A 57,038-nucleotide genomic window follows, 5' to 3' on the forward strand; every position below is an offset into this window, starting at 1 on the left:
AATTGCAGCCGCGAGTTTCTGGCGGCAATCCTGCCGATCCGGTGCGGCGTCAGGCGCAACAGGCCGTCGCAAATGGCAATCCGCAACAGGCCATTGCGATTTTGCAGCAGGGCGTTTCGCGTTATCCATCTGACCCGTGGCTGCGCCTCGACTTAGCGCGTCAGCTCCAGAAACAGGGGAATAGCGCGGAGGCGAGCAACGTGATGTCGCCGTCGTTCCGCCCAAATGCCACCCATACCGAACTGTATGCCGGTGCGCTGTTTGCCAGCGAAAACAACGCATGGCAGCAAGCGCAGACGCTGCTTTCGCGTATTCCGGCCTCCAGCCAGAACAGCGATATGCGCTCGCTTGCGTCACGGGTGAACTACAACCTGCAAATGTCGGTCGCCGAACGCTATCTGGCGCAGGGCGATACGGTTGCGGCGGCGAATACCTTAAAAGCACTGGCTACGCGTCCGCCACAAAGCCCGGCTGATGCCGGTAAACTGGCAAAAATGCTGGCGCAATCTGGCGATGTCACTACCGCCGTGGCAATTGTGCGCGGCAACATGAGCCGTGGCGTGCAGGGCAATGCCGGTGATTACGGCGACCAGATTGCGGTGCTAAACCAGGCGGGCCTCGGGCGTGAAGCGCAGGCATTTCTGGCCAGCCCGGAATTGCAGTCGCGCAGCACCCCGACGCAACTGGCGAGTATTCGCAATGGTTATGTCATTAACGAAGCCGATCAGCTACGCACGCAGGGCAACTATGCGGCGGCGTACGACAAACTGATTCGTGCGATGCAAAACGATCCGCAAAACACCGACCTGATGTTTGCCATGGCGCGTTTGTATCAGTCCGGCAAAATGAACAAAGAAGCGGGTCTGGTTTACGACTATTTGATGACGCGCGACACGCCGCAACAAGATGCGCGTACGGGAGCAATTGACGTCGCGCTGGCGAATAAAGATGTCGATAAAGCGAAGCAGTTGGCTGCGGGTTTACGAAACGACGAATCCCCGGATCGCCTGCTGCTGCTGGCACGCGTGGCGGAAGCCGATGGCAATCACCAACAGGCGATGAGCTATTTACGCACCGCCCGTGGCAAATTAGTGGGCCTGCAAGGGGTTGAAAGCGGCACGGCGCCAACGCTGGGTGGCCTGGCGCTGGCAGATAACCCGTTCACCCCGAAAACGTCCGTTGCTCCGCAAGCTACCGCATCCAACTCGCTGTATGGTGAAGCGATGCCGTGGCAGGTCGCACAGCTGGCGCGTAATCCGCAAACCGCGCCTGTGGGCACGACGCGTACTGACTTGCCGGTTGAAACGGCACAGGCGGGCACGTTGCGCCAGGTCGATAACATGATGGAACAGCTTACCGAGAAAACCTCCACCTGGGCGCGTGGAGCGGTGTCGGTGCGTGGGCGTGATGGTGAAAGTGGCCTGAGCAAACTCACTGAAATTAAAGCACCGTTACAGTGGTCAACCGTGCCGTTTGGCGACTCGCGATTGGATTTGAACGTGACGCCAATCAGCCTGAACGCCGGGAGTTCGTCAAACGAGTCCAGCCGCCGCTTTGGTACGGGTGCTCTGATTCAGGGGCAAGTGGGCGAGGAGTTGTATAACGCTTCAACCACCACACCGCCAGAGCTGCCAAATATCGACAAGATAATCGTGCCGTCTCAGGGTTCGCAAAGTGCGGCGGGTGTCGAAGTGGGCATGGCGTTAACCGGCGAGCAGTACAAGCTGGATATCGGTTCCACGCCGCTGAGTCAGGATTTGAATACCGTGGTCGGTGGCGTGCAATGGTCGCCACAATTAACGGATTACCTGAAATTAGTGCTGACCGGTGAGCGCCGGGCGGTGGTCGATAGCCTGCTTTCTTATGTGGGTGTCGAAGACAAATACAGCGGCAAAAAATGGGGTCAGGTCACCAAAAACGGCGGTAGCGCACAGTTGAGCTACGACGATGGTGACGCCGGTTTTTATGCCGGTGTTGGCCTGTATAACTACCGTGGCGAAAACGTCCCGAGCAACGACAACTTCACGGGTAACGCAGGCGTTTATATTCGCCCGTACCATGCTGATGACCGCGAACTGAAAACCGGTATCAGCATGACTTACATGGATTACTCGAAAAACCTCAGCTACTTCAGCTACGGGCAAGGCGGCTATTTCAGCCCGCAGGATTACATCAGCGTCTCCTTCCCGGTGGATTATTCGCAGAAGTTTGATAACTGGACGATGTCTGTCGGCGCGTCGCTGGGCTACCAGTCGTATAGCCAGGACGAAAGCCCGTACTTCCCGACCGATTCAGCAATGCAGTCGCAACTGGAAAACTACGTGGCTAACGGCTTTGCCAAAGAGGCGTGGTACAGCGGCAGCAGCGAAAACGGCATGGGCTACAACCTTCGCGCCGCAGCCGATTACAAAGTGAATAAAGACATGACGATTGGTGGCCAGGTTGGATATGACACCTTTGGTGATTACAACGAAAGTACCGCGCAACTCTACTTCCGTTACCTGCTGGGGAATAATTAAGCATGAATGACGCGCAGCTTTTGAAATACTTTCAGAGTCAGCAAACGCAACCGGGCTGGTTCTCTCTGCTCCACATCATGATTGAAAGCATGGTGGCGAATGCGGGGGAAGGGGAAAGCCGCCAGTTTCTGGTGCAAATGGGCGACACCTTAGCCGGGCGTTTCCCATTACCTGTCGCAAGAACTGTGGGCGAACTCGAAACACAGATAAATGGCAGACTCGCCATTTTCAACTGGGGCTATATTGATATTGAGGTCAGCGAAACGGCGATGCTTATTCGCCATATGGCTTTACCTGTCCCTGGCGAAGAAGCGCAGCAGGCTTCCTGGAACAACGCTTTTAGCGCGGTTCTGGAAGGCGTGTACGCCCGTTGGATTCGCGATCAGGGTGGTAAACCGCATGTATCGCTGTGGCGCGAATCTTCACCGTCGACAACAGTGGTACACTTCAGATATCAAATTAGTCGATGAGGTGCTTCGATGTGGCAGCGATACAAAACGCTGATAGTGGCAATATTCGCTTTGATCTTCAGCCATCACGCGCTGGCTGATGGCGCATGGGATAGCTATAAGTCGCGATTTTTAATGCCGGATGGTCGCATCGTCGATACCGGCAATAAAAGCGTCAGTCACACCGAAGGCCAGGGTTTCGCCATGATGATGGCGGTGCTAAACGATGACCGTGACAGTTTCGATAAGATATGGGGCTGGACGCGTACGACCCTGAAAAACCCGGAAAATGGTTTGTTTTACTGGCGCTATAACCCCGTTGAAGCACAACCTATTACCGATAAAAATAACGCCACCGATGGCGATACGTTTATTGCATGGGCGCTGTTAAAAGCCGGGGAAAAGTGGAGCGACAAAGATTATCTCAATGAATCTGATGCCATCACCAAGGCGTTGGTTGCCCATAACGTGATTCGTTTTGCGGGCTACCAGGTGATGCTGCCCGGAGCTAAAGGCTTTAATCTCAACAGTTACGTAAACCTCAACCCTTCCTATTTCATCTTCCCGGCGTGGCAGGATTTTGCCAATCGTAGCCATTTAATGGTGTGGCGAGATTTGATCAACGACGGGCAGAAGCTGCTCGGGAAAATGCATTTTGGCAACCCGCAGCTTCCATCTGACTGGGTTTCTTTATATTCCGATGGGCGAACCGTCCCGGCAAAACAGTGGCCAGCTCGTTTTAGCTACGATGCGATTCGCGTCCCGCTTTATGTGTACTGGTTTAACCACAGCAGCCCGCAGTTACAGGTTTATAAAGCCTGGTGGGGGCGTTTCGCGCGTGATAAAACTCCAGCCTGGGTGAATGTCACCACTGGTGATCCGGCACCTTATATGATGGACGGCGGCTTGCTGGCGGTACGCGATTTAGTGCTGCAACCCGCAAGTGCCGCGCAACCGCAAATTACCGCGCAAGAAGATTATTATTCTGCGAGTTTAAAGATGCTGGTGGCGCTATCGACGAAGTGAGTTGATGGTTGGTGTCAGCCCCTCACCGCTATATTCATGGGTGCGGGGCTTTAGATTGATATTCGATCCGAAACCAGAATTGTTCTGCCCTTCTTTTTGTGTGTAAATCCTTTATGCCTGTTGATTATTAATAAAGGAGTCTACTCATGGCGAATTTAACATATTTAACACTTGTCGGACAAAATCAGGGAAAAATCTCAGCGGGTTGTATGTCGCTGGACTCTGTGGGAAATAAAGCACAAATTTCCCATCTGGATCAGATTCTTATTTATGAATTAACTCACGCCATTTCCCGCGATCAAAATGCTTGTCATCACCCGGTTATAATCACCAAACCTATTGATAAATCTTCACCTTTACTTGGCAAGGCTATTTCTGAGAACGAGATTTTGACATGCGATTTCGATGTCTATATGACAAATAAATTTGGTATTAATGAATTGTTCTACAAAATAAAGCTAACTCAAGCCCGAATGACTGATATTCATCTGACACTACCCAATAATTTAAGTGACCCTAACGGACAACCGCATGAGGTAATATCACTTTCCTATGAAACCATAACATGGGAACATTGTACCGCAGGAACCAGTGCATATAGTTTGTGGAGCGACCGAGTCTATTAAATATCATTAAAATAAATATTTGAAATTCCATTCATAAGTTATTTTTATAAATGCAATTTCACGGCAAGGAAAGTTGTCATCATTGAGAGGATGCAATGTTACATTTTGTAATGGACTATGCAAAAAGAGATGTGAAGAGTAAGAGACTAAAACTCAATTGTGGTCGGTTAGGCCAGTTCGATGTATTAAGCGGCCAGGAACCTTATACCAATATCCCAGAATGTTCATTTAAAAGCGGGACTGCTATCCCTCCGGGTAAATACTGGATCGTTGATCGGCCCGTAGGGAGTTTGAAGAATAGGGCAAGGGCGACATTTATTGATTTGTGGAAAAATACATTTATTAGTGGTGAAACGCCCTATCATCAAAACTGGTTTGGTTTATTCAGTGACAAAACAATGAGTAATGAACTCCCTGTTTATAATAAAATAAGAAGTGCTTTTTGCCTGCACCCATTAAATGCTGATGGAAGTGGTGTATCTGAGGGGTGTATTACTTTTTATAGTGTGCCTGATTTTTTATTTGTCAGAAGAGCACTATTACACCAGAGGAAAACTAAGGTGTTTGCAGTTGGTCAAAAACTAGAAGTTTATGGTTACATTCATGTAATAAATAATCCGACCATCCATGATGACTATAAAAATGGAAATTTGCCCGATCCCCATAATTTTTTCACAGAGTCTTTAGGTATTGATGATTATAATAATTTATTGCAAAGAGGCGAGGTGAGCAACGCATTGTTACGAGAGAATGCCTGCTATGGGCAGGCTGCAGATGATTTTCGGACATTTAGAGAACAACATAATAAATCTGAGTCAGATCTAAGAACGGGTGTTTCCATTACCATTATAAAATAGAGCTAAGTCTTGATGAAAATTATTATAAAACCTTATTTTTTGTTTTTTGGTTTGACGACTTCTATGCTGAGTGTTCTTTCTATAGTGTTTTATTTTAGAGACTTGACTCTATGGGTGTGCACTAAATGGAAACAACAAGCTGATATATTCGATAGGGTCTGCGATTTTTTCCAACTCGGTGTTACATGTTATTTTTTATATGGTTTTTTGTTCATGCCAGTTTTTTATATTATTATAAATAATATAGCGAATAAGTTTATTAATGCTAATGAAAAGAAACAATCTACAATTAAGCGTTTGTTTGTGCGGTCGTGTTATTACACATTTGTTTATATTATTAGCGTCAGTATAATGTCTTTAGCACTTATGATCCTTATGTATTTATTACCTCTGGACCTTATGTTTGATGATTTATATCATACCATGAAGAAGGAATACGGTTGGTATAGTGGTGGAGTATATGATTTTAATCCTCTGTTCGCTGATTTCTTAATATTTGTGCATACCATTTTACCTCTTTCTATTTGTCATGCCATTTCAAAGACCCTGAGGGAAACCCTCTCTGGAGATCCTTCACCTGAAAATGAGCAGGAATAGAAATGTGTTGTCAGGGTTTTCAACGATTGTTGTTACGTCGAAGGATGGGGTTTCCCCATGCCTCTTACTCACCAGAGAATCTTGCTTACAGAATTCCCCTATTCGGCCGCTACAACATCTAAAACCCACCACAATGCAGTATACTCAGCCTGCACAACAATATGTCTATCAGGGCACAGTCATTGCGGAGAGTTAGTTTGCGAGTCAGTCGTTCGTTAACGATTAAACAGATGGCAATGGTGTCAGCCGTTTCCGTGCTGTTTATTTTCATTTTTATCGTGGTTCAGCTTTTCCACTTTGTGCAGCAAAGCCGCTACGACACAGCCAGCCAAATGGAGAAAATCGCCCATTCGGTGCGTATTCCGCTGTCTGCTGCGATCCTGAAAGCGGATATTCCACAGGCTGAAGCCATCCTGAATCAAATTCAACCGTCTGGCATTATCAGCCGGGCAGACGTGGTATTGCCGAACCAGTTCCAGGCATTACGCCAGAGCTTTGCGCCTGAGCGCCCAATTCCGATGTGGATTGCTCGCCTGTTTGAGCTGCCGGTTCAAATTTCATTACCGTTGTATTCCCTGGAGCGCCCGGCAAATCCGCAGCCGCTGGCTTACCTGGTGCTGCAAGCGGATTCCTGGCGGATGTACAAATTCATCATCAGCACCATTTCAACGTTGCTGACGACCTATCTCTTGCTGGCGCTGATTTTGTCGGTTGCTATTAGCTGGTCGATTAACCGTTTGATCGTGCATCCGATACGCAATATTGCCCGTGAGATAGACAACCTCAGCCCGCATGATGCAGCGAGCCATCAACTCAAATTACCCGCGCTGCATCACGATGATGAAATCGGCATGCTGGTGCGCAGCTATAACCGTAACCAGCAGATGACGCTGCGTTTGCATGATGAAATGAGCGCCATGAGCACGCGTCATGTGGTGTCAGAGCTGCCCAATAAAGCGCTGTTGCTGGCGTTGCTCGAACAGCTTACGGCGGATGATAAAAAAAGTGCGCTGATTGTGATTGCCAGCGAAACCTTGCAGGACGCTGCCGGCGTGCTCAACGAAGAGCAACGAGAAATGCTGTTGCTGACGCTGGTCGAAAAAATCAAAAGCGTGCTGCCACCGAATATGGTGCTGGCGCAGCTTAGCGGCAACGACTTCGGTATTATCGCGCATGGTGTGCAAGATGCCTGGGCTGCTATGGCGCTGGCAAAGCAAATTCTCGCGGTGCTTAACGAAAAATTGCCGATTCAGTCAATCTCACTTAAACCAACGGCGAGCATTGGTATTGCGATGTATCTCGGTGGTTTAACGGCGGAACAGCTTTATCGTCGTGCGGTATCTGCCGCATTTTCAGCTCGTCGCCACGGTAAAAATCAGATTCAATTTTTTGACCCGGAACAGATGGAAATCGCTCAACGCCATCTGACTCAGGAGCATGATTTACTGAGCGCATTAGACAACCAGCAGTTTGCGATTTGGCTGCAACCGCAGGTCAATATGCGCACCCGCGAAGTGGTGAGTGCAGAGGTTTTACTGCGCATGCAGCAGCCGGATGGTAGCTGGGCGCTGCCAGAAGGTTTGATTGCGCGTATTGAAGATTGCGGGTTGATGTTCACGATCGGCAACTGGGTGCTTGAAGAGTCTTGCCGCGTGCTGGCGGGCTGGCAAAGTCAGGGCATCACCATGCCGCTGTGTGTGAACATCTCGGCGCACCAATTGCTGCATGAAGAAATGGGGTCGTCGCTACTGGAGTTACTGGTGCGTTATCGCATTCAGCCAGGCATGTTGATCCTTGAAGTCACTGAAAGCCATCGTATTGATGACCCGAAAAAAGCGATCAGTGTTTTGCGGCCGCTGCGTAAAGCCGGGGTCAGAATTGCGCTGGATGATTTTGGCATGGGTTACGCCAGCCTGCGCCATTTGCATCACCTGAAAGCGCTGCCGGTCGATGTCCTGAAGCTCGACAAGAGCTTTGTTGACGGCCTGCCCGATGACAACGCAATGGCGGGTGTGATTATCGGTATGGCGAAAACGCTGGGCCTGAAACTGGTGGCCGAAGGGATTGAGAACCAGGCGCAATGCGACTGGTTATTAAGCGAAGGCGTGACGCTGGCGCAGGGGTATTTGTTCTCCAGGGCGCTGACACTTAAAGAATTTGATGCACAATATTTGTCGACCACTCAGCAGTAAACCATTTGTTGCAAATGTTATTAAGCTGGCGCGAGTCAGTTCAATAATTTAACAATTATGTTTACAAATTAGCGCTGTATCACTTTTGGGTGTTTTTGTGGGTGTTATTTTTGGTGCCGCAGATCGAAAGGTTTGCGGAATCTTCACCTCTCAAGGACACCCTATGAAACTCTCTCTTTTCAAAAGCCTCTACTTTCAGGTTCTGACGGCAATCGCTATCGGTATCTTGCTGGGACATTACTACCCAGAGTTAGGCGCGCAGATGAAACCGCTCGGCGATGCGTTCGTTAAACTGATTAAAATGATTATCGCCCCGGTTATCTTCTGCACAGTTGTGACGGGCATCGCGGGCATGGAAAGCATGAAAGCCGTGGGCCGCACCGGTGCGGTGGCGCTGCTTTACTTTGAAGTTGTCAGCACCATTGCGCTTATCATCGGCCTGATTGTGGTTAACGTCGTTCAGCCGGGTGCAGGGATGAACGTTGACCCGGCAACGCTTGATGCCAAAGCGGTGGCGATTTATGCCGAACAGGCGCAACAACAAGGCGTGGTCGCGTTCTTGCTCGATGTGATTCCGGGCAGCGTGATCGGTGCGTTTGCCAGCGGCAATATTCTGCAAGTGCTGCTGTTCGCGGTTCTGTTTGGGTTTGCGCTGCACCGCCTGGGCCACAAAGGCCAGTTGATTTTCAACGTCATTGAAAGCTTCTCGCAGGTCATTTTCGGCATCATCAACATGATCATGCGCCTCGCGCCAATTGGTGCTTTCGGTGCCATGGCGTTTACCATCGGCAAGTACGGTGTCGGCTCGCTGGTTCAGCTCGGCCAGTTAATTATCTGCTTCTACATCACCTGTATTTTGTTTGTCGTGTTGGTGCTGGGTTCTATCGCGAAGGTGACGGGTTTCAGCATCTTCAAATTCATTCGCTACATCAAAGAAGAGCTGCTGATTGTGCTGGGCACCTCTTCTTCTGAGTCTGCGCTGCCAAGAATGCTCGATAAAATGGAAAAACTCGGCTGCCGCAAATCGGTGGTCGGGTTGGTGATCCCGACGGGTTATTCGTTCAACCTTGATGGCACCTCCATTTACCTGACGATGGCAGCGGTGTTTATCGCGCAAGCCACCAACAGCCATATGGATATCTTCCATCAAATCACGCTGCTGGTGGTGTTGTTGCTCTCCTCTAAAGGGGCGGCGGGCGTAACCGGAAGCGGTTTTATCGTGCTGGCGGCGACTATCTCGGCGGTGGGGCATTTACCGGTTGCAGGGCTTGCGCTGATTCTTGGTATCGACCGCTTTATGTCTGAAGCGCGTGCGCTGACCAACCTGGTCGGTAACGGCGTGGCGACTGTGGTTGTGGCGAAATGGGTGAAGCAGTTGGATGAAAAACAACTGACAGAAACCCTGAATAACCCACATTCCGCGAAAAAAGTGAGCGAAGTCTCTTCTTAATCCCCTTCAATTGCCCACAGCGACTTGCCCTTGCTGTGGGCTACTGCGCATAATTGACCCTTGTGCCATTTTCTTTGGCGTTTTTTTCATTTTTAAAGTGACGTTTTCGCGAAGTTGCGGTCAAACGGAGTGGTGATACGTCGCCTGTGGTGGCTATATTGCGTAATGCTATGTCGCCATTACACTTTTTAATCAGGATTGTTTTCCAGGGGTTAACATGCAGGGCACCAAAATTCGACTCTTAGCTGGCGGATTGCTGTTGGTCGCCGCCGCCAGTAATGTGCAGGCAGAAGCACTTCAGCCCGATCCAGCCTGGCAGCAAGGTACGCTTGCCAATGGTTTTCAATGGCAGGTCCTGGCCACACCTCAGCGCCCGAGCGATCGCATTGAAATTCGTCTGATGGTGAATACTGGCTCATTGACAGAGACCACCCAGCAGAGCGGCTACAGCCACTTTTTACCACGTCTGGCGCTGACCCAAAGCGGCAGCTTGCAGCCTTTACAGGCGCGTTCTCTATGGCAGCAAAGTGTGGACCCGAAGCGTCCGCTGCCACCGGTTATTGTCTCCTATGACTTCACGCTGTTTAATCTCAGCCTGCCAAATAACCGCAATGATTTACTCAAAGAAGCCCTGACTTATCTTTCCGACAGCAGCGGCAAAATGGCGATTACCCCAGAAACGGTAAACGTTGGGCTGCAAACCCAGGATATGGTCGTCACCTGGCCGATGGACACCAAAGACAACTGGTGGCGCTATCGTCTGCAAGGCTCCACGCTGTTGGGCCATGACCCAGCAGAAGATCTCAAGCAGCCTGTCGATAGCGAGCAGCTGAAAGCGTTCTACCAGAAATGGTACACCCCAGATGCGATGACGCTGATTGTGGTGGGTAACGTCGATAGCCGCAGCGTTGCCGATCAAATCAATAAAACGTTTGGCACCTTAACTGGCAAACGTGAAACGCCTGCACCGGTTGCGACACTTTCTCCGCTGAAACGGACGCCCGTCAGTTTAATGACTGACAGCGTGCGTCAGGATCGGCTTTCTCTGACGTGGGATAACGCCTGGACGCCGATTCGTGAATCTTCCGCGCTGCTGCGTTACTGGCGTGCCGATCTCGCGCGTGAGGCGCTGTTCTGGCATGTGCAGCAAAATCTCAGCAAGCAGAATATCCAGGATTTAAATCTCAGCTTCGATTGCCGTGTGCTGTATCAGCGTGCGCAATGCGGCATCAACCTGGAATCGCCAAATACCAAACTGGACGCGAATCTGGCGACGGTTGGGAAAGAGTTGGTGAGCGTGCGTGATAAAGGGCTGTCGCAAGAAGAATTCGATGCTTTGATTGCCCGGAAAAAGGCCGAGCTGGCTGGGCTGTTCGCCACGTACGCGCGGACTGATACCGATGTGCTAATTGGCCAGCGTTTGCGTTCGTTGCAAAACCAGGTGGTAGATATTGCGCCGGAACAGTACCAGAAGCTGCGTCAGGACTTCCTCAACAGCTTGACGCTGAGCGGGTTGAATCAGGATTTGCGTCAGCAATTATCGCAAGAAATGGCGTTAGTGTTGCTGCAACCGAAAGGTGAGCCTGAGTACAACATGAAGGATCTGCAAGCGACGTGGGATAAAGTGATGGTTCCGTCTAAGGCGCTTCCGTTAACGGATGAACCGAAGCAGGACGTGTCGGATATTCCGCCAGCGCAGTAATATCTGCCCTCACCCTAACCCTCTCCCACAGGAGAGGGCCGGGGTGAGGGTGTAATTAAGAAGGCATCGCCTCTTTCGGGATGATCGCGCCGCGATACTGAATCACGGTGCTCGCAGTCAAATGTCCGCGTTTCGCCGCTTCTTCTGCACTGCCGCCCGTCAAACGCACCGCCAGATAACCCGCGCTGAAAGAATCACCCGCCGCAGTGGTATCAATGACTTTTTCTTTCGGTAATTTAACCGCTGGCACTTCTAAGGTTGATTCGCCCTGAATCGCCACCAGGCAAGAATCCGCGCCACGTTTAATAACTACTTCACGCACGCCAGCCGCTTGAGTACGGTGAATCACTTCTTCAACCGGCTTCTCGCCCCACAGCAAATCTTCGTCATCCAGCGTCAGGAACGCGATGTCGGTGCAGGCCAGCATCTGCTGATAAACCTGCTGCGTCTCTTCACGGCTCGCCCACAGGCGCGGACGGTAGTTGTTATCGAAGATAACTTTGCAGCCATTAGCGCGGCACTGAGTCAGCAGCGCCATCAATTTTTCACGGCTTGCCGCGTTCAAAATCGCCAGGCTAATACCGCTCAGATACAAGTAATCGAACTGCGCCAGTTCGGCACAAATCGCCTGCGCCTGGTCGCTCTCCAGCCAGAACCGGGCTGCGGCTTCGTTACGCCAGTAATAGAAAGTACGCTCGCCGGTTGAGTCGGTTTCGATGTAATACAGACCCGGCAGACGGTGCTCCAGGCGCTGTGTCAGTTCGGTGTGAACATTTTCTTGCTGCCATGCGTCGAGCATTTGTTGGCTGAAGTTATCTTCACCCAGAGCCGTAACGTAATGGACTTCAAGATCGTCAGCATTAACCTGACGAGCGATATAAACGGAAGTGTTAAGGGTATCGCCACCAAAGCCGCGGCTAACTTCCGCACCTTTTTGCGACAGTTCAATCATACATTCACCGATGACGGCGATTTTGCGCGTTGGCATAGCAGTAGACCTGAATTAATGAAATTACCGCTAGTTTGATGGGCGGCTAAAAACGAGTCAAACAATTTAAAACGATGTTTCGGAAAACTTTGAGCTAAGGCAGTTTATGAGGGATGTGAAGCAACTCTCCTTCATTGCGGTTGTACTGAAAGCGAACATAAAGTTCTCATGCGCCACGCCGATAACTTGACGATGAGCCATCCGAGTTATCAAGGTAAACAGGACGTACATGATGAAGTTTAAGCAGATCACTCACCGGCTTAATACGCTTGAAGCGAGTGTCGAAAGTTTGCAGGAACGGCGGTTCTGGCTGCAATGCCAGCGGCAGTATACTTTCCAGCCGATCTATAAAATCGACGGTCATTTAATGGCGATAGAGCTGCTGACGGTGGTCACTCACCCGGATGAACCAGAAATTCGTATTCCACCGGATCGCTACTTCACGTCCATATCCAGCCGCTCACGCTTGATGGTTATCGAAGAGCAACTGAATCTGCTGGCCGAATGGGAATCTATTTTCCTCGGTTATGACATTCTGGCCTCGGTCAATGTGGATGGCCCGACGCTGCTGGCGATGAAGCTGCATCAGCCGATTCTGGCGCTCATTAATAAAATGCCATGGGTCCGTTTTGAACTGGTTGAACACATCACCCAACCGCAAGCCGTGACGCTTGCCGGAATGCACGAGTTTGGCCCGCTCTGGCTTGATGATTTTGGTACAGGCGTTGCTAACTTCTCGGCACTCAGCGAAATGCGTTATGACTACATCAAAGTCGCCCGTGATTTGTTCATCATGCTGCGCACCAGCGACGAAGGCCGCAATTTATTCACCATGTTGCTGCAACTAATGAACCGCTACTGCAAAGGCGTCATTGTCGAAGGTGTGGAAACGGAGGCGGAATGGCGTGACGTTCAAGAGTCACCGGCTTTCGCCGCGCAAGGCTATTTTCTTTCTCGCCCCATCCCCTTTGAACAGTTGGAAAATGTGCTAACTCGCCTCTCCTGATGCCGTTTTGGCCCCGCTCAACTATCTTTAGTTAAAGCGAGCCACATCAGGAAAGGGTGAAAGGCATGACTAAAACTGGAAAAATTGTTAGCGGTGTCGTCGGGGTTTTATTGTTGTTGGTTGTGGTGGCAATCATTGTGATTGCGACGTTTGACTGGAATCGGCTCAAACCGACCATCAACCAAAAAGTCTCGACAGAACTTAACCGCCCGTTCGCTATTCGTGGCGATTTAGGCGTGGTTTGGGAACGAAACCAAGAAGAAACGGGCTGGCGCAGTTGGGTGCCCTGGCCGCACGTTCATGCCGAAGATATTATTCTCGGTAACCCACCTGAAATCCCTGAAGTAACGATGGTTCACCTGCCGCGCGTTGACGCGACACTGGCCCCGCTCGCGTTACTCACCAAGACCGTCTATATCCCATGGATTAAGCTCGTGCAGCCCGATGCGCGAATTATTCGCCTGTCGGAAAAGAACAATAACTGGACGTTTAATTTAGCCTCAGACGGAAATAAAGATCCCAACCAGCCGCCGTCGGCCTGGTCATTCAAAGTGGACAATATTCTGTTCGACAAAGGCCGCATCGCGGTTAACGACAAAGTCACGAAAGCGGATATTGAAATCCTTGTCGACCCGCTGGGCAAACCCTTGCCGTTTAGCGAAATCGATGGCAAGAAACCCACGGGCAAAGATGCGGCAAAAGCCGCAGATTATGTCTTTGGCCTGAAAATGAAAGGCCGTTATAACGGCGCGCCGCTCGAAGGCAGCGGCAAAATTGGCGGAATGTTAGCGCTGCGCAGCGAAGGTGAAACCGCCTTCCCGGTGCAGGCAGATGTGCGTTCCGGCAATTCCCGTGTGGCGTTCATTGGCACCATAAACGATCCGATGAAAATGGGTGGCGTCGATTTGCAGCTTAAATTCTCCGGCGATTCACTGGGCAATCTTTATGATTTAACCGGTGTGCTGCTACCGGACACGCCGCCGTTTGAAACCGACGGCCATTTGCTGGCAAAAATCGACACTGAAAAAGGCTCGGTATTCCGCTACCAGAACTTTAACGGGCGCATTGGCGACAGCGACATTCACGGCTCGCTCACCTATTCGCAAGGCAAACCGCGCCCGAAACTGGAAGGCGATCTCGAGTCTAAACAGCTTCGTCTGGCGGATTTAGGCCCGCTAATTGGCGTGGACTCGGGCAAAGGCGCGCAACAGAGCAAACAGTCTGAGCAGGCTAAGGGTGAGAAAACCGTCCAGCCCGCCGACAAAGTGCTGCCCTATGACCGTTTTGAAACCGATAAATGGGACGTGATGGATGCCGACGTGCGCTTTAAAGGCGGCCGTATCGAACACAGCGGCACGCTGCCACTGAGTAACTTATCCACGCATGTAGTTTTGAAAAATGCTGACCTGCGGCTCCAGCCGCTGAAATTCGGCATGGCGAACGGCACTATCAGCGCCAATATCCATCTCGAAGGCGACAAAAAGCCGATGCAGGGGCGCGCGGATATTCAGGCGCGGCGTTTGCAGCTCAAGCAACTGATGCCAAAAGTGGAGTCGATGCAGAAAACGCTCGGTGAGCTAAACGGCGATGCGGAGTTGCGCGGGCGTGGAAACTCCATTGCCGAACTTTTGGGCAGTAGCGACGGCAATCTGAAATTGCTGATGAACGATGGGCTAATCAGCCGCAACCTGATGGAAATCGTCGGTTTAAACGTCGGGAATTACATCGTCGGGCAAATCTTTGGCGATGATGAAGTGCGGATTAACTGTGCGGCGGCAAACCTTGATTTACGCGGCGGTGTGGCGACGCCACGTATCTTTGCGTTTGATACTGAAAATTCGCTGATTAACGTTACCGGGACGACGAACTTTAAAAGTGAGCGGCTCGATTTAACCATCGATCCGGAGAGCAAGGGGATTCGTATCATTACGCTGCGATCGCCGCTTTACGTGCGCGGTACGTTCAAGAACCCGGATGCGGGGGTGAAAGCCGGGCCGTTGATTGCGCGTGGTGCGGTTGCGGCGGCCCTGGCGACGCTGGTGACACCAGCGGCTGCGCTGCTGGCACTGATTTCACCTTCCGAGGGCAGCGACAATCAGTGCAGCCGTATTTTGGGGCAGATGAAGAAGTAATACTCTCACCCTAACCCTCTCCCTGAGGGAGAGGGGATCGCTCGGTTTTCTCCCTCTCCTGAGGGAGAGGGCCGGGGTGAGGGGAAATAAACTACAAAGACAAATGACGCGTCTCTTTCGACACTAACAGCGCAACCAGCGTAATCGCTGACATCGCCGCCAGATACAAACCGACATAGAACAGGCCGTAATTCGCCTGCAACCAGGTGGCGATATACGGTGCCACCGACGCGCCCAGAATCGACGCCACGTTATAGGAGAACGACGCCCCGGTATAACGCACTTCGGTTGGGAACAACTCTGGCAGCAATGCCCCCATCGGGCCGAACGTTAATCCCATCAGGCTCAGGCCAATCAGCAGGAATGCCATCACCAGCGTTGGATTACCAGAGCCTAACAGCGGCTGGAACACGGCCAGAGCAAAGACAATCATCAGGCTGGTGATCACAATCATGCATTTACGGCGGCCAAATTTATCTGCCAGATAACCGGCAATAGGCACCATCACACCAAACCCGATCACCGCCATCATCAGCATCCACAGCACATCGTTGCGCGAGAAACCGAGGCCAACCGGCACGGCGGCGGTGCTGAACGTCATGGAGTAAACGGTCATGATGTAGAACAGCGTGTACGTCGCTAGCATGATAAACGTGCCGATAATCGTCGCTTTCAGGTGTTTAGTCAGCAGCGTACCCATCGGCACTTTCACCTGTTTACCGGCTTTGGCAATTTTGGCGAAAACCGGGGTTTCATGCAGCGAAACACGCACATACAGACCGATAATCACCAGCACTGCCGAGAGAATAAACGGCACGCGCCAGCCCCAGGACATGAACTGTTCGTCGGTCAGTAACCAGGAGAGCAGCAGGAAGGTGCCGTTGGCAAAGAAGAAGCCGATGGGTGCGCCCAACTGCGGGAACGAACCATACAGCGCACGTTTGCGCGGTGGTGCGTTCTCGGTTGCCAGCAATGCCGCACCACCCCATTCACCGCCCAGACCCAAACCTTGCCCGAAGCGAGCTAATGCCAGCAGCATAGGCGCCAGAACGCCGATACTTTCGTAGCTCGGCAGCAGGCCGATAACGACGGTGGAAACACCCATCGTCAGAAGTGATGCCACCAGTGTCACTTTGCGGCCTACGCGGTCGCCAAAGTGGCCAAATAGCGCGGAGCCAATCGGGCGAGCCACAAAGGCAATGGCGAAGGTAGCCAGCGACTGTAGCGTGGCGGCTGTCGGGTCGCCCTGCGGGAAGAAGATATGCGGGAAAACGATAACCGCCGCAGTGGCATAAATATAGAAATCGAAGAATTCGATAGCGGTGCCGACGAGCGAGGCTACGACGACTTTTCCGCGTGAGTTGACGGGTGTTGCGTCTGTTTCGGTATTGATTGAATTTGCGATGGTGGCTTGCATAGATTTTTCTTATTTATAGCGAACGAAGGGCCATATTACGCACAGCAAATAGGGCATTTCAACGCGCGCTTGTTCACCGCGCTGTGCGATTAACGAGCAATAAGAGGATAATTTTTAGTCCAGAAGAGAAGTATCTATGTCATGCTTCACACAAATAAAAATTCAGTGAATAAAACTGCTTTTAGGTTAAATAAAAGTTACAGGCTGGATTTATGTGCTGAAACGTTATCTCGCACCAGCCTGTTATTAATCAACTATGTGTTTTACCCGGCATTCTTGGGTCGTCTTTGTATTGTGCGGTGGCAATCCACGCTGCGCAAAACAGCGTCAGACGGGCGAAGAAGTAGAAGAACGCCATCAAACCTAAAACGGAACCAAATGCAGCGCCAGACGGTGAACTGACCAGTTTTGGCAGGCTGTAAGTCATGATGATTTTGATAACCTCAAAACCAATTGCCGCAATCAATGTGCCACGAATCAGTGCTTTCTTGCGTGGACGGTGGCGCGGAAGACGCCAGAAAATCCAGAAGAACAGCAGGTAGTTAGCAAAAATAGAGATCGCTAGCCCGACTAAATGCCAAACCGGTTTTAACCATTCGATACCGTCGAGATGCAAAAGAGTTATCAGGAATGCCTGAGCTGAACCGGCAACCGACGTGATAGATAGCGTCACAATCAGCGCCACCAACAAACCAATCAGCGACACTAAATCACGCAGATACTTTACCCAAAATTTCTCCTGATCTTGTGGGTTCCTTTCCCACTTATCCCGCGACTGAGCACGCACCGCTTCACGCAAATTCCCCATCCAGTTAATGCCGGAATAGAGCGCAATCAACAGCCCAACCAGGCCAACGGTTGTACGCTGTTGCACCGCCGTATTGATGGTGTTTTTCAGCGTGGCGGCAAGCGTTGGCTCGCTAACGTTGGTGAGGATTTTTTCGAAAATCTCTTCGAGCAGTGTGGGGTGTGACGCGAGGATATAACCGGCGGCGGCGAACGCTACCATCAAAATCGGAATCAGAGACAGGAATGAAAAATAGGTGATGGCTGCGCCAAACTGATTGCCCATACGGTCATTAAACCGCTCGGTGGCACGTAAAAGATGCGCGACCATCGGGCGTTTCGCGGCTTTATTGACACCGGCAATCGTATGATTAACCGTCTCATTTTTTGTCTTGATATTGACCAACGGCTCCGATTCATCGGGGTTCTCAGGCGCGGCAGGTTCGGGTTTTGGTTGCGTCTGAAATTTGGCGACAGGCTCATAATCGAGCGATTCAGTTGGGCGTTTCTCGCTATTATCCGATGTAGTCATCAGGTTATTTTTTCCTTTAGATAAAACAAGCTCTTCACGAAATTATAGCCTGGTGCTAATCGACATACCCTTTAACCAATCCCGTCAGCCATTCCATAAACAAATGAACGCGACGCGAAAGGTTACGGCGATGCGGATAAAGCAGCGAAACGGGCATCGGTTCGGCGCGATATTGCGGCAGGATCTCCACCAGTTTTTTACTCTTAAGCAGGTCTTTTACACCGATGCGTGGAACCTGAATAATCCCCAGCCCGGCCAGGCACGCAGCCTGATAGGTCTCCGTGCTGTTCACCGTTATCACGCCACCCGTTTTTATCCAGCGGGTGTTTTTGTCCTGCCACACTTCAAACCCCTGCGGGCGGCTGCCGAGATTGAGCGCGTAATGCACGACGGCGTGCGAGGCTAAATCGTCGAGGCTTTCCGGATAACCGAAACGCGCCAGATAGTCCGGGCTGGCGCAGTTAATTAAGGTGAGTTTCCCGAGTGGCCGCGCCACCAGGCCCGAGTCTTTAAGCTGCCCGACGCGTACCACGCAGTCGAACCCTTCGCGCACCACATCAACCATGCGATCGCTGCTGCTGAGTTCAAGTTCAATGCCAGGATATTGCTGCAAAAATGCCGGGAGCCTTGGGATAACGAGGTTTTTAGCGACGCCAACGGGCATATCCACGCGCAATCGGCCGCTGACACTTTTGGGATCTTGCAAAAAAAGCCCGTCCAGCTCGTCGAGGTTCGCCAGCAAGTCACGACAGCGCTCGTAATACACCATGCCGTCTTGTGTGAGCTGCACTCGTCGAGTCGTTCGATGTAACAACCTTGTTCCTAGTATGCCTTCTAGCGCCTGAATCTGGCGCGATACGCTACCTTTAGGAAGGCCCAGAGTATCGGCGGCGCGGGTGAAACTCTCCAGCTCGGCCACTCGGATGAACAGTTGCATTGCGTGTATTTTATCCACTTTATTTCCGCATTGTTGTTATGAGTGAAACAGTGATGCGCAACCAGCACTCTTTATTGATCTTGTAGCAGCTAATAAGCTTCACCTCAATCACCTGACAGCCATCAAAGGGGCAAATCATGAGTCAAACAATCGCATTAGTGACCGGCGGCAGCCGTGGATTAGGTAAAAACGCAGCATTGAAACTGGCTGCGCGTGGCGTGAACATTATTCTGACTTACAACAGCAAGCAGCAAGAAGCGCGGGATGTGGTACGCGAAATTGAGTTAATTGGTGTAAAAGCGGTGGCAATTCAATTGAATGTCGCCGAAAGCGCGGGTTTTGCTGCGTTTGCTCAGGAAGTGAAGCAACAACTGCACGACGTTTGGCAGCGTGATTCTTTTGATTATTTATTGAACAACGCAGGAACCGGCCTTGATGCGCTGTTTGAAAAAACAACAGAAGAACAATTTGATGATTTAATGAACATCCATTTGAAGGGACCCTTCTTCCTGACCCAACACCTGCTGCCGCTGATTAAAAACGGCGGGCGTATCCTCAACGTTTCTACCGGGCTGACGCGTTTTGCGTTGCCGGGCAAAGCCGCTTATGCCGCGATGAAAGGTGCGATGGAAGTGCTGACTAAATACCAGGCCAAAGAGCTGGGAGCGCGTGGGATTTCGGTGAACATTATTGCACCGGGTGCCATCGCCACTGATTTCGGCGGCGGTGCGGTGCGCGACAACGAACAGGTCGCCAATGCTATCGCGGCGCAAACTGCGCTGGGGCGCGTGGGGCAACCGGATGATATCGGCAATGCGATTGCGGTACTGCTCAGCGATGAGAGCGGCTGGATGAACGCGCAGCGCATTGAAGTTTCTGGTGGGATGTTCTTATAAGAGAAGGTTGGCAGAGGGTGAAATTCATCTCACCCTCGCTGCTTAAATTTATGTCAAAAATACTGAATGACTTGAGCGAATCATTCCGCTATCAGCTTTTCATGTACCGCACTATTCTTATCACATCGAAAGCGAACAGGCTTTCTCAACTAAATAAGCTCAAGGATACACATCATGAAAAGCATCAAATATTTTGCCGTAGTTATGACGTTGGCTGCTTCTTTCTCTAGTTTTGCAGCAACCACTCAGTCTGTTGAAAGCCAGAAAATCGGCACAGTTTCAGTGACCGGCGCGGCAAATATCGATAGCCTACAAGCGCAATTGCAAGCCAAAGCTGAACAGGCTGGCGCGAAATCTATCCGCATCATTTCTGCTGGTGGTGATAACAAAGTGTTTGGCGTTGCTGAGATGTATAACTAAGAATTCACGCTGTATGGGCCGCCGATGTGCGGCCCGTGTTTTATTTAAATTCTTTGCGCAGCAAACCGAAAATCCAGTCGTCCTGCCAGACATCGCCCAGGAAATAGTTTTCTCGCAGAATGCCTTCCTGCTTAAAACCCACCTTTTCCAACGTCTTTTTAGAACCGATATTCCCGACGGTAACTGTCGCGGTCAGCCTGCGCATCCGGCACTTTTCGAACGCAAATTTGCATACCGCATGAAGCGATTCAAATCCGTAGCCCTGCCCGTGAAACGCGGGATCAAGAATAAAACCCACTTCCGCCATCTCGTCATCGCTACGCACAAAACCGGTGAAACCAATTGGCACGCCGCTGTGTTTATCGCGCATAACAAGGCAAAGCCAGTGGCGGCTGTGAATTTCCCAGCGCACCAGGCGAGCATTAAAAATCTGGCGAATCTCAGCTTCCTGTCGATTATCTGAAACATAACGCATGACGTCGGGGTCTTGCTGCAAGCGCAAGAATAATGGCCATTCTTGTTCGGTAATTTGATTTAAATTGAGTCTGGAAGTCACGAGTGGAAACATGGTTTTTTAGTCCACGATAAACAGCGTTGCGCCGATAGCCGTTGATGAACGATGTGGTTCGGCGTTATCCGCCACCTGATAACTCATGCCGGGTTTTAAGGTAAACAAGCGCCCATCTTCCAGCTCAGTCTGTAACTCTCCCGCCAGGCAAAATAAGACATGGCCTTTCTGGCACCAGTGATCCGCAAGATATCCGGCGGTGTACTCCACCATGCGTATCCGGATTTCCCCAAACTGTTGTGTGCGCCACAACGCTTTCCCGGTGATGCCCGGATGTTCGGTGGGGGTGAGTGTGGTCCAGTCGGTCGTATTAAAAGGCAGGTCAGTAATGCGCATGGTTTTCCTTATTATTTTTTGCAGGTGTCCTTTAATTGATATCAGCAAAAAAATAACGGCGCCATATTTAAGCGCCGTTATTGAGAGTTATTTCCAGTGTGATATGTCATCCGTCGTCAGCCCAATATCTTTTAATTGTTCTTTGCTCAGCCCCTTTAAAGTGCGCTCTGTCTGGCGCAGTAACCTTCTTTGGCGGAAATATTGGTAAATCATCACAAAGCCATAAAAAGGTTTGTGCGGACGGTTCTCTTCAAAGCCCATGGTGTTGCTCCTCATCGTGTCGATGGGAACAATCATGCGCCACCATACAGATCGCAGGCAGACGCAAATATAACTTTTATTTAACATACAGACGCGCTAAAACAAGATCTGAGTGGGCGATTCTCCGCCATTCTGTACTGGTTTTTCCGTCTGTATGGTGAATTGAGAGGATACAGCATGACGCGCTACCAACATCTTGCCACTTTGCTGGCAGAACGCATCGAACAAGGGTTGTATCGCAGTGGGGAACGCCTGCCTTCGGTGCGCAACCTGAGTAGCGAACACGGCGTCAGTATCAGCACCGTACAGCAGGCGTATCATATTCTTGAAGACCGCCAGCTTATTTCTCCGCAACCGCGCTCCGGCTATTTTGTTACGCCGCGCAAATCCTTGCCGCCCGTGCCGCCGCTGACTCGTCCTGCGCAACGTCCGGTAGAAATTACGCAATGGGATGCGGTTCTTGAACAACTCACCGGAAGGGAAGATGCCGGCAGCATCGCGTTTGGCAGCGGATTCCCGGATGTGACTCATTCAACGATTAAACCGTTGTGGCGTGAAATGGGCCGCATTGTGCAATATCAGGAAGCCGAAGTTCTGGGCTATGACTGTATTAACGGTAAGCAAGTACTGCGTGAACAAATTGCCCGCCTGATGCTCGACAGTGGCTGCGTCGTCACGCCGGATGACATTGTTGTCACCACCGGCTGCCATGAAGCCCTGTCGATTGCGATTCGTGCGGTGTGCGAGGCGGGAGATATTGTGGCGGTTGAGTCGCCTTGTTTCCACGGCACCATGCAAATGCTGCGTGCATTCGGCATTAAAGTGATTGAAATACCAACGGATTCTGAAACGGGTATTAGCGTCGAAGCCCTTGAACTGGCGCTGGAACAGTGGCCAATCAAAGCGGTGATTTTGGTTCCTACGTGCAACAATCCGCTCGGTTTCATCATGCCCGATGCGCGTAAAAAAGCAGTGCTGAACCTGGCGCAGCGCTTTGATATCGCCATCATTGAAGATGATGTTTACGGCGAGCTGGCGTATGAGTATCCGCGCCCGATGACAATAAAATCACTCGATGTCGATGGACGCGTGTTGCTGTGCAGTTCGTTTTCCAAAACGTTAGCGCCGGGTTTGCGGGTGGGCTGGATTGTGCCGGGGCGCTATTTTGACCGCGCGATGCATATGAAATATATCGTGACCGGCAGCTCTACGACCTTTACGCAAATGGCGGTCGCTGAATTTGTACGTAACGGCCATTACCATCGCCATCTGCGGCGTATGCGCCAACACTATCAACGCAATCTCGACATTTTCACCTGCTGGGTGCGCCACTATTTCCCGTGCGGTATCTGCGTTTCTCGCCCGCAAGGCGGTTTCCTGATGTGGATAGAGCTACCGGAACACATTGATATCGTGCCGATTATTGAAACACTGCGTGAGCACAATATTCGCATTGCGGTAGGTTCACTGCTTTCCGCCTCGGGGAAATATCGCAACTGTATGCGCCTGAACTACGCGCTGCCATTCAATGATGCGACCGAAACCGCGCTGCGAAAATTGGGCGAGGTGATCAGCGATATTTTTGAAAATGGTTAATTTCCCTGGTCTTTTATCGCCATTGCTTCCACTCCGGCTACGCTAACATTCTGTGCAATGGCGTCGTGACTCGCGCCTTATTCAAAAAGGAAAATCATGACCAGCGCTGCACAGTTGCTGATGCGGGAAAAGTTCGAGACTTGCCTGAGTGTGATTCGCCAGGCGTCATTGCAAATCCTGCCACTTCTCACAATCAAAGCCGCCGAAGGGAAAGATCCCCAATGGTTTTTTCAACAGCTCGAACAGGCCAGACAGGTGCTTGGAAGCTGGATGGCGGTGGCAAAACGCTTAAATCTTAACGACGCCGAAATCTCGCATTTCACGCTGTTGCTGCGCCATTTGCAGCAGCTGGTGCCGGAGTATGAAAGCGGCCAGGAAGTCAGTCACAACCAGCTCATCGCGGCGTTACGTTTTGTGAGTTATCTCGAGCATGTGCGAGCAAAGCAGCCGCTGCTCGGTTATTTGAGTGAAATTGAAAGTAACGACGACGTCCAGCAGCAGAAAGCGGCACGCCAGATGTACGCGCTGGAGTTGATGCTCAAAGGTCTGGTCAATCAAAGCTACCCGAGCCAGGCGAATCTGGTTCATAAACTCAAATCGCAATTTGGTGCAGATCGCGTGCGCCGTTGGCTGAAGAATGGCGAACGGGGCGATATTCTCAGCGGAATGCATTTTAGCGAGCTGGCATTAATGGTGGTTGATAAAAAAGAGTACGCCAACCATTACGCCGGATTGTTTCAGGACTCTTCACACCTGAGTTTACTCATTGACCCACGCAAAACGCTGCAAACTTTTCTCGATGATGTACGCGAAATTCGCAACGACCTGGTGGCGCAAAAGAGATTAACCTCGGTACAGCTCGCTTTGCTTGAGAGTTATCACCAGGAAAGTACGGCGGCTATTCAGCGGGCGTGTGATGAAGGGCGATCGAAGGTGAATCCGGCGGCATTGCTGGCGTCAGAGGATGCCGCATTGCAGGATTATCTCGCCCAGGCGCGCAAAAAATATCAGGCCACGGGCCGCGATAGCGAAGAAGTGCGTGATGCCATCGAACGTCCCGATTCGCACAAAGCCAAAAGCAAACAGGACACTGGCGAAACCTTGCGCATGGTTCTGTGGTGCGTGGCGGGTATTGCGGTGATTAGCGTGGCTATTTTCGGTATGTATTATCTGAGTGATGTCACCAATAAGCCTGCCGTGGCGAAAAGCGCTCCGGCAAAAATCACGGCACTTGATTCGCTTCCGGAAACGGAAAGCGCGCGTGAGAAGTTGGCGAATATTGGCATCACCTGGGAAGAGGGGAATTTGCGCTCGGCCATTGAGCGCGGAGATGCCACCGTGGTGCGCCTGTTTATGCTGGGAGGCATGAACTGGAAAGTATATTTCACCGAATCTGCGCTGGCGGGAGATTACCGCGACGCGCTTAATATTTTGCTGCAATACCGCTCGCAGATGGACGAGGAGCGTCCGTGTCGGCGCATGGTGAGAACCCTTAGCCAGGCGATGAACGACGGGCAAAATCTGACTTCACTGCGCAAACAATTCCTGCAAAATTTTTGCACTTCACCGGAAACCGTCAAGCGGCAGAAAGAGGATTTGGACAGAGCGAAACTGCGACTGAATGCGCAGCAACAGCGTAAAGACGAGCAGGGCATTGCTGAGGAAAAACGTGCGGTTGATATTCAGCAGGCCATTTATAACGTAATGCGGTGAGGAAAAGCCCACCGCATTACGTCGTAAAAATCTATATCCCAAATAATTCGAGCTGCATCAAGGCGGCAAGGGATATTACCACCAGGCTTCCCACATCGCGCCCACGTTGAACGAATCAAGTTGGGTATTTGGCTCGCCCGCGATACGCGTGGTGTGGTTGTTATCCACCTGACCGCCAGTGACGTAGAAACGCAGCATTGGTCGGAACTCTGGTCCCATCGCGATGGAAATGTTCTGTGAGAGGGTCAGTTTCCAGCCTTTGTTATCACCGTCGTTTTCGTAATCTACGCGCTGATAACCCGCTTCAAGCCAGGTGGAATGTATGTCGTTCCAGAAATACATCGGACGAACAATGGCACCGTAGTTGCGGCGGTTATCCTGGGTCAGATCATCATTGTCGTAATCGTGGAAGGCGAGCAGATATTCAATCTGCGCTTGTTGAGTGAACTTATAGTTCCCCTCGAAACTGGCATAAACGGTGTGCAGGCCATTGGTTTTGTTATAAACGCTGTTGTCTGAATGGTCAGAATAACGGGTGATAATTTTGTTCACCCCGTTGTCGCCGGTGTGGCTTAACACCACGGCGGCCTGCCAGGCTTTGGAGCGTTCGTCGCTGTCGATGGCTTTGGAATCAAAACCATAGTTGGCGTACAGCTCGAAATCAATTGGGCCAAATTTGATGCCATGCAGTTTTGATGTTGCCGCGTAGTTGCCTTTATCACCGGTGCCGGAGCCGCCAGTACACGAGATGCGCGACGGGTTATCGCCGTCTTCAATCATTTCAGGGTCACACTGATCTACGGCAGCCACGGCCGCGATATCCAGTTGTGCAAAGCCGAGATCGAGGCTTTTCACGCCTGCACCTTGCCCATCGTGGTTCATCCAGAAGTAGTCGTTGATGCCTTGTTGTGGACGCTGATGGAAGTCACGACCCGCCCAGAAATAAGCATTTGGCTGTGATTCAAACAGGTTGGTGACGCCCGCGTAGGCTTTTTTCAGGTTAACTTCATCGCCCCAGTGGTCAATCATCACGCCAATATCCCAGATGGCCCCGTTATCGGCTTTAATGATTTTGGTAAGCTGGAATTCGCCGCCGTTGCCTTCGTTACCTAAACGACCAATTGCGGAGGAGCCGTTATAGGAACCATCAACGCCAATGTATTTTTGATCTCCCGCCTGGAAATGCGCCCCGTAACGCGCATAACCGGTGAATTTAAGCCCCAACGGAACAGACATATCTGGCGTCGTGGGAACCTGAGGCGTAACCAGGGTATCGGTTCTTTTAAGTCGCGCTGCTTCTATTTTCGCATCGCGGTCGGCCAGGGCTTTATCCACTGCTTTCGCCACGATTTGGTCAATTTGTTCCTGAGTCATTGGTTCTTGTGCGAGTACAGAAATTGGGCAAAGCGCGGCGATAACCGCCATTGTTAATGGAAGCTGTTTAATTAATTTCATTATAATCTCAATTTAGTAATTTATTTTTTCAGACAATAAATATCCTGTTCAGGGTTAATAGAGAAAACTCTATTACCCAAACATATTTATCTTTATTTATACTTTCATCGGATTGGACTTAATTAAAATTATTTACGTAATGATCTCTCCCTGCCAGAGGTAATATTATTGTTTTTTACGTAATACTTAGCGCTGATATAAATGAATGATTTCGTTTGAAAGCTCACGCGCTAACATTGATGTCATCAGGTGATCCTGAGCATGCACCATAATTAGCGTCATCGGCTGTTTGGCTTCGCCTGCATCTTGCTCAATCAATTTGGTTTGCATTTTATGAGCTTCGCGCGCGTAACCATCGGCTTCCAGTAATAACAGTTTGGCTTCTTCGATATTTCCTTGTCTTGCGGAATGCAGCGCTTCAAAACACAAACTGCGCGACTGCCCGGCATTCATAATTATTTCCATTACGGCTTCTTCTAATTCAATCATCATTAATTCCAGAGTGTTTAGACGGCGGTTATTAATTGCTGATAGCCGTTTCTGTCAGAGGTGAACGTGCTTCGTTTTCTGCTGCAGTTTTCTGCAATGAACGCTCGTAAGCGCGCAGGAATGGCAGATAAATTACGGTTGAAACGACCATGCAAATCACACACATCACCACCGGACTAAAGGCCCAGTTTGTCGCCCACGATGCGCCAATGGGCGCCGGAGTTGTCCATGGAGTCAGGGAAACGACTTGTGCCAGCCAGCCCAGTTTCGTTGCGGTGTAAGCCAACACGGCGTTGACCATTGGGACGCAAATAAACGGAATAAACAGCAATGGGTTCATGATAATCGGCGCACCGAACAGAATCGGTTCGTTGATATTAAAGAAGCTTGGAACGATGCCCATTTTCCCGATGGTACGCAGGTGCGTCACTTTGCTGCGCAGCAATAAGAAGGCGAGTGGCAATGTGGAACCGACGCCGCCAATGAGCAGATAGTGATCCCAGAAACCTTGCAGATAAATATGTGGCAATGCGGTTCCCGCAGCCAGCGCGGCCTGGTTTGCTGCCAGGTTTGTCATCCAGAACGGGTTCATGATGCCGGTGACAATCAGCGAGCCGTGGATACCAGAGAACCAAAAAATCTGGCACAGCAACACGGACAATAAAATGGCGGGTAAGGAATCGGATGCGGAAACCAGTGGAGCCAGCAGGTGCATAATCGCTTGCGGCATAATCATGCCGGTTTGCGCTTCAATGAATAAATTCAGCGGATGCAGCGTGCCGATAATGACGACTACCGGAATCAAAATTTCAAACGAACGCGCAACGCCAGTTGGCACTTCTTTTGGCAGGCGAATGGTGATTTTGTTTTCTTTAAGCCAGGCATAAATACGCGTGGAGTAAATCGACGTAATCAGTGCGGTGAAAATGCCCTGGCCTGAAAGATATTGAGTCGAAATTTTGCCGTCGGCATACGGTGCTGCAACCAGCAAAAATGCCATAAAGGCCAGCAGGCCGGACATCACCGGGTCGAGATTAAACTGTCGCCCGAGACTTGCGCCAATACCGACTGAGATGAAAAACGTCATCACGCCCATGCTCAGGTTAAACGGCAGCATCAGCTGTTCACGGTAAGTCTGAGAGAAATCCAGCCATGCACGAGCAAAACCGATAGTGGTATCAGCGGAGAACGGCGGGAATATAAACACCAGCATAAAAGAGCCAATAATCATGAACGGCAGGGCTGCGGTGAACCCATCACGAATCGCGATCACGTACTTTTGTTGCCCCAGACGACCCGCCAACGGAGTGATGGATTGCTCAATCACCGTCACCATGGATTGATATAGCGAACTCATATGAATAACCCTTTTAGTGAGCCGCTTCGATAAGCGACAGAGCATAATCCAGCACTTTATCGCCACGCTGCATGCCGTAGTCCATCATGTCGATGGCCTGAACCGGAATACCGTGAGAGGCGGTCTTTTCTGAAAGCGTACTTAACATATATTTTACCTGTGGCCCGAGCAGCACCACCTGATAACGCGGGAACTGCACATCAAACTCAGCCACGCCGTAAGCCTCTATTTCTACAGGCATTCCTCGTTCTTCAGCCACTGTCAGCATCTTTTTAACCAGCAGGCTGGTGGACATTCCGGCGGAACAACACAACATGATCTTGACCATTAACACTCATCCTCAAAATGTAAATAAAGTATTGCGGAAATGATTTGATACTTTATGGAAACCGTTTTCCATCCGCAGCAAACAGATCTGTGACACTCATCAAGATCCCGCCTTTATCGGCATTACTTATTGGATCGTCATCACAAAATTGTTTGGTGAATGTATGGTTTGGACATCATGTGGAAAATCGGTTTCCATCAAAAATGGAAACGACTATACTGAAATTGGCTACAATCTGAGCCGAAGTTGTATTCAGGACAGACAGGCATGAACCACAGCCTGATAAAGGAAAAAGATGTCTACAATCAATGATGTATCGCGTTTAGCTGGGGTTTCTAAAGCCACAGTATCACGGGTGTTGAGTGGATCTCGCGGAGTGAAGGAAGCAAGTCGCCTGGCCGTGCTGAAAGCGGCTGAGGAGCTGCGTTACCGTCCAAATATGATTGCGCAATCACTACTCAGCCAGTCTACCGGCTGCATTGGTGTGATTTGCGCGCAGGAAAATATCAACCAGACCACGGGTTATCTTTACGCGCTGGAGAAACATCTTAGCCAACATCAAAAACACCTGCTGCTGCGTTTCGCGAACAGCAAAGCGGAGGTCATGCATGCTCTTGATGAGCTAACCTGCGGGCTGTGTGATGACGTGCTGATTATCGGCGCGCGTTTCCCGCTCAATATCGACCAGGAGAATGTCGTTCTTGTCGATTGCGTGGATGTTGACTCCAGTAACAGCATTAATTTTGATCACGCTTTTGCTGCTGAAACGGCCTGTAATTATTTAATTAAACAGGGAAGAAGGCAGATTGCGGTCATCAACCCTGATTCCTGCGGGTCGGTTGATCAAATTCTGTTGGGTTATAAGCGCGCGCTGGAAAACAATTTCCTGCCCTTTAACCGCAACCTGATATTTATGGATTCAACGTCTTCATCTGTTGCGCTCCAGGTGCTACTCAATAACAGCACCACATTGAATTTCAACGCGTTATTAGTTGCTGATGAGCTGGAAGCACAGCGCATCATTCCGCAATTGCAGGCGTTTAATAAATCTGTTCCGAAAGACATTATGGTGTTTAGCCTGGCGGGTTCACTGCATCTGCCGGGTATTCCAACCATTCCCGCCATTGAATATTCAATGGATGCGATGGCGGCAAGAATCGTGACATGGCTGACCGAGAAAACCCAAAGTGCTTTGGGTTCGAACGTACTGCGTGGTGATTTGATTATTCCTGACATGCCGAGCCGATAATAAAAAAAGCCATACCCGACAAGGGTATGGCTTAGTTATTAGTATTTAATATCTCGTGCTTCTTCACGGCCATTTTGTTTGCTTTGGCGCTTATCCTGGCGGCAATTACTGTTGCTTTTGCTATCGTTAACCACGCATTCGCGCTTGTCATGACGCGAGTCCTGACGGGTATCCTGTCGAACATCCCTTGCCTGATGGCGTTGCTGGCCTTGTTCAGTGGCGTAGGCATTATTGATGGAAAGCGTGGAGAACATAAAAATGCCCGCCATAACACCCATCACTATCGAAGATTTACTTTTCATAAGAGGCACTCTGCAAATATAAAATTTCAAACGAATACAATCTGAAGAGTATAGATGTGGCGGTTGCATCTGAATGTAACCAAATCAGTTAAAATATATTTAAAGTTTCATCTGGAAAGATTTTATAACGCAGGTGTATGAAAATTAATAAGTTAGTGTTTTTGATTATTCGAGCTTTATTAAAATGTCTGAAATAAATAAAAAGGCTGCGAAATCTAAATTTCGCAGCCTTTTTGAATTCACGTTTAATTCCCTATCGCATGGTAACGAATTCTTCCGAACCGGTCGGGTGAATGGCTACTGTATTATCAAAGTCTTTCTTAGTCGCACCCATTTTCAGTGCCACTGCAAAGCCTTGCAGCATTTCATCCATGCCGTAACCGATGCCGTGAATACCCACGATTTTCTCGTCCGGGCCTGCACATACCAGCTTCATGCGGCATGGCTGGCGGTGCGAAGTCACGGCGGTATACATCGCGGTGAAGGACGATTTATACACCTTCACGTTGTCGTCGCCGTATTGCTCACGCGCTTGCGGTTCGGTTAAACCAACCGTGCCAATTGGCGGGTGGCTGAACACGACGGTCGGAACGTTGCTGTAATCTAAATGCTCGTCCGGCTTGTTGTTAAACAGGCGCTCAGACAAGCGACGACCGGCTGCAACAGCGACAGGCGTCAGTTCAACTGCACCGGTGTTATCGCCCACGGCATAAATGCCCGCAACGCTGGTGTTCTGGAATTTATCAACTTCGATATAGCCTTTGGCGTTGGTTTTCACACCGGTTGCTGCCAGGTTGAAGTTGTCGGTTTCCGGCTGGCGACCAATCGCCCAAATCAGACAATCTACGGTTTCAGCGCGACCATCTTCCAGTTGCAGCGTCAGGCTGCCATCGGCATTTTTGACAACCGCTTTCGGCACCGCTTGCGTGTGCAGCGTTGGGCCTTCGGTGTTGATCACTTCCAGCAGCGTTTCGACGATTAACGGGTCAAAAGTACGCAGTGGTGCGTGTTGGCGCACAAACAGATGTGTCTCAGAACCCAGCGCGTTGACCACGCCTGCGATTTCAACCGCGATATAACCCGCGCCAACAACCGCGATGCGTTTTGGCAAAGCAGGAAGCGCGAAGAAGCCATCGGAATCAATGCCATATTCAGCACCTGGAATAGACGGACGGCTTGGACGGCCACCGGTGGCAATCAGGATGTGGTCTGCGGTGATGGTTTCGCCGTTCACTTCAACCGTGTGCGCATCGACGAATTTCGCAAAGCCACGAATTACATCGACGTTGTTTTTACCCAGCACGTTGTCATAAGAGGTGTGGATGCGGTCGATGTACGCGGTGCGGCTGGCAATCAGTTTGTCCCAGTCGAATTTATTCACCGTGGTGTCGAAACCGTAATCCGGGCCGTAGTTATGGATAGCTTCGGCGATTTGCGCCGCGTGCCACATCACTTTTTTCGGTACGCAACCCACGTTTACGCAGGTACCGCCCAACTCTTTCGCCTCAATCAGTGCGCATTTCTTTCCATACATCGCCGCACGGTTAATGGAGGCAATACCGCCGCTGCCGCCGCCAATGGCGAGGTAGTCATAATGTTTGGTCATGATGTTTCCCTAATGAGTCGAAAAATATTCGCGATTGTAGCGCGCCGAGAAAATGGTTCCACCGATAGCTGCAATAGCCGTTACTCAGGCACAACCCAGCTCAATGTGGTCGAACCGTTGCCTGATGGCACCAGGGTTTTATGCAGCCACGGCAGTACATTAGCCATTTGCTGCTCCAGTTTCCACGGTGGGTTGATAACAATCATGCCGGAGGCAGTCATGCCACGGCGGTCGCTATCAGGCAGTACAGCCAGTTCGATTTGAAGAATGCGGCGAATGCCCGTTTCTTCCAGTTCGCGCAGCATGCGTTTGATTTGCTGACGCATCACCACGGGATACCACAGGGCATAAGTCCCTGTCGCAAAACGCTTATAGCCATCGTTGATGCCTGTCACAACGGCCTGGTAGTCAGTTTTAATCTCATACGGTGGGTCGATAAGAATCAGACCACGACGCGAAGCTGGCGGCAGTTTGGATTTAAGCTGGGTGTAACCGTCCGCACGTTCAACGCGAGCGCGATTGTCTTTCTGGAATTCAGAACGCAGTAGCGGGAAATCTGACGGGTGCAGTTCGGTCAGTTGCAGGCTGTCTTGCTCGCGCAGAAGCTGGCGGGCAATCAGTGGAGAACCTGGGTAGTAACGCAGTTGGCCGCTGTGGTTGTAGGCTTTCACCGCACCAATATAGGCTTCAAGTTCCGCTGGCAAATCATCGTGTTGCCAGATGCGAGCGATTCCTTCCAGATATTCACCGGTGCGCTCTGCGTGCTCGCTGCTCAGTTTGTATCGGCCTGCGCCTGCATGAGTATCCAGGTACAGAAAAGGTTTTTCCTTCTCTTTTAAGGATTCGATGATCAGACTTTGAACGGTGTGTTTCAGTACGTCGGCGTGGTTGCCGGCGTGAAAGCTGTGGCGATAACTGAGCATGGCTTGCAGGGTTTCCAAAGACAAAAGAAGAACAACTATTCTGCACAGTATACAGCCTTATGCTCACCGCCTGGCATTGAAATTATCTACACTAAGCCTCATGTTAAAAGGTATTGCTTTATACCCGTCATACTTCAAGCTGTGGGGGTGTTGGCTGCACAAGCTCACCCCAGTCACTTACTCAAGTAAGCTCCTGGGGATTCTCTTCCTTGCCGCCTACCCACAGCTTGAATTATTTAGGGTATAAAAATTTCCTATGGTGCGCGAGCCGCGCTCCACTTATCAGACATCAGGAACCGCGCTTATGACTAATCCATTGCTGACCCCTTTCGATCTGCCGCCGTTTTCCGCTCTTAAACCTGAACATATCGTGCCAGCCGTGCAGCAAGCGCTGGATGATTGCCGTGCGAAAGTCGAAAGCGTGGTAGCGCAAGGCGCGCCTTATAACTGGGATAATCTTTGCCAGCCGCTGGCAGAAGTGGACGACCGCCTGGGCCGCATCTTCTCGCCGGTCAGTCATTTGAATTCCGTGCAAAACAGCGCGGAACTGCGTGAGGCTTACGAACAAACGCTGCCGCTGCTGTCTGAGTACAGCACCTGGGTTGGGCAGCACGAAGGGCTTTATCAGGCGTATCGCAACCTGCGTGACGGTGCGTTTTATGCCGATCTGAGCGTGGCTGAGAAAAAAGCTGTTGATAATGCACTGCGTGATTTCGAGCTTTCTGGCATCGGTTTGCCGCCAGAAAAACAAAAGCGCTATGGCGAAATCGCTGCGCGCTTGTCTGAACTGGGTTCGACCTACAGCAACAACGTGCTGGATGCGACTCAGGGCTGGACGAAACTGATTACTGACGAAGCACAACTTTCTGGTATGCCGGAAAGTGCACTGGCGGCAGCACGCGCTCAGGCCGAAGCCAAAGAGCAAGATGGCTGGCTGCTGACGCTGGATATCCCAAGCTATTTGCCAGTGCTCACTTACTGCGACAACCGCGAACTGCGCGAAGAAATGTACCGCGCCTATGCGACTCGCGCATCCGATCAAGGCCCGAATGCAGGCAAGTGGGACAACACGCCAGTGATGGAAGAAATTCTGGCGCTGCGTCATGAACTGGCGGAGTTGCTGGGCTTTGGCAACTACGCGGAAAAATCTCTCGCCACTAAAATGGCAGAAAACCCGCAGCAGGTGTTGGAGTTCTTAACCGATCTGGCGAAACGTGCGCGTCCACAGGGCGAGGCCGAACTGGCGCAACTGCGCGCGTTCACGCAAAAAGAATTTAACGTCACCGAGCTGGAACCGTGGGACATCACCTATTACAGCGAAAAACAGAAACAGCATCTGTACAGCATCAGCGACGAACAACTGCGCCCGTACTTCCCGGAAGATCGCGCGGTAAACGGCCTGTTTGAAGTGGTGAAACGCATTTACGGTATCACTGCGAAAGAGCGCAAAGACATCGACGTCTGGCATTCCGATGTGCGTTTCTTCGAGCTGTATGACGAGAAAAATGAGTTACGCGGCAGCTTCTATCTCGACCTGTATGCTCGCGAGAACAAGCGTGGCGGGGCGTGGATGGACGATTGCGTTGGCCAAATGCGTAAAACTGACGGTTCGCTGCAAAAACCTGTCGCCTACCTGACCTGTAACTTCAACCGCCCGGTCAATGGCAAACCCGCGCTGTTTACTCATGACGAAGTGATCACGCTGTTCCATGAGTTCGGCCACGGTTTGCACCACATGCTGACTAAAGTCGAAACCGCGGGCGTTTCCGGTATCAACGGCGTGCCGTGGGATGCGGTCGAGTTGCCAAGCCAGTTTATGGAAAACTGGTGCTGGGAGCCGGACGCGCTGGCGTTTATCTCCGGCCATTACGAAACCGGCGAACCGCTGCCAAAAGAGCTGCTGGACAAAATGCTGGCGGCGAAGAACTACCAGGCGGCGCTGTTTATTCTGCGCCAGCTGGAGTTCGGCCTGTTCGACTTCCGTCTGCACGCTGAATTCAACCCGGAGCAGGGCGCGAAAGTGCTGGAAACTCTGGCTGAAATCAAGAAGCTGGTTGCGGTTGTGCCATCGCCAAAATGGGGCCGTTTCCCACACGCCTTCAGCCATATCTTTGCGGGCGGTTATGCGGCGGGTTATTACAGCTACCTGTGGGCGGATGTGCTGGCGGCAGATGCGTTCTCACGTTTTGAAGAAGAAGGCATTTTCAACCGTGAAACCGGGCAATCATTCCTTGATAACATCCTGACTCGTGGCGGTTCAGAAGAGCCGATGGAGCTGTTCAAACGCTTCCGTGGCCGTGAACCGCAACTCGATGCGATGCTGGCTCATTACGGCATCAAGGGCTAATCCATTCTGTGAAAATCTGTTTATTAACTGAAGCAGGCGCCGACTCCGGCGCCTTATCTCTTTTAAGTGAGCGCTGGGGTCTTGAGCACGATGAAGACTCCCTGATGGCGCTGGTTTTGACACCTGACCATCTCGAATTGCGTAAGCGCGACGAGCCAAAACTCGGCGGCATTTTTGTTGATTTTGTCTCTGGCGCGATGGCGCATCGCCGCAAATTTGGCGGTGGGCGTGGCGAAGCGGTGGCAAAAGCGGTTGGCATCAAAAGCGGCTATCTGCCGGACGTTGTCGATGCGACAGCAGGGCTTGGGCGCGATGCGTTCGTGCTGGCGTCTGTAGGCTGCCGCGTGCGGATGCTGGAGCGTAATCCGGTCGTGGCGGCGTTGCTCGACGACGGTTTGCGCCGGGGTTACCAGGATGCGGAAATCGGCGGTTGGTTGCAGGAGCGTTTGCAGTTGATTCACGCTTCCAGTCTGACGGCGTTAAGCGATATTACGCCGCGCCCGGAAGTGGTCTATCTCGATCCGATGTTTCCGCATAAGCAGAAAAGCGCGCTGGTGAAGAAAGAGATGCGTGTGTTTCAGTCGCTGGTGGGGCCGGACGAAGATGCAGATGGTTTGCTGTTGCCTGCGCAAAAGCTGGCGACAAAACGTGTGGTGGTGAAACGCCCGGACTACGCGCCGCCGCTCGGTGGCGTGGAAACGCATAACGCAGTGGTCACAAAAGGCCACCGGTTTGATATTTATTCGGGAACGGCGGTTTGAATCATCGAAAAAGCCCCGCAGTGCGGGGCTTTAAACTAAGTGATTCGGGTGAGTGAGCGCAGCCAACGCACCTGTAGCGTGAAAGACAATGGTATAACTTAATCTTCATCTTCGTCGCGCAGTGGAACAATCAGCATATCAACGTGAACGGTGTTGATCAGCTGACGCGCAGAAGACATCAGTTTGCTCCAGAAATCCTGGTGGTGCCCGCAGACCACTAAGTCCATATCGTATTTCTTAATCGCATCTACCAGAACCTGGCCCAAATCGCCGCTACCGCTCAGGGTTTCAGTGATTGGATAACCTGCGCCAGTCGACAGCTCGCTCAATGCGTTATGAGTTTCTTCAGAAATGCGTTTTTGCATATCGCCAAGATTTACATCGATCAATCCGGTATAGAGATCGGAGTAATTTACATCGACATGAATCAGGGAAACCTTCGCGTTGTATGGGCGAGCCATAGAAACCGCTTTTTCCACCAGTACTTTGCTCTCCGGGGAGAGGTCTACCGCGATTAGAATGTGTTTGTAAGACATAATTTTACTCCTTCCATAAGTTGTCGATGACCAGCCTGGTCGGATAACACGATACGCTGCATCTGTGCCATCCGCGTCTAAAGACCTAAATTGTAGATGATATTTCTACCCTATAGCGAATGATAGAAATCGTCAATGTGCCACCGCTGTATACATTGAAGCCCCAAATAGCCGTAATCGCTTTGATAAAGATTAATGATGTGGCAAAAAAATTAGCGGATCTCCTACACTATTAAATGAGCCGTTCCGGAATATACCCGTCGTCTTTCAAGTTGCATGTGCGTTGGCTCAACGGTCTTTCTGGTTTTCGGGGTGAGCGGTTGCCCTGGAGTGATGTTCTGGGGCTTCACCGGGAGGGGTATTATGATGATCAGCACCGTCGCACTTTTTTGGGCGCTTTGTGTAGTTTGTGTTGTGAATATGGCGCGCTATTACTCATCTTTGCGTGCACTGCTGGTGGTACTTCGCGGTTGCGATCCGCTGTTGTACCAATATGTCGATGGAGGCGGTTTTTTTACCTCACATGGCCAGCCAAGCAAACAGATTCGCTTAGTGGGCTACATCTATGCTCAACGTTATCTTGACCATCACGACGATGAGTTTATCCGCCGCTGTGAACGTCTTCGCCGCCAGTTTATTTTGACCAGCGCGCTATGCGGACTTGTGGTGATTAGTCTTATCGGTTTGATGATTTGGCACTGACAGTTTGAGCACATAAAAAAAGCGGGCCAGTAAACTGACCCGCTTTTTGCTTTTTGGTGACTACACAAACCTTAAATGAAGTGCAGTGAAATCCAGTAAAGAGAACCAGAAAGCAGAATCGACACCGGCAGAGTAAACACCCAGGCCATCAGGATGTTGGTTACCGTTTTACGCTGCAAACCGCCACCATCAACCACCATCGTCCCCGCTACGGAAGAAGAAAGCACGTGAGTGGTAGAAACCGGCATACCGGTGTAGCTCGCAATACCGATGGAGACGGCGGCTGTCATCTGCGCGGACATACCCTGCGCATACGTCATGCCTTTCTTGCCAATCTTCTCACCGATAGTTGTCGCCACACGACGCCAGCCAATCATAGTACCGAGGCCAAGCGCCAGAGCGACCGCCATGATAATCCAGATTGGTGCGTACTCGATGGTATACAACAAGTCAGTTTTCAGCTCTTTCAGGAAGCGCTTATCGTCCGGTTTGGTTTCCGGCAGTTTAGCGACTTTCTCTGAAGTATCAGAGATGCACAGCAGCAGGCGGCGCATATGGCTACGCTGCTCGATGCTCAACTTGTCGTAGCTGTCGATATTGCCCAGTAGCTCTTTCGCACGCTGCACTGCAATCATGGCGCGGCTGGCGTCACAATGGAATTCAGCAGGCTTATCCTGGCCCTTCACTTCTTCAGGGGTTGGAATAGCTGGGTTCAGATCGACAACGTGCTTAATCGCATCGCCGTGCTGCGCGTAATACTGCTCAAGGTGCGTAATGGCATCACGGGTACGAGCAATGTCGTAACCGGAAGCATTCATGTTCACCACGAAGCCTGCAGGCGCAACGCCAATCAATACCAGCATGATTAAGCCGATACCTTTCTGCCCGTCGTTTGCGCCATGAGAGAAGCTCACGCCAATAGCGGAGATAATCAGAGCGATACGCGTCCAGAATGGTGGCTTTTTCTTGCCGTCTTGTTTTTCACGCTCGGCAGGAGTCAGGTGGATACGGCGGCGCTTTTTGGTGCCGCTCCAGTAGCGACGTAGCAAAAAGATTAACCCACCCGCAATCACCAGACCCACAATTGGAGAGAGGATCAACGACATGAAAATCCCAATCACTTTCGGGATATTCAACGCATCAACAACGGAGGTTCCGTTCATCAATGCATTCGTCAAACCAATACCAATGATGGCACCGATTAGCGTATGGGAACTGGACGCCGGCAGACCAAAATACCAAGTGCCGAGGTTCCAGATAATAGCGGCCAGTAACATAGAGAACACCATGGCGAGGCCATGAGCGGACCCTACGTTCAACAGCAGGTCGGTTGGCAACATATGCACAATCGCATACGCCACGCTCAATCCGCCGAGCAGAACGCCGAGGAAGTTAAATAATGCTGCCATTGCCACCGCAAGTTGCGATCGCATTGCGCGAGTATAGATAACTGTTGCCACTGCGTTTGCAGTGTCATGGAAGCCGTTGATCGCTTCGTAGAAGAGAACAAATGCCAGAGCAAGTAATAACAAAAGCCCGGTATGTAGATCCAGGCCATTAAACAGAAATTCCATAGACGTTACGCCATTTTGAGGACATGAACGCGGCGCATTATGTAAGACAACTCCGTAATGCGCCAACAGAAATATGGACTTTTCTTGATGTTTGTCCTTCCTGGGTCAAACAATGAAAAGATTTACATATTTATTTTCAATCACCTGCAATTGTTAAGACGCATTTAGCTGGTGCGACCAGCCCGCTATCTTTACAATTCCTTGCATTAAGCATAGTCGGGAGTAGGTCGTGGAAAAGTTTGATGCCGTAATTATTGGTGCGGGAGCCGCAGGAATGTTCTGTGCAGCGATGGCTGGGCAGGCGGGAAGCAAAGTGCTACTCATCGATAACGGTAAAAAACCAGGCCGTAAGATTCTGATGTCAGGGGGAGGTCGCTGCAACTTTACTAACCTTTATATCGAACCTGCAGCTTATCTCAGCCAAAACCCTCATTTTTGCAAATCTGCGCTCGCACGCTACACCCAGTGGGATTTTATCGACATGGTCGGTAAGCACGGTATCGCGTGGCATGAGAAAACGCTCGGCCAACTTTTTTGTGATGAATCAGCTCAACAGATAGTCGATATGCTGGTGGCCGAATGTGATAAAGGGCAAGTGACCACGCGCCTGCGCAGTGAAGTGTTAGGCATCGAACGTGATGAAAACGGCTACACCATTCAATTAAACGGCGACAGCGTTCAGGCAGCAAAATTAGTCATCGCTACGGGCGGGCTTTCCATGCCGGGCCTGGGGGCTACACCTTTTGGCTATAAAATCGCAGAACAGTTTGGGCTAAAAGTGTTGCCGACTCGCGCGGGCCTGGTGCCGTTCACGCTGCACAAACCGTTACTCGAACAGCTACAGGTACTTTCAGGCGTCTCGGTTCCGTCCGTCATTACGGCTGAAAACGGCGTGAGCTTCCGCGAAAGTTTATTGTTTACGCATCGTGGTCTGTCTGGCCCTGCGGTGTTGCAGCTGTCGAGTTACTGGCAGCCTGGCGAGTTTGTGAGCGTTAACTTACTTCCTGATACCGATCTGGATGAATTGCTTAACGAGCAGCGCAACGCTCATCCAAATCAAAGCCTGAAAAACACGCTGGCGATGGTACTGCCAAAACGCCTGGTGGAGTGCCTGCAACAGCTTGAGCAAATACCGGATGTCACACTTAAACAGCTCAATACCCGTCAACAAAGCGAAGTGCTTGAAACCTTACAAAACTGGCGTGTGCAGCCTAACGGCACCGAAGGTTATCGCACCGCTGAAGTCACCCTTGGCGGCGTGGATACCAACGAACTTAGCTCCCGCACCATGGAAGCGCGTAATGTGCCGGGGCTGTATTTTATCGGTGAAGTGATGGACGTAAGTGGTTGGTTAGGCGGGTATAATTTCCAGTGGGCCTGGGCATCTGCCTGGGCGTGCGCACAGGATTTGGTTGTAAATTAATGAGCAGGGAATCGGCAGCGCTACCTTCAAAACGAGCATTTCATTACGCTTCGTTCAGAAATCTATTTTTCGCGCGTCTTTTAACGGTACTGGGCAACGGTATTGCACCCATTGCTCTGGCTTTTGCTGTGCTCGATATGGGCGGAACGGCTGCTGATTTAGGTATTGTGATTGCCTCACGTTCCGTTTTTAACGTTGCCTTTTTGCTCATTGGCGGAGTGCTCGCCGATCGCTACGCGCGAAGCAAAGTCCTGTTGTACTCATCCGTGATTGCTGCTGTTTCTCAGGCTGTTGTCGCCTGCCTGGTGTTGGATGGATCGGCAACCATCGCGCTATTGGCGGTGCTCGGCGCGATAAATGGCGCAGCGGCGGGAGCGTCGCTACCGGCGTCACAATCAATGGTTCCGCAAACCGTTCCGGTACATTCATTGCGAGAAGCCAACGCCTTTATTCAGTTGGGGATTTACGGCGGAACGGTGCTTGGCGCGTCGCTGGGTGGCGTGTTGATCAGCGTGATGGGACCGGGCTGGGGGCTGGCTGTAGATGCATTAGGATTTGCTGCATCAGCCCCACTTTATCTGATGATCCGCATCCATTCGATACAACCGCAAGGCTCGCAATCCAACATATTGCAGGATTTAAAAGACGGCTGGACCGAGTTTATTTCTCGCTCGTGGGTTTGGGCGATTGTTGTGCAGTTTACCATTGTGAATGCGGCTTTCAGCGGCGTGATGATGATACTCGGTCCGGTCGTCGCAGATGCGACATTTGGCCGCGCGGGCTGGGGAATGGCCATTGCGGCACAAAGCGCTGGCTTGATTGTTGGCTCAGTTATTGCGCTTCGCTGGCGGCCTCGTCGCGATTTACTTATTGGCACCATTCTGACGGCATTTTGCGCCGGGCCGATTGTCGTTCTGGCTTTGCTGCCATCGACACCTATTCTGATGGTGGTATTTTTTATCGCTGGCGTGGGCTTCGGTTTGTTTGGTGTGGCGTGGGCGCAATCGTTGCAAACGCATATCCCGCCGGAAAAACTGGCGCGGGTTTACGCATATGACGCGTTAGGCTCATTTGTGGCAATTCCTGTGGGCGAACTTGCCGCAGGCCCGCTGGCGATGCACTACGGCAATGAAAAAGTCTTACTGGCTTGCGCAGTCGCTGTTCTGCTGGCAACTTTCGCCGCCAGCTTCACGCCGTCCATCAGACGACTCGATAATGCTGCTCAAGTCAGGCAACATCAGGTTTAATGTTACTGGCAGGCTAATGCCAAATCTTTATTTAGCAGGTAAGGGCGCAGATATCCAACGGTGTTGGATAGCGGCAATACATCTTCATGCAATTGAATATTCAGCACCTTGTTGATGTATTCCCGGCGTGCGCGAATACGCTGCCAAAGCTCAGGATAATCAGTTTTAATTTGCTCACGAAGCGCTTTGTCGGCCAGCGCTACAGTGTCTTCGATACTGGCTCCGGCATAGCCTTTGCGCGACGGAATAATGTCGATTTGCAGCAGCATACCGCTGGATAATGGAATATCTGACGCCGGGTAAATTGGCGAACACAGCCACTCTTCATCGGCGACCAAATGGCCAGGATTCAGGTGCCAGTGGTATTCGTCTTTTGGTAAAACCTGCTCAATCAGTTCGTATACTTCATGACCTTTTACGCCAACATGCATCTTCTCAAGCCAGCTCACTACCGCGCGATAATACGGAATGGCGACCACATCCAGATAATCTTTCACGTCGGGATGAAGCTCATCGGCACTACTCACAACGTAAGCCGCGCGGCTGGTTAAACCGCCTTTATAGCTGACGGTTAAAGAGAATTTATCGCCTTTCTGGATTTGCTTATCGGAAGGATATAAATTGGCGTTTTCGAAGCGATCGCCCGTCGCGGCTATGGTTACGACGTTGTTTGCCTGTCCTTCAGCGGCAAGCAGTGCGGCAATCGATTTTTCTGTTTTACCCAGGTCAATTGCATTCAGGGCGGTTAGTGCCGCCGTTGATGCCAGATTTGCACCGTATTCGTAATGGGCGATTTCGTTGGCATTATTGATAATGCGTGCGCCATTGCGCGGCGAGACAAACAGCCCGGTGGCATTAAGCAGCTCGCATTCTGGAGTGAGCGCAGCCTGAAGGGCATGGAAAATAAAAGTCGGGATGTCGAACAGTGACGAGTTGTTGTCGTGGCTGCCGGTGAACAGCTTCCAGCCCGCGATCCCGACGCGCTGTTGTCCATCCAGTCCGGCCTGCTTCAGCATGTCAGTGAGCGAAAGTGCGGTGTCCATCGGCTGGTTTGGCAGTGAAAACCACGGAGCATGAACCACTTTAGCGGGCGTTCTGGAGAATTGTGCCAGCTTGAGGTTTTCATTGCCGAGTACCAGCACCGCCTCGCCATTTTTATGCAGCACCAACAAACCTTCTTCAAATCGCGGAATGAAACCGGTCAGATACTCAAAATTCCCGCCATGTTCTTTGTCTGCGTAAACGACTAGCGAATCAAGATTCTGCTGCGCCATACCCTGCAAAATTTTACGCAAGCGCTCCTGAATCGTCCGAGCGTTTAACACAACACTCGGGACGTTGAGGTAGATTTGAGGCTGTTTGATGGTGGTAAGCGTGATATTAGGCATGGGTCTGTAACTCCGTTTTCTTATCCCCGGGAGAACCTTAACTTACCACTGTGCGAATACTGAGCCTATCCCGGCAATCGAGATTTGGGCCGTCCTGGGCCAAGTAACACCGCCAGTTTTCCGCCACCTTGTGTGGTTTCCATCAAGATTTTGCACACGCTGGTGAGCGGCACGGAAAGTAACATACCGACCGGGCCGAGCAGCCAGCCCCAGAATAATAACGAAAGGAAAACCACGAACGTCGACATCCCCAGCCCGCGGCCCATCATGCGTGGCTCGACAATATTTCCCAGCACCATGTGTACCGCCAGGAATAACGCACCGACCAGCACCATTTCGTAAGTGCCGTTGAACAAAAATGCCTGAATCATCGGTGGAATTGCAGAAATAACCGAACCAATGTTAGGAATGTAATTCAGCAAGAACCCCAGCACGCCCCACATTAGCGCAAACTGCACACCCATCAGTTCCAGCCCGAGCCAGATAATCAGCCCGGTCCACAGGCTTATTAATGTTTTTAGCGCCAGGTAATGCGTCACACCTTTTAAAGCACGGTGCAGGCTGGCGATGTGAATTTTCGGATTGGAAAGGGCAAAACGGAGTTTATAGGGAACGTGGCGCACTTCGAACAACATAAACACCACGGTCATCACCAGCAGTAAAATACTGGCCATCGCGCCGGAAAGGCTGGTCATGAGTGTCGTGGCATACGACATCACTTTCTCAGAATCCATACGCTGCAACATGCGCTCAGGCGATAATCGCAGATGCATAAACGGCAGCATCTTTTCGAGCTCAAAAACTTTTTGCGTCAGCATTTTATTGTACTTGGGCAGCATATCGACAAACTCGCTCATCGACGCTGCCAGCACGCCAACCAGCATGGTCAGCACTACCAACATGGCAAACACGACCATTGAAATAGCCAGCGGGCGGTTCACTCCCCGGCGAATAAGCCAGGTAACTAAGGGGTTTAAGACAATGGCAAAAAACAGGGCCAATAAAAGCTGGACGATAATGTCCGCGGCCGCATGAATCCCGGCAAGAATAATCACCAGTGCAGAAAGCTTAATGAGAATGTGTAGCCCGGTTTTGTCGGGTTCTGGAGAAACCATGAAAAGATCCTGTGTTCGAGGGATCTTCTTAGTGTAGCGCTTCGTTTGTTTCTCACTCGCAGGTCGAGTCTGAAAGTCTGTTGCTGAAATGTGAATCACGACATGGTTATACTGAGGAACGCTGTTTTAAAAGTGATTAACCATGCCTGACCTGACACCCGCCCCGGCAGTAAGTAGTTTCCGACTCAATGTACAGATTGTTTCTGTCGTGATGTTCAATTTTGCCAGCTATATGACGATTGGCCTGCCGCTCGCGGTGTTGCCGGGCTACGTACATGACGTCATGGGATACAGCGCGTTTTGGGCGGGGCTGGTGATTAGCCTGCAATATTTCGCCACGCTGCTCAGTCGCCCGCATGCGGGGCGTTACGCGGATATTCTTGGCCCGAAAAAGATCGTTATATTCGGTTTGTGCGGCTGTTTTCTCAGTGGTGCGAGCTACTTGCTGGCGGCGTTTTGCAGTGCATGGCCGCTGGCGAGTCTGGTTCTGCTGTGTCTTGGGCGCGTGATTTTGGGGATTGGGCAAAGTTTTGCAGGAACCGGTTCAACGCTTTGGGGCGTCGGGGTTGTCGGCTCGCTGCACATCGGGCGCGTGATCTCCTGGAATGGCATCGTGACCTATGGCTCGATGGCGATGGGCGCACCGCTGGGCGTGCTGTTTTATCATTTCGGCGGGCTGAAATTACTGGCGGGAATCATTATGGCGGTGGCGCTGATTGCGGTGCTGCTGGCAATTCCTCGGCCAGCGGTGAAAGCCAGCAAGGGCAAGCCTCTGCCGTTTCGTGCGGTGCTCGGGCGTGTCTGGCCATACGGCATGGCGCTGGCACTGGCATCCGCAGGATTTGGCGTAATCGCCACCTTCATTACGTTGTTTTACGACGCCAAAGGTTGGGACGGCGCAGCCTTTGCACTCACCCTCTTTAGCTGCGCATTTGTGGGCACTCGCTTACTGTTCCCGAACGGTATTAACCGGCTTGGTGGCCTGAACGTGGCGATGATTTGCTTCTCGGTGGAGATTATCGGTTTGCTGTTAGTGGGCTTTGCGGCTGAACCGTGGATGGCAAAAGTCGGCACATTTTTGACGGGGGCAGGTTTTTCATTGGTGTTCCCGGCGTTGGGTGTGGTGGCAGTGAAAATGGTGCCGCAACAAAACCAGGGTAGCGCGCTGGCGACCTACACGGTGTTTATGGATTTATCGCTGGGGATCACCGGGCCATTAGCCGGATTTGTGATGGTTTACGCGGGCGTCTCGGTGATTTATCTGGCGGCGGCAGTGCTGGTTTGCATCGCGCTAATAATGGCATGGCAGTTAAAAAAACGGCCCCCGGTTGAAGAACCGGAGGCCGTCTCATCATCACAACCGTAATTACTTGATGGTGATGGTATTAATGATGTTTTCTGCCGCAGTTTGCGCCGCTTGCTGGTTATCAGCAGGCAGTGTAATTTGCATAGTTAACAGTTGGTTATCAACTTTTCCCAGGATTACAGACGAGTAAGCCGTCTGGCCTTTGGCGGAGATAACGCTGTCTAACTGTTGCAGCGTGTGGCCTTTAATCTCGACGGATTTATTGGTCACGACTTGCAGTTGTGGGTCACGAGCACGCTGTTGATCTTCAAGGCGTTTTGCCAGGGCAGCCAGATCGTCCGGTGTGTTTTCACCCACAATCACAATCACTGCTTTCTGACCGGTGGCGTCAGAATAGACGTGCATGTTATTTGCCTGAGTGCCTAATTTACCGCTCTGATCGGTCATATCGGCGGGGAGTGCAAAGCTGATTTTCCCATCCAGCAGACTGACCGGCTGACTGGCTGCGCTAGCTTGCGCCGCATCGTTCGCTGTCGCCGTTTTGCTGTCGTTGTTATCGCAAGCGGCCAGGCCCAATACCAGCAGGCCGATACCGACATATTTTACCAGGTTACCCATGACTTCTTCCTTTACGTTAGCAAGCCTTTGCGGCCTTCTGCGCATCTTATCACAAGATAATTCAACCACCGTCAACCGGGCTGTAAGGCTGAGTTTTCAGACTTATCTGCCAGCCGTTTCAATAACATATTCAGCACAACGCCGTACATCGGCAGGAAGAAAACGATGCTGATAAGCACTTTGAAGCAGTAATCCACGACCGCGATTTCCACCCAATGCTGCGCCATAAAGGCATCCGGGCTGCGCCAGAAAGCGATAAAGAAGAAGGAAAGCGTGTCGCTGATATTCCCGAACAAGGTCGATGCTGTGGGTGCAAGCCACCAATAACGGCTCTGGCGCAGGCGGTTAAACACATGCACATCCAGTATCTGCCCCAACGCGTAGGCCATAAAGCTGGCGACAGCGATACGAGCGACAAAAAGGTTAAAGTGCAGCAGCGCATCGAACCCTTGCCATGTCCCCATATAAAACAGCGCGGAAATGGCATAGGAAATCACCAGCGCGGGGAGCATCACGGCAAAAATAATGCGGCGAGCCAGCGGAGCGCCGAAAATGCGTACCGTCAGATCGGTGGCGAGGAAAATAAACGGAAAGCTAAACGCGCCCCAGGTGGTATGGAACCCAAAAACCGAAACCGGTAATTGCACCAGATAGTTGCTGGATGTGATCACCAGCAAATGGAATAGCGATAGCCAGAACAGCGCTTTAGTGCGCTGAGTAGAATTGAACTGCGTCATTTTGTAGCCTTTTTAGTGAAAGGGGTGAGGGAACCCTGGTCTTTTTTAAAGCGGGGGCGATGATACTGCTTTACCCCCGCTTTGCAATGGTTAATTTTAGCGCAATCGTTCACGTGACTTGCGCGAGATTTTACCGGGCGTAAACTATCGCGGTTTGTTAAATCCGAGACTGCTGATGACCGATCTTTTTTCTAATCCTGACCATACGCTTGATGCCCTGGGCCTGCGTTGCCCGGAACCGGTAATGATGGTGCGTAAAACCGTGCGTAGTATGCAGCCTGGCGAAACCCTGCTGGTGATTGCTGACGACCCTGCCACTACCCGTGATATTCCCGGTTTTTGCCTCTTTATGGAACACGAACTGCTCGCCAAACAAGTGGAATCATTGCCTTACCAGTACTTGCTGCGTAAAGGCCAGTAATTCCGCCCCGGCCCTTGGCTCCTGCTTTGGGCTTCTGAACCCTTTTTGCATCTGACCTGAACCCCAATTTCATTTTTTGTCGCTTTTTGTGAAGTGCTTCACCCACGCTTTTCTCCACGTAGTCTAATTTTTAAACGACAAATTAAAACATTGTTTTACTTCTTACCCCACATCTCTACCTCTGCTGGAGCGACACAATGAAGAAGACCTTTCTGCCTGCTTTTGCTGGTTTATGTCTGTCTACCGCGTCAGTTTTGTTTGCGCAATCTGCTTTCGCACAAGTGATAAAAGCCGCTGACGTTCACCCGGAAGGGTATCCAAACGTGGTCGCAGTTCAGCACATGGGCGAAAAACTCAAACAAGAAACGAACGGCGATTTAGAAATTAAAGTGTTCCCAAGCGGTGTGTTAGGGGATGAAAAACAGATGATTGAACAGGCGCAAATGGGGGCAATCGACATTATCCGTGTTTCGATGGCACCCGTTGCGGCGATCCTGCCTGATGTAGAAGTCTTTACCCTGCCGTACGTGTTTCGCGATGAAGACCATATGCATAAAGTGATCGACGGTGATTTGGGCAAACAAATCGGCGACAAGCTGACCAACAACCCGAAATCCCGCCTGGTGTTCCTCGGCTGGATGGACTCCGGTACGCGCAACCTGATTACTAAAAATCCGGTAGTGAAACCCGAAGATCTTAAAGGGATGAAAATCCGCGTTCAGGGCAGCCCAGTTGCGCTGGCAACACTCAAAGATATGGGTGCAAACTCCGTCGCGATGGGCGTGAGCGAAGTGTATAGCGGGATGCAAACCGGGGTTATCGACGGTGCTGAAAACAACCCGCCAACCTTTATTGCCCACAACTACATGCCGGTCGCCAAGAACTACACCCTGAGCGGCCACTTCATCACGCCAGAAATGCTGCTTTACTCCAAAGTGAAATGGGACAAATTGACGCCTGACCAACAGCAAAAAATCCTGAAGCTGGCTCGTGATGCGCAAATGGAACAGCGCCAATTGTGGAATGCCTACAACACACAAGCGCTGGAAAAAATGAAAGCCGGTGGTGTTCAGTTCCACGAAATCGACAAGGCCTGGTTTGTAAAAGCGACAGAGCCAGTCCGTAAAGAGTACGGCGATAAGCATCAGGAATTGATGAAAGCCATTGCTGACGTTCAGTAACTTTTGGGGCCGTGGAGGTTTACTTTATGTCGCAACGCTACTCTGACTTGATGGATAAAGTTTATTTGCTGGCGATGATTGTCGCCGGGCTGTCGCTATTGGTGATGACAATCATTATTCCGATTGGGATTTTCTCGCGTTATGTGCTGAACCGTGGGGAATCCTGGCCGGAACCGGTGGCGATAATCTGCATGGTGACCTTCACGTTTATCGGCGCGGCGGTGAGCTACCGCGCCGGTTCCCACATCGCTGTGAATATGCTGACAGACCGTCTGCCGCAGGCCGCGCAGACGTTTTGCGCGCGCCTCGTCGACTTGCTAATGCTGCTGATTTCGCTGGTGATGTTCTATTACAGCTTCTATCTGTGTGCGGATTTATGGGAACAGCCTGTTGCCGAATTCCCGCTTCTCACGTCCGGTCAAACCTATCTTCCGCTGCCTGTGGGTGCGATTTTGATGATTCTGTTTGTTGTTGAGCGATTACTGTTCGGCTCTCAAGAGAACCGCCCAATAGTGTTGCTGGGTAATCACGGCTAAGGTCAGGGGATAACATGGACGCATTTATATTATTAGCAACGCTTGCGGTGCTACTCGCGGTGGGCATGCCCGTAGCCTTTGCTGTTGGGCTAAGCGCCATCGTCGGAGCGCTATGGATAGATTTGCCGCTGGAAGCGATCATGATTCAAATTACCAGTGGGGTGAATAAATTTACCCTGCTTGCGATCCCGTTCTTCATTCTGGCGGGCGCGATAATGGCAGAAGGGGGGATCGCCCGTCGCCTGGTCAACTTTGCTTATATCTTCGTGGGCTTTATTCGCGGCGGGTTGTCGCTGGTGAATATCGTCGCTTCTACGTTCTTTGGTGCGATTTCCGGATCGTCGGTTGCAGATACGGCTTCCATCGGCAGCGTGATGATCCCGGAAATGGAGAAAAAGGGTTATCCGCGTGAATACGCTGCGGCAGTGACTGCGAGCGGATCGGTGCAGGCGATTTTGATCCCGCCAAGCCATAACTCGGTGATTTATTCCTTGGCGGCAGGCGGCACGGTTTCTATTGCCACGCTGTTTATCGCCGGTGTTCTGCCGGGATTATTACTCGGTGTATCGCTAATGGTCATGTGTCTTGGCTTTGCCCATAAACGGGGTTATCCAAAGGGCGAACGTATTCCCTTCAAACAAGCGGCGAAAATTTTCTTCGATGCGCTGTGGGGTTTGATGACGGTTGTTATTATCTTGGGCGGGATTCTGACCGGGGTATTTACTGCGACAGAATCGGCGGCGGTGGCCTGTGTTTGGGCGTTCTTCGTCACCATGTTTATCTATCGCGATTACAAGTGGAACGAATTGCCGAAGCTGATGTTCCGTACGGTAAAAACTGTCTCTATCGTCATGATTTTGATTGGTTTTGCGTCAGCTTTCGGCGCGGTAATGACTTACATGCAGTTGCCTTCACGTATCACGGAATTCTTCACTTCTCTGTCTGATAACAAATACGTGATCCTGATGTACCTCAACATCATGTTGTTGTTGATTGGCACGTTGATGGACATGGCACCGATTATCCTGATCCTGACGCCAGTATTGCTGCCGGTGACTAATTCGCTGGGCATCGACCCGGTGCATTTCGGTATGATCATGATGGTGAACCTCGGGATTGGCCTGATAACGCCGCCAGTCGGTTCGGTGTTGTTTGTGGCAAGTGCGGTGAGTAAACAGAAAATCGAAGTGGTGGTGCGAGCGATGCTACCGTTCTACGCCGTGTTGTTGGTGGTGCTGGCAATGGTGACCTACATTCCGGCCGTTTCTCTGTGGCTGCCGCATGCGTTGGGTATGACGAGCTAAAAGCCCTAAGATAACCCTCACTCAAGCCGAGTGAGGGTTAGATAAAGAGTGCCGGAGAAATACCGAAACGTTGAGACAGTTTTCTGATGTGCTCTGTAGTGAGTTGCCGCTCGCCGCGTAAAACGCGGGAAACCATCGATTTACTACCAATCTCTTGTTGAAAATCACTTTGATTCAATTGGTGCTGATCCATCAGGGTTTTCAACACCGCAATACCAGGTGGCAGCACATCCATTTGTTCACGAAAGGCGATGACTTCAGGCAAGGTGTTTTCGTATTGAGAAATTTTTAGGCTGAGTAGATCCAGCAGTGGGCTGGTCGGGTCGTTCAGCAGCAGATATTCCATCAGTTCCAATGCTTCGGAATACTCTTTTTCGCCAGCGTTCCCCGCTAGAAGCGGCACGGCAGCTTTCAACGCTTCGGTGGCTTTCAGTGCATCTGCTATCATCTTTTCTTTCCTCGATGGGTTTCGGTAAACCTCAGATAATCGGCATGGGTCATGATGTCGCGAACGTAAAATTTCTGGCTTTCAAAAAATATTAACGCGATCAAACGCAACTCATTGCGGGAGATGTTAATGACGTAGTGCATGTCGAGATACTTGAAGTTATCGAGTGTTGGGTAAATTTTCCTGAGCGATTCAGGAGTTGGGAAATGCCCTTTTTCAATAATCCGCGCCAGCATCAGCAGTTCTTGTGAATGCTGCGGAAATCGTTGGCTGGCTTCGCTCAGGGCTTTGAGTGAGATCAAGTGCATACTTCTTCCTGAAGTTGACTATCTGGCAACAAAACAAATATAGGCGAGAGGTTGCCAATTAGTCAACCTCTCGCGGTGAAGTGCCATTGTCATGCGTGATCATTTTTCTTGCCAGCAGCGCACTACAAATGCTCGAGCTTTCACGCAAATTAACGTCTTCGCAGCAACCGCAACGCATTCGCTGTAACCAATGCGGTCGCGCCGGAATCGGCTAACACCGCCAGCCACAAACCGGTTATGCCCAGTAATGTTGTCACCAGGAAAATCCCTTTCAGCCCCAGCGCGATAGTAATGTTCTGGCGAATGTTGTTATGCGTGGCGCGCGCAAGGCCAATCATGCCAGCCAGTTCCGTCAGGCGGTTGTGCGTCAGCGCGGCATCGGCGGTTTCGAGCGCCACGTCGGTGCCACTGCCCATAGCGATACCGATAGTTGCGGCTTTCATGGCCGGAGCATCGTTGATGCCGTCGCCAACCATCGCCAGTGGCGAGCGGGCGTTGAGTTCGTTAACCGCGCTGACTTTATCGGCTGGCAATAAGCTGGCGCGGTAATCCATCCCCAGCTCCTGAGCGATTACAGCCGCAGCCCGTGGGTTATCACCGGTCAGCATCACGCTCTGAACGCCAATATCATGCAGTGCTGCCACGGCGGCCTTAGCGTCGCTGCGTAAAGTATCGCGCAGGGCCAGAACGCCGATTAATTTGCCTTGCTGAATTGCGGCAATGACCGTTTGACCCTCGGCCTCAAGCTCGGTGATGCGTGTCTGCCACTGCAAATCGAGAACATTTTCCGCGAGTTTTCCCGGTGCGCTCAGGAGTACGGTTTCGCCGTTGATGGTGGCTTCTACGCCAATGCCTGCCAGCGCCCGGTTCGCGCTGGTTTCAGGCAGCGTCAGCCCGCGACTTTGTGCTTCACGCACAATCGCTTGCGCCAGCGGGTGCGATGACCCCTGTTCGACGGCGGCAGCGACGGCCAGCAGGTCGTTTTCGAGCCGCTCGCCGTTCACTTCAATGGCCGTTACCTGCGGCTTGCCTGCGGTCAGCGTGCCGGTTTTATCAAATGCGATATGCTGAATTCTGCCAAGACGCTCAAGAGCCGCGCCGCCTTTAATTAACGCGCCACGGCGTGCTGCTGCCGCAAGCCCGGAAGTAATCGCCGCAGGAGTAGAAATCACCAGTGCACATGGGCAACCAATCAGTAACAGCGCCAGCCCTTTGTAGATCCACTCGCCCCAGCTTTGCCCGAATAACAGCGGCGGGATAACAGCGGCAAGCAGCGCAATCGCCATAATAATCGGCGTGTATATCCGGCTGAAACGGTCAATGAAACGTTCAATTGGCGCGCGGCGTTCGTCAGCTTCCTCAATTAAACGCAGGATGCGGTCGATAGCGCTGTCGCCCGGTTCAGAAATGACTTCGAGCTGAACCAGTCTGTCGACGCTGGTGCTGCCCGCCGGGACTTTTTCGTCTTTCTGACGTTCGACCGGAATCGACTCCCCGGTTAACGCACTTTCATCGAAACTGGCAAACGGAGATAACAGGCGGCCATCGGCGGGTAAACGCCCACCGGCTGCGACTTCAATCACATCGCCAGGGCGCAAATCGCCCACCGCGACAGTTTCGCGTTCGTCATTACGAATGCGCGTGGCGACTTCGGGTTTAAGAGCCATCAGTGCGCTTACCCCACGGCGTGCGCGGCTGGCGGCGTAAGATTCGAGGCGTTCACCAATTAAGAACAGCAGCAGCACCATCGCGGCTTCGGCTGTCGCACCAATAAACAATGCACCAATGGCGGCTACGCTCATCAACGTTTCGATGGCAAACCAGTTGCCGCTGCGCATCAGTCGCACGGCCTGGCGGGCAATCGGCCACAGGCCAACCAGCGTGGTAGCGATAAACGCGATATTGCCGAATGGGTGGTTAAACTGCTCAAGACCCCAGCTCAATGCCATCATCACAATCAACAGAATGAGCGGCAAATTTTCGCGCAGGGAAGAGGTTTTTGGCGCGGGCGCGGTGCTGTTTCTCAGGTTGTAACCTGCCGCTTTCACCGCTTTTTCAACATCCTGACGGATATCACTCTCGGCGGTGACCAGCAGCTTTTGCGTGGCGAACAATACCTGGACGCGCTGAACATCGGCCAGTTGTTTCACCGCGTTTTCAACTTTGCGAGCGCAGGCCGCGCAATCCATGCCATCGACCAGCCAGCTATAACGCTCGCCAGGCTCTGTAACGGTTTGCGTTTCCACAGGAGGTACGGCTTCGCTACAGCAGTCGTTACCGTGACAGGCATCGGTTTTTATCGGCAACGGACTGAGCTTTGCTTTAGCAAATTGCGGTGGCTTTGGGGAGTTGAGCATGTGCCCTCCTGGGTAATGATAATGTTCTCATTACCCATGTTACTCTCTGGAGTTGACTCCAGAGTCAAGAGGGGAATTTGAGGGGCGGTAAATACCGCCCGTAAGGTCAGATATACAACGCGCGGACAATCATAAAGTGCCCGGCAAAATAGCAGGCTGCGGCGATGGCGCTGTCGCCGGTGAAGCGGCGGCGGTAATGGCTTCCCAGCCAGACAATATTGCCTAACAGCAACAGCGTTGCGCCGCTAAAGGCCGAGAAATTTGGGCGCGTCGGCAGGTAAAAGTAAAGCTCACCTGCCAGCCACACCATCACCAGCGTCATGCCGATAAACGTCATAATCGGCCAGCGGAACGTTTCGAGACGCGTCCAGATAACCGCAACCAATAAGGCTCCTACAACCAGCAAAACCAACGGTAGCGGCCAGAAGAAACTGAATGTCATCTGGCTGGCGAAATAGAGGGTGTAGAGCAGGTGCGAGAGGAAAAAAGCCCCGATGGCGTACAGCATGCGCTGGGTTGGTAGCAATGTGAGCGCATCGCCGAGTAGCGTTGCCAGCAGGCCGGCGACAATCAAGTAGCCCGTTGCGTTAAACATGGGCGCTTGCCAGGCCAACAGTAATAAAAGCAAAAGGGTGACAGGCTTGAACACCCAGCGTTGCCAGGTTGGCCCACGGTAGGAGGCGTCAACGTACAGCCAGCCTGAGAAGAATACTGCGATAAATGACCAAAGCATGGCGTGTCCTTTTGTACCCTTCATACTTCAAGTTGCATGTGCGTTGGCTTTCCTCGCTCACCCCAGTCACTTACTCAAGTAAGCTCCTGGGGATTCACTGTGTCGCCGCCTTCCTGCAACTCGAATTATTTTGGGTAAATATGAGTTAATCTGCCGTTTTTCTTAAGTCTAGTGGTCAATTGCGACTGATGACAACGTCCAGAGCGGCAGGGTATTCTTAAAAGTGCCTGACAATTCGAGATAAATCCATGAGTAAAATGCCCCTTTTCTTCATCGCCGTTGTGGCGATTATCGTCGTGGCAGCGTCGTTCCGCTTTGTGCAGCAGCGCCGCCAGAATGCGGAAAATGATGCAGCACCTCTGATGCAACGAAGCGTGCTGGTGGCGACAAAACGTGAAACACCCAACAACGATCGGCGCTCGCGCCAACGCCAGGTGACGCCAGTTGAAGATACGATGCGTTATGAGATTTGGTTTCGCCCACAAAGTGGCGGGCTGGATCTGAAAATGCGTGTGACGGCTGAACAGTATCACTCGATGAGTGTCGGTGACGCGGGGACTTTGCAGTATAAGGGGACGCGGTTTGTAGGGTTCGTCCCCCAATGATTATTTGCCCTGGCGGAGTTTCTTCTGCCAGACCAGCAGTTCAAATACGCCAAAGATGAAAATTTTAATCTGTTGAGCGCGACTGAGCGGCGGGCTGCCTTTTGGCTGAGTCGATTTTAGCAGCGCCAACTGCATGCCGTGCATCAACACGGTGAAGATCAGCGCGACGTTAACGAAGATATTTAGTGGGCGCGGGAACGGGTGGAAAATATTCAGTAACAAAAACGCCCAGACGCCGAGCATGAGCAAGCGGCCGATATTGATCAACATGATGCTGTTCCTTAAATTTCGCGGCTAAATAAACGGTAAGCGACCTGGCCTGCGACTTTTTCACGGTGCAGTGACCAGCTTGCCGGTAGCGCAGGCATCCCGTTTTCTACTTCGCTTTCAACGTAAATCAGCGCTTCGTCTGCTAACCAACCATTGCTCTCAAGCAACGCTAACGTCTCGTCCAGCAAGCCTTTTCTGAACGGAGGGTCAACAAACACAATGGTGTGTGGCTCGCCGGGCTGCGCCAGGAAATTGAGCGTGTTGGTGTTCACAACCTTGGCGTTAGCCGCTTTCAGCGTGACGAGGTTTTTTTGCAATTGCTGTGAAACGTTGCGATCCATCTCGAGCAAAGTGGCACGGCTGGCGTAGCGCGATAACGCTTCTAGTCCTAATGCGCCGCTCCCGGCAAAGCAGTCTAATACGGTGGCATCGACCATTGAGGGCGCCAGCCAGTTAAACAGGGTTTCACGGACTCTGTCCGTTGTAGGACGCAAGCCAGGGCTGTCTGGTACAGGCAGTTTACGGCCGCGCCATTGGCCGCCAATAATGCGAATCTGGCCGGTGCCAGTAGATTGCGGTTTTTTCATGAGACTCACTGCGATGCAATTTCTTGCCGTCTAGTGTAACGGTGTGTGTAAGGCGGGGAAAGTGATAGACTAAGGCATTCATTAGATAATTATTTTCAGTGCCCGTGGCATGCTCAATCGGGCCTGTGCCATGAATTAACAGCGAGGAGTGTGTTCGCAAATGGCGAAAGAGAAAAAACGTGGCTTTTTTTCATGGCTAGGCTTTGGCCAGAAAGAGCAGGCTTCTGAACAAGAAACAGAACAAAAAGTAGCAGAAGAACAACCGGTTGCCGAAGAAGTTGTTGAGCAAATTATTGAAGCTGAACAACCGCAAGCGCTTGAAGAAACTGCACAACCAGAAGAAGCTAAGCCTGAAATCCAGCCAGAAATCCTGACTGTAGAAGAGCCTGTCGCGCTTGCTAAGCGCGATGAACCCGAAGTCTTCGCAGAAGAAATGGTCGAAGTCACCGAAAAGCTCGTTGAGAGCGAAGTGGTGGCGGCTGAACCGGAAATCATTCCAGAGCCAGAGCCAGAAGTTACCGCGCAAGTTGCTGTAGAACACGAAGAGCTGCTGGTTCCTGAAGACGTGGTTCCTGAAGACGTGGTTGCTGAAGCTGAACCGCTGCCAGAAGAGTGGCAGCCGGAACAAGAGCCTGTTGTTGCGGTAGTTGAGCAAGAAGTTGAAGTTATTGAAGATGTTGTCGTAGAAGAAAGACTAGAAGAACTTGCTGAAGAACTCCCGGTTGCTGCCGTTATCGCCGAAGAAGTGGCGGAAGAGCAGCCAGCAGAAGAAATCCAGCAGGAACAAGAGCGTCCAACCAAAGAAGGTTTCTTCGCACGCCTAAAACGCAGCCTGGTTAAAACGAAACAGAACCTCGGTTCCGGATTTATCAGTCTGTTCCGTGGCAAGAAAATCGACGATGATCTGTTTGAAGAACTTGAAGAGCAGTTGCTTATCGCCGATGTGGGCGTTGAAACAACGCGCAAAATCATCACCAATCTGACAGAAGGCGCGAGCCGTAAAGACCTGCGTGACGCGGAAGCGTTGTACGGTCTGCTGAAAGAAGAGATGGGCGAGATTCTGGCGAAAGTCGATGAGCCGCTGAATGTTGAAGGCAAAACGCCATTCGTTATTCTGATGGTTGGTGTCAACGGCGTGGGTAAAACCACCACTATCGGAAAACTGGCGCGTCAATTCCAGCAAGAAGGCAAATCTGTAATGCTGGCGGCGGGCGATACCTTCCGCGCGGCGGCAGTAGAACAATTGCAGGTCTGGGGCCAGCGCAACAATATTCCGGTTATCGCTCAACATACCGGTGCCGATTCTGCTTCCGTGATTTTTGATGCGATTCAGGCCGCGAAAGCGCGCAATGTCGATGTGCTTCTGGCCGATACCGCTGGGCGTTTGCAGAACAAAGCGCACCTGATGGAAGAGCTGAAGAAAATCGTTCGCGTAATGAAAAAGCTGGACGAAGATGCACCGCATGAGGTTATGCTCACCCTCGATGCCAGCACCGGGCAAAATGCGATTAGCCAGGCTAAATTATTCCATGAAGCCGTTGGATTGACAGGCATTACGCTCACCAAACTGGATGGGACAGCCAAAGGCGGCGTGATTTTCTCCGTTGCCGATCAGTTTGGTATTCCGATTCGCTACATTGGCGTCGGCGAGCGTATTGAGGACTTGCGTCCGTTTAATGCGGGCGATTTTATTGAGGCACTTTTTGCCCGAGAGGATTAACCATGATTCGCTTTGAACACGTTAGTAAGGCCTATCTCGGTGGGAGACAAGCGTTGCAGGGAGTCACCTTCCATATGCAACCTGGCGAGATGGCTTTTC

The 57,038-nt window shown here is 51.3% G+C and carries 55 protein-coding genes (2 of these 55 cut by a window edge); 29 read left to right on the forward strand and 26 right to left on the reverse strand.

Annotation, left to right across the window (positions count from 1 at the left end):
• The 9 genes from DY231_RS00265 to DY231_RS00305 all read left to right on the forward strand — a co-directional run.
• Positions 1-2,519: the 3' portion of a cellulose biosynthesis protein BcsC gene (locus tag DY231_RS00265; protein WP_115626858.1), read on the forward strand. 1,330 nt of this gene lie to the left of the window's left edge; 2,519 of the gene's 3,849 nt are visible here — the last part of the coding sequence; its start codon lies beyond the left edge, outside the window; the stop codon is at positions 2,517-2,519.
• 2 nt (positions 2,520-2,521) lie between these two features.
• On the forward strand, positions 2,522-2,989 hold the full coding sequence (bcsD, locus tag DY231_RS00270; RefSeq protein WP_115626859.1) for a cellulose biosynthesis protein BcsD: 468 nt from the start codon (positions 2,522-2,524) through the stop codon (positions 2,987-2,989).
• A gap of 9 nt (positions 2,990-2,998) precedes the next feature.
• Positions 2,999-3,994 (forward strand): family 8 glycosyl hydrolase, encoded by a 996-nt coding sequence (locus DY231_RS00275; RefSeq protein WP_115626860.1) that lies wholly within the window; start codon positions 2,999-3,001, stop codon positions 3,992-3,994.
• A gap of 146 nt (positions 3,995-4,140) precedes the next feature.
• Positions 4,141-4,620 (forward strand): Hcp family type VI secretion system effector, encoded by a 480-nt coding sequence (locus DY231_RS00280; RefSeq protein ID WP_115626861.1) that lies wholly within the window; start codon positions 4,141-4,143, stop codon positions 4,618-4,620.
• A gap of 95 nt (positions 4,621-4,715) precedes the next feature.
• A complete protein-coding gene (locus DY231_RS00285) occupies positions 4,716-5,477 on the forward strand; it encodes a DUF2778 domain-containing protein (protein WP_115626862.1) in 762 nt (253 codons plus the stop codon).
• A 12-nt stretch (positions 5,478-5,489) separates the two neighbouring features.
• Positions 5,490-6,074: a hypothetical protein gene (locus tag DY231_RS00290; protein ID WP_115626863.1), complete on the forward strand. Its 585-nt coding sequence runs from the start codon at positions 5,490-5,492 to the stop codon at positions 6,072-6,074.
• A gap of 197 nt (positions 6,075-6,271) precedes the next feature.
• Positions 6,272-8,266 carry a biofilm formation regulator HmsP gene (gene hmsP, locus DY231_RS00295; protein ID WP_218568329.1) on the forward strand — a complete coding sequence of 665 codons (1,995 nt, stop codon included), beginning with the start codon at positions 6,272-6,274 and terminating at the stop codon, positions 8,264-8,266.
• Positions 8,267-8,429: 163 nt separating this feature from the next.
• Positions 8,430-9,716 (forward strand): dicarboxylate/amino acid:cation symporter, encoded by a 1,287-nt coding sequence (locus tag DY231_RS00300; protein ID WP_115626865.1) that lies wholly within the window; start codon positions 8,430-8,432, stop codon positions 9,714-9,716.
• A 217-nt stretch (positions 9,717-9,933) separates the two neighbouring features.
• Positions 9,934-11,418 (forward strand): M16 family metallopeptidase, encoded by a 1,485-nt coding sequence (locus DY231_RS00305; RefSeq protein ID WP_115626866.1) that lies wholly within the window; start codon positions 9,934-9,936, stop codon positions 11,416-11,418.
• 55 nt (positions 11,419-11,473) lie between these two features.
• Here DY231_RS00305 and kdgK read toward each other — a convergent pair whose 3' ends face one another.
• A complete protein-coding gene (kdgK, locus tag DY231_RS00310; RefSeq protein WP_115626867.1) occupies positions 11,474-12,406 on the reverse strand; it encodes a 2-dehydro-3-deoxygluconokinase in 933 nt (310 codons plus the stop codon).
• Between the two features lie 232 nt (positions 12,407-12,638).
• Between kdgK and pdeH the strand changes: the two genes are divergently transcribed.
• Together pdeH and DY231_RS00320 are read left to right on the forward strand one after the other, a co-directional pair.
• Positions 12,639-13,412: a cyclic-guanylate-specific phosphodiesterase gene (gene pdeH, locus DY231_RS00315; protein WP_034499611.1), complete on the forward strand. Its 774-nt coding sequence runs from the start codon at positions 12,639-12,641 to the stop codon at positions 13,410-13,412.
• Positions 13,413-13,477: 65 nt separating this feature from the next.
• Entirely contained in the window at positions 13,478-15,544 is a 2,067-nt protein-coding gene (locus DY231_RS00320; RefSeq protein ID WP_115626868.1) for an AsmA family protein, read from the forward strand.
• A 91-nt stretch (positions 15,545-15,635) separates the two neighbouring features.
• On the opposite strand, the gene DY231_RS00325 is transcribed toward DY231_RS00320, so the two are convergent.
• The 3 genes from DY231_RS00325 to DY231_RS00335 form a co-directional block, all read right to left on the reverse strand.
• Positions 15,636-16,961: an MFS transporter gene (locus DY231_RS00325; RefSeq protein WP_034499607.1), complete on the reverse strand. Its 1,326-nt coding sequence runs from the start codon at positions 16,959-16,961 to the stop codon at positions 15,636-15,638.
• Between the two features lie 250 nt (positions 16,962-17,211).
• The gene (gene yhjD / locus DY231_RS00330; RefSeq protein WP_115626869.1) at positions 17,212-18,279 is read right to left on the reverse strand and encodes an inner membrane protein YhjD; all 1,068 of its coding nucleotides are present in this window, start codon (positions 18,277-18,279) and stop codon (positions 17,212-17,214) included.
• 55 nt (positions 18,280-18,334) lie between these two features.
• The gene (locus DY231_RS00335) at positions 18,335-19,234 is read right to left on the reverse strand and encodes a LysR family transcriptional regulator (RefSeq protein WP_115626870.1); all 900 of its coding nucleotides are present in this window, start codon (positions 19,232-19,234) and stop codon (positions 18,335-18,337) included.
• A gap of 119 nt (positions 19,235-19,353) precedes the next feature.
• Here DY231_RS00335 and DY231_RS00340 point away from each other — a divergent pair, with 119 nt between their 5' ends.
• Both DY231_RS00340 and DY231_RS00345 read left to right on the forward strand, forming a co-directional pair.
• Entirely contained in the window at positions 19,354-20,112 is a 759-nt protein-coding gene (locus tag DY231_RS00340) for an SDR family NAD(P)-dependent oxidoreductase (RefSeq protein WP_115626871.1), read from the forward strand.
• 174 nt (positions 20,113-20,286) lie between these two features.
• A complete protein-coding gene (locus DY231_RS00345) occupies positions 20,287-20,532 on the forward strand; it encodes a YdgH/BhsA/McbA family protein (protein ID WP_115626872.1) in 246 nt (81 codons plus the stop codon).
• 40 nt (positions 20,533-20,572) lie between these two features.
• Here DY231_RS00345 and DY231_RS00350 read toward each other — a convergent pair whose 3' ends face one another.
• From DY231_RS00350 to DY231_RS00360, 3 genes are all read right to left on the reverse strand, one after another.
• Positions 20,573-21,100, reverse strand: coding sequence for a GNAT family N-acetyltransferase (locus tag DY231_RS00350; RefSeq protein WP_115626873.1), 528 nt, complete (start codon positions 21,098-21,100; stop codon positions 20,573-20,575).
• 6 nt (positions 21,101-21,106) lie between these two features.
• Complete coding sequence (locus DY231_RS00355) at positions 21,107-21,436, reverse strand: DHCW motif cupin fold protein (RefSeq protein ID WP_115626874.1); 330 nt, start codon at positions 21,434-21,436, stop codon at positions 21,107-21,109.
• 87 nt (positions 21,437-21,523) lie between these two features.
• Entirely contained in the window at positions 21,524-21,697 is a 174-nt protein-coding gene (locus DY231_RS00360; protein ID WP_072011222.1) for a DUF1127 domain-containing protein, read from the reverse strand.
• Positions 21,698-21,874: 177 nt separating this feature from the next.
• Here DY231_RS00360 and DY231_RS00365 point away from each other — a divergent pair, with 177 nt between their 5' ends.
• Together DY231_RS00365 and DY231_RS00370 are read left to right on the forward strand one after the other, a co-directional pair.
• Positions 21,875-23,293, forward strand: coding sequence for an aminotransferase-like domain-containing protein (locus DY231_RS00365; protein WP_115626875.1), 1,419 nt, complete (start codon positions 21,875-21,877; stop codon positions 23,291-23,293).
• A 96-nt stretch (positions 23,294-23,389) separates the two neighbouring features.
• Positions 23,390-25,006: an STY4199 family HEPN domain-containing protein gene (locus DY231_RS00370; RefSeq protein WP_115626876.1), complete on the forward strand. Its 1,617-nt coding sequence runs from the start codon at positions 23,390-23,392 to the stop codon at positions 25,004-25,006.
• A 75-nt stretch (positions 25,007-25,081) separates the two neighbouring features.
• Here DY231_RS00370 and DY231_RS00375 read toward each other — a convergent pair whose 3' ends face one another.
• From DY231_RS00375 to DY231_RS00390, 4 genes are all read right to left on the reverse strand, one after another.
• The gene (locus DY231_RS00375) at positions 25,082-26,461 is read right to left on the reverse strand and encodes a carbohydrate porin (RefSeq protein WP_115626877.1); all 1,380 of its coding nucleotides are present in this window, start codon (positions 26,459-26,461) and stop codon (positions 25,082-25,084) included.
• Positions 26,462-26,647: 186 nt separating this feature from the next.
• Complete coding sequence (locus tag DY231_RS00380) at positions 26,648-26,950, reverse strand: PTS lactose/cellobiose transporter subunit IIA (protein WP_147295614.1); 303 nt, start codon at positions 26,948-26,950, stop codon at positions 26,648-26,650.
• Between the two features lie 31 nt (positions 26,951-26,981).
• Positions 26,982-28,307: a PTS sugar transporter subunit IIC gene (locus tag DY231_RS00385; protein WP_115626878.1), complete on the reverse strand. Its 1,326-nt coding sequence runs from the start codon at positions 28,305-28,307 to the stop codon at positions 26,982-26,984.
• Positions 28,308-28,320: 13 nt separating this feature from the next.
• Positions 28,321-28,635 carry a PTS sugar transporter subunit IIB gene (locus DY231_RS00390; RefSeq protein WP_034499586.1) on the reverse strand — a complete coding sequence of 105 codons (315 nt, stop codon included), beginning with the start codon at positions 28,633-28,635 and terminating at the stop codon, positions 28,321-28,323.
• A gap of 295 nt (positions 28,636-28,930) precedes the next feature.
• Here DY231_RS00390 and DY231_RS00395 point away from each other — a divergent pair, with 295 nt between their 5' ends.
• Positions 28,931-29,884 carry a LacI family DNA-binding transcriptional regulator gene (locus tag DY231_RS00395; RefSeq protein ID WP_115626879.1) on the forward strand — a complete coding sequence of 318 codons (954 nt, stop codon included), beginning with the start codon at positions 28,931-28,933 and terminating at the stop codon, positions 29,882-29,884.
• A gap of 38 nt (positions 29,885-29,922) precedes the next feature.
• Here DY231_RS00395 and DY231_RS00400 read toward each other — a convergent pair whose 3' ends face one another.
• The 3 genes from DY231_RS00400 to DY231_RS00410 all read right to left on the reverse strand — a co-directional run bounded on the left by DY231_RS00400 (position 29,923) and on the right by DY231_RS00410 (position 32,715).
• Positions 29,923-30,186 (reverse strand): hypothetical protein, encoded by a 264-nt coding sequence (locus DY231_RS00400; protein WP_256682633.1) that lies wholly within the window; start codon positions 30,184-30,186, stop codon positions 29,923-29,925.
• Positions 30,187-30,439: 253 nt separating this feature from the next.
• The gene (gene gorA / locus DY231_RS00405; protein ID WP_115626880.1) at positions 30,440-31,792 is read right to left on the reverse strand and encodes a glutathione-disulfide reductase; all 1,353 of its coding nucleotides are present in this window, start codon (positions 31,790-31,792) and stop codon (positions 30,440-30,442) included.
• A gap of 80 nt (positions 31,793-31,872) precedes the next feature.
• Complete coding sequence (locus DY231_RS00410) at positions 31,873-32,715, reverse strand: 23S rRNA (adenine(2030)-N(6))-methyltransferase RlmJ (protein WP_034499631.1); 843 nt, start codon at positions 32,713-32,715, stop codon at positions 31,873-31,875.
• 304 nt (positions 32,716-33,019) lie between these two features.
• On the opposite strand from DY231_RS00410, the gene prlC reads away from it, so the two are divergent.
• Together prlC and rsmJ are read left to right on the forward strand one after the other, a co-directional pair.
• On the forward strand, positions 33,020-35,062 hold the full coding sequence (gene prlC, locus DY231_RS00420) for an oligopeptidase A (RefSeq protein WP_115626882.1): 2,043 nt from the start codon (positions 33,020-33,022) through the stop codon (positions 35,060-35,062).
• 8 nt (positions 35,063-35,070) lie between these two features.
• Entirely contained in the window at positions 35,071-35,823 is a 753-nt protein-coding gene (rsmJ, locus tag DY231_RS00425; protein ID WP_115626883.1) for a 16S rRNA (guanine(1516)-N(2))-methyltransferase RsmJ, read from the forward strand.
• Between the two features lie 98 nt (positions 35,824-35,921).
• Here rsmJ and uspA read toward each other — a convergent pair whose 3' ends face one another.
• Positions 35,922-36,359 (reverse strand): universal stress protein UspA, encoded by a 438-nt coding sequence (gene uspA, locus DY231_RS00430; protein ID WP_034499576.1) that lies wholly within the window; start codon positions 36,357-36,359, stop codon positions 35,922-35,924.
• A 366-nt stretch (positions 36,360-36,725) separates the two neighbouring features.
• Between uspA and uspB the strand changes: the two genes are divergently transcribed.
• A complete protein-coding gene (gene uspB, locus DY231_RS00435) occupies positions 36,726-37,061 on the forward strand; it encodes a universal stress protein UspB (protein WP_034499574.1) in 336 nt (111 codons plus the stop codon).
• A gap of 71 nt (positions 37,062-37,132) precedes the next feature.
• Here the strand turns inward: uspB and pitA are convergent, their stop codons facing one another.
• Positions 37,133-38,635: an inorganic phosphate transporter PitA gene (gene pitA, locus DY231_RS00440; protein WP_034499572.1), complete on the reverse strand. Its 1,503-nt coding sequence runs from the start codon at positions 38,633-38,635 to the stop codon at positions 37,133-37,135.
• A gap of 229 nt (positions 38,636-38,864) precedes the next feature.
• Between pitA and DY231_RS00445 the strand changes: the two genes are divergently transcribed.
• Positions 38,865-40,058, forward strand: coding sequence for a BaiN/RdsA family NAD(P)/FAD-dependent oxidoreductase (locus DY231_RS00445; protein WP_115626884.1), 1,194 nt, complete (start codon positions 38,865-38,867; stop codon positions 40,056-40,058).
• Positions 40,058-41,305 (forward strand): MFS transporter, encoded by a 1,248-nt coding sequence (locus DY231_RS00450; protein ID WP_115626885.1) that lies wholly within the window; start codon positions 40,058-40,060, stop codon positions 41,303-41,305. Before DY231_RS00445 ends, DY231_RS00450 begins: the two co-directional genes overlap by 1 nt.
• A 2-nt stretch (positions 41,306-41,307) precedes the next feature.
• Here the strand turns inward: DY231_RS00450 and DY231_RS00455 are convergent, their stop codons facing one another.
• A complete protein-coding gene (locus tag DY231_RS00455; protein WP_115626886.1) occupies positions 41,308-42,693 on the reverse strand; it encodes a M24 family metallopeptidase in 1,386 nt (461 codons plus the stop codon).
• Positions 42,694-42,758: 65 nt separating this feature from the next.
• Entirely contained in the window at positions 42,759-43,808 is a 1,050-nt protein-coding gene (locus DY231_RS00460) for an AI-2E family transporter (RefSeq protein WP_034499563.1), read from the reverse strand.
• A gap of 142 nt (positions 43,809-43,950) precedes the next feature.
• Between DY231_RS00460 and DY231_RS00465 the strand changes: the two genes are divergently transcribed.
• A complete protein-coding gene (locus DY231_RS00465) occupies positions 43,951-45,174 on the forward strand; it encodes an MFS transporter (RefSeq protein ID WP_115626887.1) in 1,224 nt (407 codons plus the stop codon).
• Here the strand turns inward: DY231_RS00465 and DY231_RS00470 are convergent, their stop codons facing one another.
• Both DY231_RS00470 and DY231_RS00475 read right to left on the reverse strand, forming a co-directional pair.
• Positions 45,175-45,732 (reverse strand): DcrB family lipoprotein, encoded by a 558-nt coding sequence (locus DY231_RS00470; protein WP_034499559.1) that lies wholly within the window; start codon positions 45,730-45,732, stop codon positions 45,175-45,177. It lies immediately after the preceding gene.
• A gap of 71 nt (positions 45,733-45,803) precedes the next feature.
• Positions 45,804-46,469, reverse strand: coding sequence for a 7-cyano-7-deazaguanine/7-aminomethyl-7-deazaguanine transporter (locus DY231_RS00475; RefSeq protein ID WP_034499558.1), 666 nt, complete (start codon positions 46,467-46,469; stop codon positions 45,804-45,806).
• 175 nt (positions 46,470-46,644) lie between these two features.
• Between DY231_RS00475 and tusA the strand changes: the two genes are divergently transcribed.
• The 4 genes from tusA to DY231_RS00495 all read left to right on the forward strand — a co-directional run bounded on the left by tusA (position 46,645) and on the right by DY231_RS00495 (position 49,911).
• Entirely contained in the window at positions 46,645-46,890 is a 246-nt protein-coding gene (gene tusA, locus DY231_RS00480; protein WP_115626888.1) for a sulfurtransferase TusA, read from the forward strand.
• A gap of 197 nt (positions 46,891-47,087) precedes the next feature.
• The gene (locus DY231_RS00485; RefSeq protein ID WP_115626889.1) at positions 47,088-48,071 is read left to right on the forward strand and encodes a TRAP transporter substrate-binding protein; all 984 of its coding nucleotides are present in this window, start codon (positions 47,088-47,090) and stop codon (positions 48,069-48,071) included.
• Between the two features lie 26 nt (positions 48,072-48,097).
• Positions 48,098-48,607 carry a TRAP transporter small permease gene (locus tag DY231_RS00490; protein WP_115626890.1) on the forward strand — a complete coding sequence of 170 codons (510 nt, stop codon included), beginning with the start codon at positions 48,098-48,100 and terminating at the stop codon, positions 48,605-48,607.
• Between the two features lie 14 nt (positions 48,608-48,621).
• Positions 48,622-49,911 (forward strand): TRAP transporter large permease, encoded by a 1,290-nt coding sequence (locus DY231_RS00495; protein ID WP_115626891.1) that lies wholly within the window; start codon positions 48,622-48,624, stop codon positions 49,909-49,911.
• 37 nt (positions 49,912-49,948) lie between these two features.
• Here the strand turns inward: DY231_RS00495 and DY231_RS00500 are convergent, their stop codons facing one another.
• From DY231_RS00500 to DY231_RS00515, 4 genes are all read right to left on the reverse strand, one after another.
• On the reverse strand, positions 49,949-50,359 hold the full coding sequence (locus DY231_RS00500; RefSeq protein WP_115626892.1) for a helix-turn-helix domain-containing protein: 411 nt from the start codon (positions 50,357-50,359) through the stop codon (positions 49,949-49,951).
• Positions 50,356-50,667 carry a type II toxin-antitoxin system HigB family toxin gene (locus DY231_RS00505; RefSeq protein WP_115626893.1) on the reverse strand — a complete coding sequence of 104 codons (312 nt, stop codon included), beginning with the start codon at positions 50,665-50,667 and terminating at the stop codon, positions 50,356-50,358. Before DY231_RS00505 ends, DY231_RS00500 begins: the two co-directional genes overlap by 4 nt.
• A 149-nt stretch (positions 50,668-50,816) precedes the next feature.
• Positions 50,817-53,024, reverse strand: coding sequence for a Zn(II)/Cd(II)/Pb(II) translocating P-type ATPase ZntA (gene zntA, locus DY231_RS00510; RefSeq protein ID WP_115626894.1), 2,208 nt, complete (start codon positions 53,022-53,024; stop codon positions 50,817-50,819).
• 106 nt (positions 53,025-53,130) lie between these two features.
• Positions 53,131-53,757, reverse strand: a complete 627-nt coding sequence (locus tag DY231_RS00515) for a lysoplasmalogenase (protein WP_034499542.1) — start codon at positions 53,755-53,757, stop codon at positions 53,131-53,133.
• Between the two features lie 248 nt (positions 53,758-54,005).
• On the opposite strand from DY231_RS00515, the gene DY231_RS00520 reads away from it, so the two are divergent.
• The gene (locus tag DY231_RS00520) at positions 54,006-54,362 is read left to right on the forward strand and encodes a DUF2500 domain-containing protein (protein WP_115626895.1); all 357 of its coding nucleotides are present in this window, start codon (positions 54,006-54,008) and stop codon (positions 54,360-54,362) included.
• On the opposite strand, the gene DY231_RS00525 is transcribed toward DY231_RS00520, so the two are convergent.
• Entirely contained in the window at positions 54,363-54,632 is a 270-nt protein-coding gene (locus tag DY231_RS00525) for a DUF1145 family protein (RefSeq protein WP_034460527.1), read from the reverse strand. It abuts the gene before it with no gap.
• 11 nt (positions 54,633-54,643) lie between these two features.
• A complete protein-coding gene (gene rsmD, locus DY231_RS00530) occupies positions 54,644-55,219 on the reverse strand; it encodes a 16S rRNA (guanine(966)-N(2))-methyltransferase (RefSeq protein ID WP_034499538.1) in 576 nt (191 codons plus the stop codon).
• Between the two features lie 160 nt (positions 55,220-55,379).
• On the opposite strand from rsmD, the gene ftsY reads away from it, so the two are divergent.
• Positions 55,380-56,939: a signal recognition particle-docking protein FtsY gene (ftsY, locus tag DY231_RS00535; protein ID WP_115626896.1), complete on the forward strand. Its 1,560-nt coding sequence runs from the start codon at positions 55,380-55,382 to the stop codon at positions 56,937-56,939.
• A 2-nt stretch (positions 56,940-56,941) separates the two neighbouring features.
• Positions 56,942-57,038, forward strand: partial view of a cell division ATP-binding protein FtsE gene (ftsE, locus tag DY231_RS00540; RefSeq protein WP_034499534.1) — the 5' end (the start) only. 572 nt of this gene lie beyond the right edge of the window; 97 of the gene's 669 nt are visible here — the first part of the coding sequence; the start codon lies at positions 56,942-56,944; the stop codon falls past the right edge of the window.

The sequence above is a fragment of the Buttiauxella agrestis genome, assembly GCF_900446255.1.
Lineage (GTDB): Bacteria > Pseudomonadota > Gammaproteobacteria > Enterobacterales > Enterobacteriaceae > Buttiauxella > Buttiauxella agrestis.

Bases quoted from the DNA above. Each gene is read 5' to 3' on its own strand.
- bcsD (WP_115626859.1), top strand. From the start codon at position 2,522: ATGAATGACGCGCAGCTTTTGAAATACTTTCAGAGTCAGCAAACGCAA.
- DY231_RS00275 (WP_115626860.1), top strand. From the start codon at position 2,999: ATGTGGCAGCGATACAAAACGCTGATAGTGGCAATATTCGCTTTGATC.
- DY231_RS00280 (WP_115626861.1), top strand. From the start codon at position 4,141: ATGGCGAATTTAACATATTTAACACTTGTCGGACAAAATCAGGGAAAA.
- DY231_RS00285 (WP_115626862.1), top strand. From the start codon at position 4,716: ATGTTACATTTTGTAATGGACTATGCAAAAAGAGATGTGAAGAGTAAG.
- DY231_RS00290 (WP_115626863.1), top strand. From the start codon at position 5,490: ATGAAAATTATTATAAAACCTTATTTTTTGTTTTTTGGTTTGACGACT.
- DY231_RS00300 (WP_115626865.1), top strand. From the start codon at position 8,430: ATGAAACTCTCTCTTTTCAAAAGCCTCTACTTTCAGGTTCTGACGGCA.
- DY231_RS00305 (WP_115626866.1), top strand. From the start codon at position 9,934: ATGCAGGGCACCAAAATTCGACTCTTAGCTGGCGGATTGCTGTTGGTC.
- kdgK (WP_115626867.1), bottom strand. From the start codon at position 12,406: ATGCCAACGCGCAAAATCGCCGTCATCGGTGAATGTATGATTGAACTG.
- pdeH (WP_034499611.1), top strand. From the start codon at position 12,639: ATGAAGTTTAAGCAGATCACTCACCGGCTTAATACGCTTGAAGCGAGT.
- DY231_RS00320 (WP_115626868.1), top strand. From the start codon at position 13,478: ATGACTAAAACTGGAAAAATTGTTAGCGGTGTCGTCGGGGTTTTATTG.
- DY231_RS00325 (WP_034499607.1), bottom strand. From the start codon at position 16,961: ATGCAAGCCACCATCGCAAATTCAATCAATACCGAAACAGACGCAACA.
- yhjD (WP_115626869.1), bottom strand. From the start codon at position 18,279: ATGACTACATCGGATAATAGCGAGAAACGCCCAACTGAATCGCTCGAT.
- DY231_RS00340 (WP_115626871.1), top strand. From the start codon at position 19,354: ATGAGTCAAACAATCGCATTAGTGACCGGCGGCAGCCGTGGATTAGGT.
- DY231_RS00345 (WP_115626872.1), top strand. From the start codon at position 20,287: ATGAAAAGCATCAAATATTTTGCCGTAGTTATGACGTTGGCTGCTTCT.
- DY231_RS00350 (WP_115626873.1), bottom strand. From the start codon at position 21,100: ATGTTTCCACTCGTGACTTCCAGACTCAATTTAAATCAAATTACCGAA.
- DY231_RS00355 (WP_115626874.1), bottom strand. From the start codon at position 21,436: ATGCGCATTACTGACCTGCCTTTTAATACGACCGACTGGACCACACTC.
- DY231_RS00360 (WP_072011222.1), bottom strand. From the start codon at position 21,697: ATGGGCTTTGAAGAGAACCGTCCGCACAAACCTTTTTATGGCTTTGTG.
- DY231_RS00365 (WP_115626875.1), top strand. From the start codon at position 21,875: ATGACGCGCTACCAACATCTTGCCACTTTGCTGGCAGAACGCATCGAA.
- DY231_RS00370 (WP_115626876.1), top strand. From the start codon at position 23,390: ATGACCAGCGCTGCACAGTTGCTGATGCGGGAAAAGTTCGAGACTTGC.
- DY231_RS00375 (WP_115626877.1), bottom strand. From the start codon at position 26,461: ATGAAATTAATTAAACAGCTTCCATTAACAATGGCGGTTATCGCCGCG.
- DY231_RS00380 (WP_147295614.1), bottom strand. From the start codon at position 26,950: ATGATTGAATTAGAAGAAGCCGTAATGGAAATAATTATGAATGCCGGG.
- DY231_RS00385 (WP_115626878.1), bottom strand. From the start codon at position 28,307: ATGAGTTCGCTATATCAATCCATGGTGACGGTGATTGAGCAATCCATC.
- DY231_RS00390 (WP_034499586.1), bottom strand. From the start codon at position 28,635: ATGGTCAAGATCATGTTGTGTTGTTCCGCCGGAATGTCCACCAGCCTG.
- DY231_RS00395 (WP_115626879.1), top strand. From the start codon at position 28,931: ATGTCTACAATCAATGATGTATCGCGTTTAGCTGGGGTTTCTAAAGCC.
- DY231_RS00400 (WP_256682633.1), bottom strand. From the start codon at position 30,186: ATGAAAAGTAAATCTTCGATAGTGATGGGTGTTATGGCGGGCATTTTT.
- gorA (WP_115626880.1), bottom strand. From the start codon at position 31,792: ATGACCAAACATTATGACTACCTCGCCATTGGCGGCGGCAGCGGCGGT.
- DY231_RS00410 (WP_034499631.1), bottom strand. From the start codon at position 32,715: ATGCTCAGTTATCGCCACAGCTTTCACGCCGGCAACCACGCCGACGTA.
- prlC (WP_115626882.1), top strand. From the start codon at position 33,020: ATGACTAATCCATTGCTGACCCCTTTCGATCTGCCGCCGTTTTCCGCT.
- uspA (WP_034499576.1), bottom strand. From the start codon at position 36,359: ATGTCTTACAAACACATTCTAATCGCGGTAGACCTCTCCCCGGAGAGC.
- uspB (WP_034499574.1), top strand. From the start codon at position 36,726: ATGATCAGCACCGTCGCACTTTTTTGGGCGCTTTGTGTAGTTTGTGTT.
- pitA (WP_034499572.1), bottom strand. From the start codon at position 38,635: ATGGAATTTCTGTTTAATGGCCTGGATCTACATACCGGGCTTTTGTTA.
- DY231_RS00450 (WP_115626885.1), top strand. From the start codon at position 40,058: ATGAGCAGGGAATCGGCAGCGCTACCTTCAAAACGAGCATTTCATTAC.
- DY231_RS00455 (WP_115626886.1), bottom strand. From the start codon at position 42,693: ATGCCTAATATCACGCTTACCACCATCAAACAGCCTCAAATCTACCTC.
- DY231_RS00460 (WP_034499563.1), bottom strand. From the start codon at position 43,808: ATGGTTTCTCCAGAACCCGACAAAACCGGGCTACACATTCTCATTAAG.
- DY231_RS00465 (WP_115626887.1), top strand. From the start codon at position 43,951: ATGCCTGACCTGACACCCGCCCCGGCAGTAAGTAGTTTCCGACTCAAT.
- DY231_RS00470 (WP_034499559.1), bottom strand. From the start codon at position 45,732: ATGGGTAACCTGGTAAAATATGTCGGTATCGGCCTGCTGGTATTGGGC.
- DY231_RS00475 (WP_034499558.1), bottom strand. From the start codon at position 46,469: ATGACGCAGTTCAATTCTACTCAGCGCACTAAAGCGCTGTTCTGGCTA.
- tusA (WP_115626888.1), top strand. From the start codon at position 46,645: ATGACCGATCTTTTTTCTAATCCTGACCATACGCTTGATGCCCTGGGC.
- DY231_RS00485 (WP_115626889.1), top strand. From the start codon at position 47,088: ATGAAGAAGACCTTTCTGCCTGCTTTTGCTGGTTTATGTCTGTCTACC.
- DY231_RS00490 (WP_115626890.1), top strand. From the start codon at position 48,098: ATGTCGCAACGCTACTCTGACTTGATGGATAAAGTTTATTTGCTGGCG.
- DY231_RS00495 (WP_115626891.1), top strand. From the start codon at position 48,622: ATGGACGCATTTATATTATTAGCAACGCTTGCGGTGCTACTCGCGGTG.
- DY231_RS00500 (WP_115626892.1), bottom strand. From the start codon at position 50,359: ATGATAGCAGATGCACTGAAAGCCACCGAAGCGTTGAAAGCTGCCGTG.
- DY231_RS00505 (WP_115626893.1), bottom strand. From the start codon at position 50,667: ATGCACTTGATCTCACTCAAAGCCCTGAGCGAAGCCAGCCAACGATTT.
- zntA (WP_115626894.1), bottom strand. From the start codon at position 53,024: ATGCTCAACTCCCCAAAGCCACCGCAATTTGCTAAAGCAAAGCTCAGT.
- DY231_RS00515 (WP_034499542.1), bottom strand. From the start codon at position 53,757: ATGCTTTGGTCATTTATCGCAGTATTCTTCTCAGGCTGGCTGTACGTT.
- DY231_RS00520 (WP_115626895.1), top strand. From the start codon at position 54,006: ATGAGTAAAATGCCCCTTTTCTTCATCGCCGTTGTGGCGATTATCGTC.
- DY231_RS00525 (WP_034460527.1), bottom strand. From the start codon at position 54,632: ATGTTGATCAATATCGGCCGCTTGCTCATGCTCGGCGTCTGGGCGTTT.
- rsmD (WP_034499538.1), bottom strand. From the start codon at position 55,219: ATGAAAAAACCGCAATCTACTGGCACCGGCCAGATTCGCATTATTGGC.
- ftsY (WP_115626896.1), top strand. From the start codon at position 55,380: ATGGCGAAAGAGAAAAAACGTGGCTTTTTTTCATGGCTAGGCTTTGGC.